Below are 56,709 nucleotides of genomic sequence, written 5' to 3' on the forward strand. Positions count from 1 at the left end.
AGCGAGTTCAGCGCCGCCGGCCCAGCGCGTCCGGAGCGAGGTTCCCGGGCGAAATCCGGGTGCCCTTCTTTGGGTACTTTCTTGGGCAAGCAAGAAAGTACCTCGCGGTGCGCTCGCGAGAGAGCGCATGGCAGGCGGCGGACCGAGGGCACGTAAACACCGAAGGACGAACCAGGGCCAGCCTCAGGACCGGACCGAAACCCACCGGAGACGATTAGGCCCCGCAGCGGAGCGCGCGTTAGCGCTTGACGGTTGCGCGGAGGGCCAGGCGTACCAGGGTCTCCACCGAGTCCGCCTGGTCGCGGACGGCGGCGACCATCTTCTCGGCGCTGGCGCGTTGATAGCCCAACGACTCCAGCGCGGCCAGGGCCTCGGCTTCCATCGCGGCGGCGGGCGTCGGTTCGCTGCCGCCCGCTCCCCCGGCGGGCGCGCCGACAAAGCCCATCTCGGCAAGGCGTTCGCCCAGTTCCAGCACGATGCGCTCGGCGGTACGCTTGCCGATACCCGGCACCTTGGCCAGGCCGGTGACATCGCCGCCGCTGATCAGGCCCGCCAGCTCGTCGCCGGCGTAGGTAGAAAGCATGGCGAGCGCCAGCTTCGCGCCGATTCCGTTCACACGGATCAGACGCCGGAACAGGTCGCGATCGCGCTTGTTCAGGAAACCGAACAGCTGGTGGGCATCCTCGCGCACGACCAGATGGGTGGCCAGCACGACGGTCTCGCCCGGCTCCGGCAGGGCCGCCAGCGTGGACAAAGGGACGTCAACCTCATAACCAACCCCGCCGGCGTCGATCACGACGCCGTTAACCTCGCGGCTGATCAGCCGGCCTTCCAGCCGGGCGATCATGGGCGACCCCCGATCGAGCCGGAGGTGGCGGCCGCCAGACGCGCCTCGTGCTGCTGGGTGTGAGCGTGGCAAAGCGCGACGGCCAGGGCGTCGGCGGCATCGCTGCTGGCCGGTTCGGCCAGGCGTAACAGTTGCTGCATCATGTGCTGGACCTGTTCCTTGTCCGCCCCGCCGATGCCGACCACGGCCAGCTTGATCGCACGCGGGGCGTATTCGTGTACCGCAAGGCCGGCCTGGGTGGCGGCGCAGATGGCCGCGCCCCGGGCATGTCCCAGCTTGATCGCGGACTGGGCATTGCGCGCGACGAACACCGATTCGATGGCCAGCACGTCGGGCTTCAGTTCATCGATCACCTCGACCACGCCGGCAAAGATCTCGCCCAGGCGCTCGGGGAAGCCCTTGGCCTTGGGCCGGATCACACCGTGCCCGCAGGAGCGGCCGCGGCTGCGATCATACTCGACGACCGCGAAGCCGGTGATCCGGGAACCGGGGTCGATCCCGAGGATGCGCACGCCGGTCACGTGGCGGCCGGATCAGTCACCGCTGACCTCGTCGGGGAAGTCGGCATTGGTGAAGACGTTCTGCACGTCATCCAGGTCGTCGAGCATGTCGAGCAGCTTGAGGATCGACTCGGCGGTCTCCGCGTCCAGTGGCGCGAGCGTCTCCGGGCGCCAGGTGACCTCGGCATCCTCCGGCTGGAGTTCGCGTTCCGCCAGCGCCGCGCGGACGTCCTGATAGGTATCGGGTTCGGTGATGACCTCGATGGAACCGTCATCCTCGACCTGGACGTCTTCGGCCCCGCCCTCCAGCGCGGCCTCCATCACCACCTCGTCGTCCAGCCCGGGGGCGAAGCGGATCACGCCCTTGTTCTGGAACAGATAGGCCACCGAGCCGTCGGTACCCAGGTTGCCGCCCATCTTGGAGAAGGCGTGGCGCACCTCGGCGACCGTGCGGTTGCGGTTGTCGGTCATGCAGTCGACCAGGATGGCCGCGCCGCCCGGACCGTAGCCCTCGTAGCGGATCTCCTCGACGTTGTCGCCGTCGCTCTCGCCCGCGCCGCGCTTGGCGGCACGCTCGATGGTGTCGCGGGTCATGTTGGCGCCCAGCGCCTTGTCGATCGCCAGGCGCAGCCGCGGGTTGGTCTCCGGGTCCGAGCCGCCCTGGCGCGCAGCCACGGTGATCTCGCGGATCAGCTTGGTGAAGAGTTTGCCGCGCTTGGCGTCCTGGGCATTCTTGCGATGCTGGATGTTCGCCCACTTGCTGTGGCCTGCCATTCGGTCACGACTCCTTGGATTGGGTTCGGTTGCAGCGGCCCCGGGATTCCACCGAGCCGCAGGACCCGCACAGTCTAATCGCTGGCGCGGCGGTAATCACGGATGCCGGCGCAGCACTCACCCACACCGCCTCTTCCCTCCCCCGTCATCGCGAGGAGCAGAGCGACGAAGCACAAAAGCAGCGAAGCTGCGTTGAACGGCCGCAGGCCGGCCCGAAGGGCGAGCGAAGCGAGTAATCTCCACCCGGAACCACCGCCGTCGGGTAGAGGACGCATTGCCAGCTTTCAAAGATTGCTTCGTCGCTCTGCTCCTCGCAATGACGGGGGCGGCGGTGGGGGCGGGCCGGCTGGGGTTAAGGGAGGAACTCGCCCGTTTCCAGGAAATGGAGGGTCTCCTGGACCAGGAGACGGTTGACCAGCATGCCGAAGTGGGAGACCGGCATGGTGAGGTGGCGCGAGACCTCCGGGCCGCGAGTCTCGTCCACCGCGACCGTGCCATCGTGCGGATCCGGTAGCGGCGCGACCCAGGGCCCCGGCCCGAACGGCTTGCTGCCGGCGATCATGCCGACGTCGCGACCGCGCAGGACGGGGCTGCCGCCGAGCAGGCCGCGATCCAGCGCCGCGCCTAGCCACCAACGACCAAGGCGGTTCTGCGCCAGACGCGCCGCCACACGGCTGCCCTGTAGCGGCGAGCCCAGCATCACGATGCGACCGGGGCGCTGCACCGGCGCGACCTCGAACAGGTGGCGCACGATCACGCCGCCCAGGCTATGGGCAACCAGGTGCACGAGGTCGCCGGGGACATCCTCGAGAAACGCAGCCAAGTCTCGCGCGGCCTGCTCCGGCGTTTGCCGGCGCGAGGCATAGCGGAACCCGTGAACCTCGTGGCCGGCCGCGCGCAGACGGCGGCCCAGCAGGGCCATCTCCAGGCCCGGCATGTGCCAGCCATGGACCATGACCACACTACTGCGCATGCCGGTCATGGCGCTCGGCCGGACAAGCGGTTACTCGGCCTGTTGCGTGGCGCTGGGACGCAGACGGATACCCAGCTCGCGCAGCTGCTTCTCGCCGACCGGGGCCGGAGCGTCGGTCAGCAGGCAGGCGGCGGTCTGGGTCTTGGGGAAGGCCATCACGTCGCGGATCGAGTGGGCACCGCTCATCAGCATCACCAGGCGGTCGAGGCCAAAGGCCAGGCCGCCGTGCGGCGGGGCGCCGAAGTTCAGGGCATCCAGCAGGAAGCCGAACTTCTCGCGCGCCTCTTCCTCACCGATGCCCAGGGCCTCGAACGCGGCCTGCTGCATCTCGGGGTTATGGATACGGATCGAGCCGCCACCGACCTCGGTGCCGTTGAGCACCATGTCGTAGGCGCGGGACAGCGCCTCGCGCGGGTTGGCGCGCAGCGCATCGGGGCTATCCACCGCCGGGGCGGTGAACGGGTGATGCAGGGCGTACAGACGCTTGTCCTGGTCGTCGTACTCGAACATCGGGAAGTCGACCACCCACAGCGGCTGCCAGCCTGCCTCGACCAGCTCCAGGTCGTGGCCGATCTTCACGCGCAGGGCGCCGATCGCCTCGTTGACCACCGAGGCCTTGTCCGCGCCAAAGAAGATCAGGTCGCCGGCGGCGGCCGCGGTCTTCTCCAGGATCTGCCGGGTCACGTCCTCCGGCAGGAACTTGAGGATGGGCGACTGCAACCCGCCCGCGAGATCGGCCGGGTCGTTGACCTTGATGTAGGCCAGGCCCTTCGCGCCGTAGCGGCCGACGTACTCGGTGTAGACGTCGATCTCCTTGCGCGTGAGCTTGGCACCGCCCGGGACGCGCAGGGCGGCCACGCGACCCTCCGGGTCGTTCGCCGGGCCGTTGAAGACCTTGAACTCCACCGCCTGCATCACCTCGGTCAGCTCGGTGAACTCCAGCGGGATGCGCAGATCCGGCTTGTCGGAGCCAAAGCGGGCCATCGCCTCGGCATAGGCCATGCGCGGGAACGGATCCGGCAGCTCCACGCCCTGGACCTCGCGGAACAGGTGGCGGATCAGGCCCTCGGTCACCTCCATCACGTCCGCCTCGTCGACGAACGCCATCTCCATATCCAGCTGGGTGAACTCCGGCTGGCGGTCGGCGCGCAGGTCCTCGTCACGGAAGCAGCGGGTGATCTGGTAGTAACGATCCATGCCGGACATCATCAGCAACTGCTTGAACAGCTGCGGCGACTGCGGCAGGGCAAAGAAGCTGCCCGGATGCGTGCGGCTGGGCACCAGGTAGTCACGCGCGCCTTCCGGTGTGGCCTTGGTCAGCATCGGGGTCTCGAGGTCGAGGAACTCGCGCTCCTCGAGGAAGCGGCGCATGGCCGCGGAGACCTGCGCGCGCAGGCGCAGGCGCTGCTGCATCAACGGGCGGCGCAGATCCATGTAGCGGTAGCGCAGGCGGGTGTCTTCGCCGACGTCTTCGTCGTCCAGCGGGAACGGCGGGGTCTTGGCGGCGTTCAGGACCTCCAGCTCGAGCCCGAGGATCTCGACCGCCCCGGTGGGCAGGTCCGGATTCTCGGTGCCCTCGGGGCGCCGGCGCACGCGGCCGGTCATGCGGATCACGTACTCGGTACGCAGCTGCTCGGCGCGCGCGAAGACCTCCTCGCGGTCAGGGTCAAACACCACCTGGACCAGGCCCGCATGGTCGCGCAGGTCCACGAAGATCACCCCCCCGTGGTCCCGTCGGCGGTTCACCCAGCCGCAAAGGGTCACCTCCGAGTCGAGTTCGTTCTCGGTGACACGTCCACACAGATGAGTTCGCATTGCGCTGTTCCAGCCGAAGGGCACGCCCGCCAGGGGCCTGCACGGTGAGTCGGGAAAACGGGACGAACATGGCGTTCGCACCCGCGAAAAGGCCGGAAATCTTACGATTTGCCCTGCCCCTGCGCAACCGGCGCCGGCGCTTCTTCAGGGCTTCTCATCGGTGTCACGACCCCCATGGACATCACGAACTTGAGACCATCCTCCACCGTCATGTCCAGTTCGATGGCTTCCTCGCGCGGGACCATGATCACGAAGCCGGAGGTGGGATTGGGCGTGGTCGGGACGAAAACGGTGATGACGTCACGCTCGGTGCGGTCCTGCACCTCGCCGACGGCGACACCGGTCATGAACCCCACGGACCACAGGCCGCGGCGCGGATACTCGATCAACATCACCTTGCGAAACGCCTGCCCGCCATCGGACAGCACGGTCTCGGTGACCTGTTTGACGGCACCGTAGATCGAACTGACCAGCGGGATGCGGCGGACGATCGATTCGCCCACCGACACCAGCTTGCGCCCAACGATATTGGCCACCACCACCCCGGTCACGAACACCACCACCACCGCCAGCACGATGCCGGCACCCGGGATGGAGAAGCCGAGAATCGCCTCCGGCCGCCAGGGCGGCGGCAGAAGGAGGATGGTGAAATCCAGCAGGTCGACCAGCAGCTTGATAATGAAGCCGGTGACGATCAGCGGCAGCCAGACCAGCAGCCCTGCAATCAGATAGCGGCGCAGGGAGACCAGCATTGATCAGGTGCCGGTCGCGGCGGTACCGGTCTTGGCGCTACCGGAAGATGCGGACTTTCCGGAGGCGTCCGACTTCGTTGAGCTACTGCCGCTGGAGCTGGTGGCCGAGCTGCTGCCCTCTTTCAGGTTGCGCTTGCCCTCCTTCTTGAAGTCGGTCTCGTACCAGCCGCCGCCGGCCAGACGGAAGCCGGCCGCGGACACCTGCTTGGTCAGGGCCTCGGCACCACACTCCGGGCAAATGGTGGCCGGCGGATCGGAGATCTTCTGCAGGATCTCGGAGACCTCGCCGCAATCCTTGCACTGGTATTCGTAAATGGGCATGACTGGAATCCTCGGAATGCATCCGCGAAAACACGGGTTGAGGCGTATTATGCGGCCGTTTTCGGGGAATGAAAGGCCTTCGCTTCCGACAATCCGTTTTCATAATCCAGAACGGTATTTCTCCGGCAAGCATGGGCAGCCCGCTCTCCTGCCCCCCTCGACGTCATCCCGACCGAAGCGCAGCGTAGGCCGGGATCTCCAGCGTCAGCCCCTTCCCGACCGGGGAGATCCCGGATCACCGCTACGCGGTGTCCGGGATGACGGCAGGGGGGACGACGCGAATGTGTCCGGAATGACGGCGGTGGGTACGGCTCGAACGCGTCCGGGATGACGACAAGGCGGGAGCCGTTCAGGGCCATGCAGCCGATATCCGCCGCCACCGGGGGCGTCTCTTGATGCTGCCCGGCCAATCCGCGCTGGGGTTTGCGCCGGGCGGCCGCAGCGCGGATCATTCACCCCCAACTCGACGATACGACCGCGCAAGGACCTGTCATGGCCGAAAAGATCGTGATCATGCTGCTGAACCTGGACCTGGACCGCCCTGGCACACTGGGGGCGCCCTTCTTCCAGGCCACCGTCGCCGCCGCAATGGATCTCGAGGTGGAGATCTACTTCGCCGCCGGCACCACACGCCTGCTGCGTCAGGGCGTGGCGGAGACCATCTACCCCGGCGAGGCCAGGGAGAAGTCTGTCTACAGCTTCATGCAGGACGCCCACGAGGCCGGCTGCGCCTTCTACGCCTGCGCCGGAGCGATGAGCGAGAACGGCCTGACGCTGGACAACGCAGTGCCGGAACTGGACGGGATGCGCGGCGGCGGTGCCTTCATCGGCGAGGTCGTCGAGGACGGCGTCGCCACCCTGACCTACTGAGCGCGCCGCGGTGAGCGAGACCTCTTCCCGTGCCGTGCTGATCACCGGCTGCTCCAGTGGCATCGGGGCCTGTACCGCACGCGTACTGCGCGATCGCGGCTACCGCGTGTTTGCCACGGCGCGGCGCGGCGAGGATGTCGCCCGACTGAAGAAGGACGGCTTCGAGGCCTTGCAGCTGGATCTGGACGACTCCGCCAGCATCCACAGCGCGGTCACCGAGATCCTGCACCGGACCGATGGCCACCTCTACGCCCTGTTCAACAACGGTGCCTACGGCCAGCCCGGTGCGGTGGAGGATCTGAACCGCGCCACCCTGCGCGCGCAGCTGGAGACCAACGTGCTCGGCTGGCTGGAACTGACCAACGCCGTCCTGCCCGCCATGCGCCGCGCCGGCGAAGGCCGCATCATCCAGAACAGCTCGGTCCTGGGCCTGGTCGCCCTGCGCCTGCGCGGGGCCTACGTGACCTCCAAATTCGCGATCGAGGGCATGAGCGACACCCTGCGCCAGGAACTCCACGGCACCGGCATCCATGTCGCCCTGATCGAGCCGGGGCCGATCCGCAGCGCGTTCCGCGCCAACGCGCTGAAGGCCTTTCGCTACCACGTCCAGCGCGAACACGGCCCCTGGCAGGAGACCTACCGCGCCGCCGAGGCCCGCATGGCGAACGCCGAGGCCGATGCCCCGTTCACGCTGGGGCCCGAGGCCGTCGCGCGCTGTGTCGTGCACGCCCTGGAGGCCCGCCGCCCGCGGGTGCGCTACCACGTGACCTTCCCCACCCGCCTGTTCGCCTTCCTCAAGTGGCTGCTGCCAGCCCGCGGGATGGATGCCGTGCTGCGCGGTGTATCACGCGGGGAAAACCGCTGACCGTGGCACACTGCGGCACATGAACCTGATCTTTCTCGCCCTGATCGTGATCGCCGTGGCGACGGCCGCGATCCGCGAGATCCGCTCCACCGATCCCGACGAGCAACCGATGCAGGCCCTGTCCGAGGGCGCGATCGAGGCCGCCGGTTCCGCGGTGGAGCTGGCCCTGGGGCTGGTCGGGGTGATGGCCCTGTTCCTGGGCCTGATGAAGATCGCCGAGGCCGGTGGCCTGCTGACCGTGCTGGCGCGGCTGCTGCGGCCACTGATGGTGCGCCTGTTCCCGTCGGTGCCGCCCGAACACCCGGCGATGGGCGCGATGATTCTGAATTTCTCCGCGAACATCCTGGGTCTTGGCAACGCCGCCACGCCGTTCGGCATCCGCGCGATGCAGGAGCTGGAGAAGCTCAACCCGCACCCGGGCACCGCGACCAACGCGATGGCGCTGTTCCTGGCGATCAACACCTCCAGCATCACGCTGCTGCCCACCGGCGTGATCGCCCTGCGCGCCTCGCTGGGTTCCGAGGCCCCGGCCGCGATCCTGCCGACCACGCTGTTCGCGACCCTGTTCGCGACCATGGCCGGCATCGCCAGCGCGCTGATCCTGCAGCGCTACTTCCTGCCACCACCGGCGACTCGCAGCATTGATCCGGGCCAGACGTCCGCGGATGGCGCGAGCGAGCTGGACGACACAATGCGCGAGGCCGGCCGGGAGGCGACCGCCGAGCCCACCCAGGACGCCGACCCGACAGCGGACACGGCCAACCAGCAACCGATGAACATCGAGGTCCCCACCGAGGGTTACCCCGCCTGGGTCTCGCTGACCGTGCTCGCCGCAGTGCTGGGCATCATCCCGCTGACCATCCTCTACGGCCAGGCGATCGCGCCGTGGATCATCCCGGGGCTGGTGGTCGGTTTCCTGTCCTACGGCGTGATCCGCGGCGTGCCGGTCTACGAGGTATTCGTCGAGGGCGCCAAGGAGGGCTTCAATGTCGCGCTGCGCATCATCCCCTACCTGGTCGCAATCCTGGTCGCGGTGGGCATGCTGCGCGAGAGCGGGGCACTGGGGATGTTTGTCGGGCTAGTCGGGCCGTTGACCACACCGTTCGGCTTGCCGGCCGAGGCGCTGCCGATGGCGCTGCTGCGCCCGCTGTCCGGCTCCGGCGCCTACGGCATCATGGCCGGCATCATGCAGGATCCGACCACCGGGCCGGACACGCATGTCGGCATCCTGGTCTCGACCCTGCAGGGCTCGACCGAGACCACCTTCTACGTGCTCGCCGTGTACTTCGGCGCCATCGGCATCAAGCGCGTGCGCCACACCCTGGCCGCCGCGCTGACCGCGGATGCCGTCGCGGTGATCGCGGCGGTGGCAATCGTCGGCTTCCTCTTCCTGTAGGACGGCGTGCGCGACGAAGGCGTGCGCGACGCACCCCCTCGCGGGGTCAGCCGTCCGGGCGACTCGCGCGGCAGTGATCCAGCGCCCGCAGGAGGTCATTCGCACCGATCGGCTTGGTCAACAGGTCGTTGAAACCGGCCTGTTCGGCCCGCTGGCGCGTGGCATCCGTTGCATCGGCGGTCACCGCAATCACCGGGATCGCGGCCAGCTCCGGCTCGGCCCGCAACGCGCGCAGCACCTGAAACCCATCCATCACCGGCAGGTTCAGGTCCAGCAGGATCAGCTCGGGCGGATCCCGCAGGGCCATGTCGAGTCCCTCGGCGGTCGATTCCGCCATGCGGCAGTCGGCCGCGCCCTGCTGTTTGAGCATCTCGCGCATCAGACGCTGGTTGGCATCGTGGTCCTCAATGCAGAGCACGCGGCACTGCCCGGCGCGCCGGAGCCGCCGGGCAGTGCCGCATCGTCCCCGGTGCCGGACGGCATCCGGTCACGGGCCCGGGGCAGACGGAACCAGAAGGTACTGCCCTCCCCCGGCACGCTGTCGACCCCGATCTCGCCCCCCATCAGGTCCACCAGATTGCGGGTAACCGCAAGCCCGACACCGCTGCCCTCGACCCCTTGCTCCTCCGCCGCCAGCCGTTCGAACGGCTGGAACAACCGCCGGCACTGTTCCTCGGTCAGGCCCGACCCGCTGTCACGTACAGCGATCCGCACATCGGCCTCCCCCACCTCGCCACTCACACGCACACTTTCGCCGGGCCGGTTGTACTTGATCGCATTGGAGAGCAGGTTCAGGAGCACCTGCTTTAGCCGCCGCGGATCGGCCTGCAGCATCACGGTCGGCAGGGCGTCCGGCTCAAGCTCCACGCGACACTCGCGTGCCATGGGCTCCAGCAGGGACAGACACTCCTCCAGGACGGGCCCCGGCGCCACCGGTTCCGGCTCGACCCGCATGCGACCGGCCTCGATTCGGGCAAGATCCAGGATCTCGTTGATCAGGTCCAGCAGGTGCCGGCCCGCGCGCGTGATCTCCTCCAGGTGGCCACGCTGGTGTCCATCCAGCGCCGGATCGCTCTCCAGCAACTGGGCAAAGCCGAGAACGGCATTCATCGGCGTGCGCAGTTCGTGGCTCATGTTGGAAAGGAAGTCGGATTTGGCGCGGTTGGCCGCCTCGGCCGTCTCGCGGGCCCGATGGAGCTCCGAGCGACGGCGCAATTCGTCGGTAAAATCACTGAAGATGTTGAAGCCGTATTGCGGCTCCCCGCGGGCATCGCGCACCACGCCGATAGTGCTGGCCGTAATAAACACGGCCCCGTTGGCACAGCGCTGGGGCAGCTTGCCCGTCCAGGCCCCGCCCTCGGCCAGCACCTGGTCGATCTCTTGCTCCTCCTTTTTGTTCTCCGCCGGGATGATCCCCACCTCGTGGAAATCCCGGCCCAGCAACTCCTCCGAACGGTAGCCCAGCATCTCCAGAGCAGCCAGATTGACGTAGACGAAGCGGCCTTCGCGATCCACCACCTCGATCCCCTGTTCGGAGGCTTCGAAGATGCGCTGGAACAACGCCAGGTGTTCCTGCGCCTGGTGCAGCTCGGTGATGTCCTGCAAGCTTCCGCCGACGTGCGTCAATCGGCCGTCGCTATCGAAGCGTCCGCTCGCGATCATGTGGACAAAGCGGATGCGTCCGCCGGGCAGCTCCACCCGGTGGTTGATCTCGTGGTGCCGACTCTCGCCGACGCCAGCCAGAAAGCTCTCGACCTGATAGCGGTCCTCCGGGTGCACCAGGTTCAGGTAGTCGTCGCGTTCGAGCGGCGCGTCTTCGGCATCCAGCTCGAAGATCTCGCGGAGCACCCGGGACCAGGTGATACGTCCATCCAGCGCATCCATCTCCCAGTTGCCGATACGCGCGAGCCGTTGCGACTCCAGCAGGCGGGTGGACAGGTCGGACAGCGCCAGCTCGGAATTCTTGCGCTTGGTGATGTCCTGCATCACGCCCAGCATGTACAGGATCTCGCCGTCCTGGCCGCGCACCACGTCGCCGCGTTCCAGCAGCCAGTGTTCCGACCCGTCCGGCCAGATCACCCGGTGTTCCAGCTCGAGGTAGGAACCGCGGCGTAGACTGCTGGCGATGGCGGTGCGTACCCGGGCGCGATCATCGGGATGCACGGCGTCCAAGAAATTGGAGACCGTCGGCTCCAGCCCGCCCTCGGGACAGCCCAGAAGCGGCGGGATGCGCTCCGACCAGCCCAGCGCCTCGCGGTTCGGCGCCCACTCCCAGTTCCCATGTTGGCGAAGATCTGGCTCGAGCGCAGGCGGTGCTCCTGATGCTTCACGTGGGTGATCTCGGTGCGAATCGACACGTACTGGTAGGGACGACCGTTGCTTCCGAGATACGGGACGTATGGTGGTCTCCACCCAGTACAGCGATCCACTGCGCGCCCGGTTGCACACCTCGCCCCGCCAGATCTGGCCGGCGGCAATGGTCTCCCACAAGTCGGCGTAGAACTCCGGCGGATGTTGCCCGGACTTCAGGATGCGGTGGTTGCGCCCCATCAGCTCGGACACGGCGTAGCCGCTCACCCGCGAGAACCGCTCGTTGGCGTAGATGATGTTGCCGGCGACATCGGCGATGCTGACCAGGGAGTGCTCGTTGACCGCCACGTGCTCGCGCTCGTACAGCGCATCGCGATAGGACTGGCTGACCCCGTCAATCTGGCGCATCTGGCGCGCCCGCGCGGTGAGCGCCGCCGCAACACGGGCCGGTTCCACCGGCTTCAGGAACACTCCGGCGACCCCCGGGTGCAGGGTCATCAGGTGGTTGACCCGGCCCGGATCCTCGGTCAACAGCAGCGACGGGACCACACTCCCGGTATCCCGGGTTCGCAGCAGCGCGACAAAGGATTCCACCGGCTCGGCCAGCCTCTGCAGATCGAGGACCACCACGTCCACTCGGGTGTCCTCCAGCTGCCGCCGGAGCGCCTCCGGGTCCGACGCGGTGGCCACGCCCAGACCAACGCCCGTCAGATACGGCTCGAGGCCGCCGTCTGTCGCATCATTCGTGACCGACCTCGCCACCGTCGTCGATCAGCCGTACCCGCGATCGGGCCGTGCAGCCGCCCAGCGGCTGCACGCGGGCCTGCGCCAGGGCCTGGGCCTCGCGGTACAGCGTGGTCAGCCGGTCGCCATCCTGCGCCGAACCGTCGAGGGCCCGGGACAGCCGCTCCAGTTCCGCGACCCGCTGTGCCAGGGATTCGAGAAACTCGCCCCGCAACCGTGCCAGCCCCGGCGATGCCGGGGCCGGCTTCACGGCCGTCGGTTGTAACGAATGCAACGGATCAGTTCGGGGGACCGCCCGGATTGATGTCCTTGTCCTTCACGATGAAGTAGACCCCGATGGCGGCCAGACCCATCCACATGAGCAGCGCGAACACCCCGAGGACCTCCCAGAGCGTCACGAAGAAAAACAGCATGATGGCGGCAGCACCAAGGAAGATATTGCCGATCACGAAATTGGACGGCCGGCGGGAATCATTGTCGGGCATGGACGGCTCCGGTACAGGCGCCTTGAACGACGCCAGTGAACGCTACTGTTTCTTGTAGGGGGTAAAGTCGAATTCCCCGGCGGTCATGTCGTCCCACAGATCGCTCTGCAGTACGGCCAGCAGCTTGAACAGCTTGCGCAGTTCGGGGTCCTCCATGAAGCGCTGGTCCTCGCTGGCTTTCAGCACCTCGACCAGGGTGGCGCACTGCTCACGGCTGATTCCGAGGACATTCAGCCCGTTCTCTCCCATCTCGACATCCATCGAGCGACTCCTGTTCGGTTGAATGGGGTCGATTGTAGCCGCTCGCACACCGGCTGCGAAAACGCCGGACTCCGGCCACGTCATTGCGAGGAGCCGAGGGCTCCGCGCAATGACAGGTATGGCTTACGCCGCCTGGGCGCGGATCAGGTCGATCCGGGTGCGCACGTACAGGTAGTACAGCACCGGGATGATCACCAGCGTCAGCAGCGTGGAGACGAACACGCCGAAGATCAGCGAGATCGCCAGGCCGGAGAAGATCGGGTCGTCGAGAATAAACCCGGCCCCGACCATCGCCGCCAGGCCGGTCAGCACGATTGGCTTGGCGCGCACCGCGCCGGCGTGCACCACCGCCTCGATCACATCCACGCCGCGGCGAATCTCCTCGTTGATGAAGTCCACCAGCAGGATGGAGTTGCGCACGATGATCCCGGCCAGCGCGATCATCCCGATCATCGAGGTTGCGGTGAACTTGGCGTCCATGAAGAAGGCATCCATGAAGGCATGCCCCGGCATCACCCCGATTACGGTCAGCGGGATCGGCGCCATGATGATCAGCGGCACCATGTACGAGCGGAACTGCGCCACCACCAGCAGATAGATCAGGAGCAGCCCCACCGAGTAGGCGATCCCCATGTCGCGGAAGGTCTCGTAGGTCACCTGCCACTCGCCGTCCCACTTCAGCGAGAAGTTGTAGGGGTTGTCCGGCTGACTGATGAACAGCTGCTCCAGCGGCTCGTCGTAGGCCATGGGCTGGTCGCGCAGGCCGAAGAACATGTCGAACATGCCGTACAGCGGGCTGTCCAGCCCACCGGCCAGATCACCCATCACGTAGACCACCGGCAGCAGGTTCTTGTGGTGGATGGAGTGCTCGAGACTCGAGTCGACCACGTTGACGACCTCGGACAGCGGCACCAGCGTGCCGTCGCGCGAGCGCACCTTGAGCCCGAGCACCGGGTCCAGGCTGCCCTTCTCGGCCTGATCGAACTCCAGCCGCACGGGGACCGCATATTTCACGTTGGAGCCGTAGAGATACGTCACGTCCTCGCCCGACAGCGAGGTCGAGATCGCCTGCACCACCGCCTGCTGTGACACCCCCAGGCGCGCGGCCCGTTCGCGGTCGACCTGCAGAATCTTCTTCTGCCCCGGATACTCGACCGAATCATCGATGTCGGTGATGTCGCCGGTGTTCTCGAAGCGCTCGCGCACCTGCCGGGCGATCTCGATCTGGCCGTCATAGTCCGGGCCGTAGATCTCGGCGACGATCGGCGACATCACCGGCGGACCCGGTGGAACCTCGACCACCTTGACCGCCGCGCCATGCCGATCGGCGATCGCGTTGATCGCCTCGCGCACGCCCAGGGCCACCGCGTGGCTCTTGCGATCGCGCTCGTACGAGCCGACCAGGTTCACCTGAATGTCGCCGACGTGCGAACCCTCGCGCAGGTAGTACTGACGCACCAGGCCGTTGAAGTTGATCGGCGCCGCGGTGCCCGCGTAGGTCTGCACGTTGTGCACCTCGGGGACCGTCTTCAGGTAGTCGCCCATCTCCGCCAGCACGCGGGAGGTGCGCTCCAGGCTGGTGCCTTCCGGCATGTCCAGTACCACCTGGAACTCCGACTTGTCGTCGAACGGCAGCATCTTCATGACCACCAGCTGGAAGTACGCCAGCGACACCGAGGCCAGGATCAGCACCAGGGTGCCCAACCACAGCGCGAGGCGAGCGGTCTTCTTGCGTCCGCCAGTACCAAGGAAGGGCAGCAGCAGGGTGTTGAAGATCTTCATCAGCCCGGCCGAGGCGCTCTCGCCCTCCGCGCCATGACCACCACTGGCCGGCGCGGCATGTTCATGCTTCTCGGCCTGGCGGCGCAGGACCTTGTAGGTCAGCCAGGGCGTGACCACGTAGGCCACCGCCAGCGAGATGATCATCCCCATCGAGGCGTTGATCGGAATCGGACTCATGTACGGGCCCATCAGCCCGGTCACGAAGGCCATCGGCAGCAGCGCGGCGATCACCGCAAAGGTCGCGAGAATCGTCGGTCCGCCCACCTCGTCCACCGCGAGCGGAATCGCCTCGATGAACTTCTTGCCGCCCTTGGCCATGTGCCGGTGGATGTTCTCGACCACGACGATGGCGTCATCCACCAGTATCCCGATGGAGAAGATCAGCGCGAACAGCGACACGCGGTTGAGCGTGAAGCCGTAGGCCCAGGAGGCGAACAGCGTGATCGCCAGGGTGATCACCACCGCCACGCCAACGATAAACGCCTCGCGCCAGCCAAGCGCGATCCACACCAGGATGACGACCGAGGCGGTTGCCAGAATCAGCTTCTGGATCAGCGTGTTGGCCTTGTCGTCCGCGGTCTGTCCGTAATTGCGGGTAATGGTCGTCTCGATGCCGTCCGGGATGTAGGTCCCGCGCAACTGCTCCAGCCGCTCGACCAGGGCATCGGCGATATCCGGGGCGTTGGTCCCCGGCTGTTTGGCAATGGCCACCGTGACCGCCGGATGGCTCTCGCCCAGGCGCGCGCGATCCCCCGCGGCCGCGCCATGGGCAAAGCGCACGTGTTCGGTGGCATAGGCCGGACCCTGTACCACCTCGGCAACATCCGAGAGGTAGACCGGGCGATCCTCGTGCATCCCGACCACCAGGCTGGCGAAGGCCTCGGGTTCGGTAATAAAGTCGCCGGCCTGGACCAGGATTTCCTCGTCGTCGTGGTACAGCTGCCCGGCGTCACGCGAGAAGTTCGAGGCCTGCAGGCTGTCGCGCAGGTCGTCCACCGACAGGTTGTGGGCCGCCAGGGTCTCCGGCTTGAAGCGCACATGCACCACGTGATCGGGCCCACCGACGGTGTAGATGTCGCGGGTGCCCGGTACGCGCTTGAGCTCGGCCTCGATGCCGTGCGCCACGCGCAGCAGGTCGTGCCCGCCGCGCTCGGGGTCCTCGGTCCACAGGGTCACGTTGACGATCGGCACATCGTCGATCCCCATCGGCTTGATGATCGGCTCGCCGACCCCCAGACCCGGCGGCAGCCAGTCCTGGTTGGAGAACACCTGGTTGTACAGGCGCACCAGGGCCGCGGTGCGATCCTCGCCGACCTCGAACTGGATGGTGATCTGCGCCATGTTCGGGCGCGAGACGGAATAGATGTCGTCGATGCCCTCGATCTCCGAGAGCACCTGTTCGGCCGGCGTGGCCACCAGCTGGGCCACCTCCTGCGCGCTCGCCCCCGGGAACGGGATGAACACATCGGCCATGGTCACGTTGATCTGCGGCTCTTCCTCGCGCGGCGTGACCAGGATCGCGAACAACCCCAGCAGCAGACCGATCAGGGCCAGCAGCGGGGTGATCTGGGTAGTCAGGAAGGCCTTGGCAATGCGCCCGGAGATCCCCATGCGCTCGGACGCCCCCTCCGTGCCGGCATCGCTCATCGGTTCACCTGCTGATGTTCCTTCAGATAGATCTGCGCATGCACCGGATCCAGCGCCACGCGTTCATCGTCGTCCAGACCGCCGAGGATCTCGATCATGCCGTCATGCTGGCGCCCGACCCGCACCTGGCGGAACGCGACCCGATCGTCCTCATCGACGACGTACACGGCGATAACCTCGCTGCGATAGACCACGGCCTCCACCGGCACCAGCAGGCGTTCAACGTCCTCCACCACGAAAGCGGTCTTCACGAACATGCCGGGGAACAGGCCGAGATCCTGCTGCTCCGGCAGGTTCACGCGAATCCGGAAGGTGGAGCTGGCCGGATCGGCATAGGGGAAGATAGTCAGACTCTCGGCCGCCACCCGGTCCCCGTTCAGCAGGACCTCGGCACTGCGCCGCTCGCGCACGTTGTGGATCAAGCGCTGCGGCACATCCACGGCAACGCGCAACTGATCCAGGCTGATCCCGGACAACAGCGGTGAGCCCGGGCTGACCGACTCGCCGACCTCGACATGACGCTCGGTGACGATCCCGGAATACGGCGCATACACCTCGGTGTAGCCGAGCTGCTCGCGGGCCTCCTCGACCCGGCCTTCGGCCGAGCGCAGGCGGGCACGCGCCGACCCCAGCGCGGCCTCGGCGCGGTCGAACTCGGAGCGCGAGACCACCCCCCGCTCGAACACATCCTCAATCCGGGCGAACTCCGAACGCGCCTCGTTGAAGCGGGCGCGGGCGTCGGCCAGATCCCCCTCCGCCTGGCTTACACGGGCCTGCTGCTCGGTATCGCTGACCCGCACCAGGAGCTCGTCGACCTCGACGAAGTCATCCACGTCCACGTAGAGCTCGCGGACGCGCCCGGAGGTCTGGGCGGAGATCGTGGACCGCTGCACCGCCTCGACGCGGCCATCCAGGATACGTTCCTGGGCAATCGTCTGGCGTTCCGCGGTGGCCGTGTCGAACGGTAGCTCCGCCTGGGCCGCAAACGGCAACAGCAGCAGGGCCCACAGGGTGTGGCGCATCCGGGTTCGTGTCATGGGGTCTTTCCTTGCTTGGTGAGGTCGCCGGGGATGGGCCGTCTCGCACTCGTCCCGGCCCCATATATTAGCTTTTTCTAATTTATTATTTCCTGATGCCGAACGCAATCCGGGCGCATCCGCCCGCGACCGGTCCGCTCCCTCGCTGCGAGTATAGCCACCCTGACAAGGGTTTCACCCACCCCGGCGACTCGCCGGGACGCTGCAGCGCACCCGCGCTCCCCGTATCATGGCGACCGATCCGGGAACCACACAAGATCTGGAGGACGCCATGCCGCTGCTGCGAGTCGAGACCAATACCGCCCTGCCGGACGATGCTACCGGCCTCAGCCAGCGCCTGTCCGCGGAGGTCGCCGACTGGCTGGGCAAGCCCGAGGGCTACGTGATGGTGGCCTGCACGCATAATCCGGCCATGTGCTTTGGCGGCAGTACCGATGCGCTCGCCTACTGCGAGCTCAAGAGCATCGGCCTGCCCGAGGGCCTGACCCGCGAGCTGTCGCGCAAGCTGTGCGACGCCCTGCAGGCAGAGCTGGGTATCGAACCCGCCCGCGTGTACATCGAATTCGCCGACGCCCCGCGCCACTTCTGGGGCACCAACGGCACCACGTTCTGAACCCTTTCCAGCCATCAACCACGGACTGCCCCCGATGCGCGTCTCGCAATTCCCGCTGAACACCCTGAAGGAAACCCCGGCCGACGCCGAGATCGTCTCCCACCAGCTGATGCTGCGCGCCGGCTACATCCGCCGGCTGGCCTCCGGGCTGTACACCTGGCTGCCACTGGGGCTGCGCGTGCTGCGCCGGGTCGAGGGCATCGTGCGCGAGGAGATGAACCGCGCCGGCGCGCTGGAGGTGCTGATGCCGGCGGTGCAGCCCGCCGAGTTGTGGCAGGAATCCGGCCGCTGGGACTTCTACGGCGCCGAGCTGCTGCGCCTGAAGGACCGCCACGACCGGGACTTCTGCTTCGGCCCGACCCACGAGGAGGTCATCACGGACCTGGTACGCCGCGAGGTCCGCAGCTACCGCCAGCTGCCGATCAACTACTACCAGATCCAGACCAAGTTCCGCGACGAGCGCCGCCCGCGCTTCGGGATCATGCGCGCGCGGGAATTCCTGATGAAGGACGCCTACTCGTTCCACATCGACGGCGACTCGCTGGCCGAGACCTACCGCCAGATGCACGCCGCCTACACCCGCATCTTCGAACGCTGCGGGCTGGACTTCCGCGCGGTGGAGGCCGACACCGGCGCCATCGGCGGCAATGCGTCGCACGAATTCCACGTCCTCGCCAGCTCCGGCGAGGACGCCATCGCCTTCTCCCCGGCCGGCTTCGCCGCCAACGTCGAACTGGCCCCCTGCCCGAAGCCGGACCCGGCCCCGGCACCCGGCGCGGAGATGGCGAAGATCGCCACGCCCGACGTACACACCATCGACGAGCTGGCAAAGTTCCTGAACATCCCGACCGAGCAGACGGTGAAGACCCTGGTGGTCGCGGCCTCCGACGAGATCGACACCGACCTGGTCGCCATCGTGCTACGTGGCGACCACGAACTGAACGCGGTCAAGGCCGAGAAGCACCCCTGGATCGCCGAGCCGCTGCGCATGGCCGAGGCGGCCGAGATCCGTACCGCCTTCGGCGCCGACCCCGGCTCGCTGGGCCCGGTGGGCAGCCCGATCCCGGTGCTGGCCGACCAGGCGATGCTGGGCATGGCCGACTTCGTGGTCGGCGCCAACGAAGACGGCCATCACCTGACCGGCGTGAACTGGGGCCGTGACCTCCCGCAGCCGGAGACCGCCGACCTGCGCAACATCACCGAGGGCGAACCAGCCCCCGATGGCTCCGGTCCGATCGAGATCCGTCGCGGCATCGAGGTCGGCCACATCTTCCAGCTGGGCGACAAGTACAGCCAGGCCCTGGGCGCCCGAGTGCTGGACGAGGACGGCCGCGAGCAGGTCGTGACCATGGGCTGCTATGGCATCGGTGTCTCGCGCGTCGTGGCGGCGGCCATCGAGCAGAACTCCGACGAGCGCGGCATCTGCTGGCCCACCGCCATCGCGCCCTTCGACATCGCCCTGTGCCCGATCGGCGCGAAGAAATCCCAGCGCGTACGCGAGGCGGCGGAAAAGCTCCACGACGATCTGCAGGCGGCCGGCTTCGAGGTCCTGCTGGACGACCGCGGACAGCGCCCCGGCGTGATGTTCGCCGACATGGAGCTGATCGGCATCCCGCACCGAATCGTCATCGGCGAACGCGGCCTGGACGCCGGCGAACTCGAATACCAGGACCGCCGCGCCCCCGAGGCCGAACACCTGCCGCTCGACAACCTGATCGACACCCTGCGCGAACGGCTGCGGGGATGAGGCACGCGCTTTGTCTGCGGTTCATGATGTGCTGATCCGAAACGCCGCCACGCGCGGCAAGCGCCGGGTGCAATGGAACACATAGCGTTCACGCTGGAGATGGGGATCGTGTTCGGCCTGCTGGGGCTGACGATCCTGCTGTTCGTGACCGAGGTGATCCGGATCGACCTCGCGGCGCTGAGTGTGCTGTTCCTGCTGGGGATGGTCGCGCTGGTGCCGGGGGTCGCGCCGATCGTCGAGGGCGAGGCACTCTTCTCCGGCTTTGCCTCGAACGCGGTCATCGCGATCATCGCGGTGATGATCATCGGCACGGGGCTGGACCGCTCCGGAGTGATGAACCGCCTGGCGGACCTGATCCTGCGGTTTGGCGGGAAGACGGAACGCCGGGTGATGGCGACCACCTCGGGCGCCGTGGGCATCGTGACCAGCTTCATGCAGAACATCGGCGCAGCCGCGCTGTTCATGCCGGTGATCAATCGCATTGGTGCCGCCGCCCGCATCCCGCGCTCGCGCCTGCTGATGCCGATGGGTTTTGCCGCGATCGTCGGGGGCACACTCACGCTGGTCGCCTCCAGCCCGTTGATCCTGCTCAACGACCTGCTACCCGGGGATGTCGAGGGCTTTGGCCTCTTCGACGTGACGCCCATCGGGCTGGCCCTGCTGACCACCCTGATCCTGTACTTCGCGGTGCTCGGGAAATGGGTTCTGCCCGCTCGCGATCCGCAGACGGAAGACCCGGACGAGAGCCGGGTGCAAACCACCTCCGCCTGGTTCCGCGAGGTCTATGGCATGGACTTCGGCGTGCGCGAGGCGCGCCTGGGCGAGGACAGCTCGCTGGCCGGACGCACGGTGGGCGACTTCGAGGCGGCCTTTGGCGTACACGTCGTCGGCGTGACCAGCGATGACGAGACCCGCATCGAGCCCAACCGCGACGTGGAACTGAAGCGCGGGGCGCACCTGGCCATCCTCGGACCGGTCACCACCATCGAGAAGACCTGCGACAGTACCGGGACCGTCCTCAAGGACGAGCTGGATGTGTTTGCGCGCGTGCTGTCGGCCCGGCATGGCGGGATCGCCGAGGTCATCGTGCCGCCCGGCTCGGAACTGATCGGACAGACCGTGCGCGACAAGGGCATGCGCCGCACCTACGGCATCTCGGTCCTGCGCATCCAGCGCGGCGACGACCTGATCATCGAAGAGGTCCCGGACACCCCGCTGAAGGCCGGTGACACGCTGGTGGTGCATACCCCATGGGAGCACCTGCAGGCGCTGGAGGACAACCGCGACTTCGTGGTGGTGACCAGCCGCTATCCGCGGCGCAAGCAGGAGGCCTCGAAGACCCACCGGCCGCTGGCTGCGCTCGGGTCGCTCGCGCTGGGGCTGGGGCTCGTGCTGTTCACCGACCTGCCGCTGGCGCTGGCCCTGCTGGGCGGCGCACTGGGGATGATTTTCAGCGGCGTCATCAGCATGGACGAGGCCTATCGCGGCATCAGCTGGAAGACGGTGTTTCTGCTGGCCTCGCTGATCCCGCTGGGGCTTGCGGTGGAGAACTCCGGCGCCGGGGAGTGGATCGCGACCAACGGCATGCAGCAGCTGGAGGGGATGCCGGTCTGGGTATTGCAGGTCGCGGTCTTCCTGTTGACCACCTTCTTCACGCTGGTGATGTCGAATGTGGGTGCCACCGTGCTGCTGGTGCCGCTGGCGGTCAGCTTCGCGAGCGTCGCCCAGGGCATGGGCATCGACGCCGATCCGCGGGTCTTTGCACTGATCGTCGCGATCGCCGCCTCCAACTCGTTCATCCTGCCCACCCACCAGGTCAACGCCCTGATCATGGACCCCGGCGGCTACCGCGTGGCCGACTACCTGCGCGCCGGCTCCCTGATGACCGTGCTCTTCATGGTCGTCTCGCTGCTCGTGATCAACCTGATCTTCTGAGCCCGGTTCAGCCCCGATACAGCCTGAACGGAGAGACTGGCGGCAGCGCCCCTGCACCGGAACCCGATATGGCCGAAACCCTTCATCGAATGTTCCCCTTGGCAGCCGCATTCATGGCGCTGCTTCTGGCCGCCTGCAGCCCGCGGATCTACGGGGTAAGCGAGGAACAGTGGGACACGATGGGCGAGGCCGAGCGTGTCGAGGCCATCCGCGCCTGGGAGTCGGTGCAGAAGGCGCGCGAGGCGCGCCTGCAGGCCGAGGCCGAGCAGGAGGCGGCGCTGGCGGCCGAACGCGCAGCGCAGGTCGCCGCGCTCCGCAGCGGCGATGCGGGACTGCCGGGGGACCTGATCCGCGTCAGCCTGCGCGGCGGGACCCTGCGCATCGGCGGTCGCGAACGGGCGCTGGAGCCGACAAGCTTTTCCCTTGCCAGTGGCGAGACCCGCAGCATCGAGGTCCACGCCGAGCGCTATCGCAGCGAGCTCGACGTCGCCTATGAAGACGGCCTCTTGCTGATCGACCTGCCGCGCCATTCCCGCACCGGGGCCGCACGCGTCGCCTGGGACGGCGACTGGATGCAGGGGACCGAGTCCCGCATTCGTTCGGACGGGCCACACCGGCTGCGCGACGTGCGTGCCTTCGTCCAGGTCATTCCGCCACCGGGCCGCCCGCTGCGGCGCTACTGACGCGCCATCGGCTCAACCGGTGGAGAAGTCGCCCGGCGCCGGCTCGGGCGGCGGCAACTCCTCGGCCTCCACCGCGTCCACCCGCGCCATACGCGGGCCGTCCGCCAGCCACTCCTCCAGCGCGTCCAGTGCCTTGCGCGGACCCACGGCCAGCACCTCCACGCTGCCGTCCGGTTCGTTGCGGGCATAACCGGTCAGGTGCAGGCGTTTCGCCTCGTCGCGGGTGGACGCGCGGAAGAACACGCCCTGTACCTGGCCGCTCACACGCCAGCGGCGGGCATGGTTATCATTGGTCTCCGTCATTTGTTGTCCTCCGGAGTGGATTCATGTCCGATGCCCCTACGCTGTACCACAACCCGCGCTGCAGCAAGTCGCGTGCGACCCTGGCGCTGCTGCGCGAACAGGGCGTGGAACCGCAGATCGTCGAATACCTGAAGACCCCGCCGGACGCGGCCACCCTGCGCGCGATCGTGGACAAGCTCGGCATTGCGCCACGCGACCTTCTGCGCACCGGCGAGGCGGAATACCGCGAGCTGGGCCTGAAGGATGCCGAGATGGACGACGAAGCGCTGATCCAGACCATGGTCCAGCACCCGAAACTGATCGAGCGCCCCATCCTCGTCCACGGCGACGACGCCCGTATCGGGCGCCCGCCGGAACAGGTCCTGGAGATCCTGTCGTGAGCGCCGCCCCCGAGATCCTCGTGCTGTACTACAGCCGTTATGGGGCGACGGCAGAACTGGCCCGCCACGTGGCCAGTGGCGTGGAGCGCGCCGGTGCGGTCGCCCGCGTGCGCACCGTCCCGCCGGTGAGCACCAACATCGCCGGCGACGCCCCGGCGGTCCCCGCCGACGGCCCGCCCTACGCGGAGACCCGCGACCTCGAAGAATGCGCCGGGCTGGTGATGGGGTCGCCCACCCGCTTCGGCAACATGGCCGCGCCGCTGAAACACTTCCTTGATGGCACCAGCGGTCTCTGGGCCAGCGGCGGGCTGGTGGATCGGCCGTTCGGGCTGTTCACCAGCACGGCTACCCAGCATGGCGGGCAGGAAACCACCCTGCTGACCATGGCCATGCCGCTGATCCACCAGGGGATGCTGTGGGTGGGCGTGCCCTACACCGTGCCGGAACTGAGCACCACCACGAGCGGCGGCTCGCCCTATGGCGCCAGCCACGTCGCGGGGGGCCAGGGCGAACACCCGGTCACGCGCGACGAGCAGCGCATTGCCGGCGCGCTGGGCGAACGCGTCGGCCGCATTGCCCTGCGGCTCCAGGCCGGAGACGACGCATGATCCTCGCGGCCCGCGCGCTGGCGCTGATCGCCTACTTCGGCCTGCTCGGCGTGATCCTGATCTGGACAACCTGGATCGACCCGCCGGAGATCGTTCCGATCGCCGTGGCGCTGGTCGTGCTGGTCCTGCCGCTGATGTTCCCGCTGCGCGGCATGCTGCACGGACGCCGCTACACCCACGCCTGGTCCAGCCTGCTGGCGCTGGCCTACATCACCCTCGGTATCACGCTGGCCGCCGCGGCGGACGCCCGGCTCTACGGTGTGCTGATGACCACCGCCAGCCTCGCCTGGTTCGCCGGCTGCCTGCTCTACGTCAAGCTGGACGCCCGCCGCGCCCGCCAGATGGCTTCCTGACTTTTCCATCCACCACGAAGCGCACGCAGAAGGGCAAGGGCGTCTCACAGGAAATAAGGCGGTTCTGGATGGGGCGCCGCGGGCGCAAGGACCTTCAGGGCTGCCGCCTCCGTTGCCCGTCATCCCGGCCGGAGCGCAGCGCAGAGCCGGGATCTCCGGCGCAGGACAACCAGATCCCGGATCACCGCTGCGCGGTGTCCGGGATGACGGACATCGGCGGGGCACTGCACACCGCGATGGCGTTCCGGGCGATCGACTCCAACCAATAAGTCCTTTCTTCCGTCATGCCTGCCTTTCAGCAAAAAACGCCCTTGACGTTGCCCTTCTTCGTGCCTTCGTGCGCTTCGCGGTAAAAATCACAAACGCGCGAGCTGGTCGCGGACGAAGGGGATGGTCAGGCGCCGCTGCTCGGCCAGGGCGGCCAAGTCCAGGCGGTCCAGCAGCTCCAGTAGCGCCACCAGGTCGCGGCGGTAGTGGCGCAACAGATATTCGGCCACCGCCTCCGGCAGCTCCAGCCCGCGCAACACCGCGCGCTGGGCGAGGATGCGCTTGAGGTCGTCCTCCTCCGGCGCCTGCATGCGGAACACCGGCCCCCAGGCGAGGCGCGAGGTCAGATCCGGCAGGCCACTGCCCAGCCCGTCCGGCGCGTACGCGGCTGCCAGCAGCACCCGGCAGCCGCCATCGCGAAGTCGATTCAGCAGCCCGAACAGGGCCTCGTCCCAGTCGCACTGCCCGACCACCGCGTCGAGATCGTCCAGCGCAACCAGGCGGGCGCGCTCAAGCCCATCCAGCACCGCCAGCGGCGGCGCGGTCACCAGTTCGGCCAGCGGCAGATAGGCCACGGGCTCGCCGCGTTCGTGACCCTGGTGGCAGGCGGCCTGCAGCAGATGGGTCTTGCCCAGGCCCACCGGGCCGTGCAACAGAATCTGTGGCTCGGTCATCCCGGTCCCGATCGAGAGGGCCTCCACCGCGTCCCGCGCGAGGCGGTTGCCGCCGGGATAGAAACTGGCAAAGCGCGAGGCGTCGCGCAGGCGCAAATCCAGCGGGAGCTGGTGCTGCGGCGCAGCATTGCCTCCCTGCCCCGTCGTCATGAGCCTCCGCCCCCTGTATCCACGGGCGCATCCTCGGCATTCAGCCGCCGGTAGTGCGCCAGGGTATGGCGCACCCCCACGGCCAGGACCGCCGCCACCGGCAACGCCAGCAGCACGCCGAAGAACCCGAACAGCTGGCCGCCCGCCAGCACGGCAAAGATCACCGCGACCGGGTGCAGCCCGGTACGGTCCCCCACCAGCCAGGGGGTCAGGACCATGGACTCCAGCACCTGGGCAATGGCGAAGATCACCAGCACGATCAGCAGCAGGCTCCAGCCGTCGCCCTGCACCAGCGCCGCGGCGGTGGCCAGCAGCACGCCAACGATCACGCCCACGTAGGGAATGAAGCTCACCAGCCCCGCGATCAGGCCGATCGCCAGCCCCATCTCGATTCCCGCCACGGTCAGGGTGACGGCGTAGAACAGGCCGAGCGCCAGCATCACCAGCAACTGCCCGCGCAGGAAGGCCCCCAGGGTCTCGTCCGACTCCGCGGCGAAGGTCAGCACCGCCGGCCGCCAGGCCTGCGGCAGTAGATCCCGCAGGCCGTCCAGCAGCCGCGGCCAGTCGCGCAGCAGATAGAAGCTCACCACCGGGATCAGCACCACGTTAAGCACCCCCAGCACCAGCGCGCCAGTCGAACTGCCGATCCATTGCAGCACGCCCCCGGCCAGCCCGCCGGCCTCGCGCCAGTGGTCCGCCACCAGCCCCTGCAGCGCGCTGGCATCCAGCGGCGGCAGGGAATCCCCGGCCAGATCCTCCAGCCGCGGGCGCACCTGATCGTCGAACCAGCCGAGGATTTGCGGCATCGCCAGCGTAAGCCGCTCGACCTGGGCGATCGCCAGCGGGATCAGGATCAGGATCAGCGCCGCCAACCCCAGCATCACCAGCAGGAAGATCACCACGGTCGCCAGGGTGCGCGAGCGCCCCGTGCGCGCAACCAGCCGGGTCACCAGCGGGTTGAACAGGTAGCCGATCAGCAGGGCTGCGACGAAGGGCGTGAGGATGGGCGCCAGCAGGTACAGCGCTCCACCAAGGACCAGCAGCCCAACCAGGGCAGCCAGCGGGGCGGCTGAAAGCGGCCAGACATGGTCGCGGGTATCCGGATTCATGGCGTCCTCCCCGAGGTCCCTGCCGGATTCGTGTGTCCGTGCAGGTGACGCCAGGCATAAAATCCCCATTGCACGGTATAGGCCAGCCCGCTGGCCACGGTGGTGAAGGCCACGACGATCACCAGCAGTTGCACCCAGATCGGATCCAGCGCCAGCAGACCGACCTTCACGATGGCGACCAGTACCAGCGTGATCTGCAAAAAGGTGTTCACCTTGCTGATCAGCAGCGGCCGGATGGCCAGCGGGCCGACGAACACCCGGTACAGCGCGGAGCCCACGGTCAGCCAGACATCCCGCCCGACCACCAGCACCAGCAGCCACAACGGCAGTAGCCCGGACAGCGTCACCGCGACGTAGACCCCCAGCATCAGCAGCTTGTCCGCGGCCGGGTCCAGCCAGGCCCCGAGCCGTGTGTGCCAGCCGTAGCGCCGCACCAGCCAGCCATCCAGGGCGTCAGTCAGCCCGGCGATCGCCAGCAGCACCACCGCCACCACGTAGTGCTCCAGCGCCAGCAACCACACGATCGGCGGAATCAGCGCGATCCGGCCAATGGTGACGGCGTTGGGGATCTGGTGGCGAGGGAACATTCGATGAAAGTGGGCGCGAACCGAGGCCGGCGCGGATTAGCGCCGGTCCAGCCAGGCATCGGCACCGGCGGCGTCCTCGGGCGTCTCGGCCCGCGCGAAGCCGGAGCCACGCAGCAGATCGATCAGATCGTCCTGCTCGAGTCCAGTACGGACCTGCAGCACCACGCTATCGCCGGCCAGGGAATCCAGACGCGCGGTCTCCACCGCCTGCAACCGCGTCAGCTCGGCGCGCAGGCGCTCGAAGGCCCCATAGCCCTGAACCCCGGCAAAGCCCAGACGCAGCCATTCCGGCTCGGCCGCCACCCGCGCCAGGCGTTCGGCCACCTGATCCAGCCCTCGCGCCACCGCGTCGTGCGCCGCACTACCGGGATCCTCCCCGCTCGCCGCGCTGCGATATTCGCGGCCATCGTGCACGGCAATCGCCCGCGCCTCCGCCCCGCTCGTGGTCTCGCGCACATGCAGCAGCACGACGCCATCGGCGTCGTAGCGACGCGCCGCCTCCACCAGCGGCTCGGTCACGCCGCCGACGATGTCGGACGGCTGGGCCGCGCGGCGGTCCTGAAGGTCGCCCAGGGGGAACAACAGCGGCATGTCACGCGCCGCGGCCAGATCCCCCAGCGCGGAGAGAATGCCCGGACCGTCCACGGCATCCCCGAGCAGGTCGCGCTGCCCGCCCCGCTCGTGGACGGCCCAGACCAGCAGCCCCGGACGCTCCCCGAGCACGGATGGCACCCCGGCATCGCGCAGCGCGGTGCGCAGACGGAAGCGGTCGAACTCCAGGCGGTAGGAATCGTCCTCAACCTGCTGCCGGCGCTCCAGGGCCGCGATCCAGCCCGCGTCGTCACGGGCGTCCAGCAACGCCTCGACCAGTTCCAGTCCCGGCTCCGAGCGCAGCCCCGCCAGACGCACCAGCGCCTGTTCCAGGCCCTGCTCCAGGGCCGTGGACTCGTCCTCGGCCGCGACCGTCACCACCACCGGGCCATCGGCCGCGGCCGCCGGGGCCAGCACGAGGAGGAAAAGACCCAGCAGCATAGCCAGGCGCGAATGCGTTCGGGGGTGCAGTGACATGGTTGCGTTCAATTGTTCGACAAGCGCCACAAAATACCACAGGCCACCGCGCCGAAGTCCCTGAGGAAAGCGGCCAAATGCGGCCCGGGCCGCACCGTCTTCTTTGCACGCCCGCACCCGGCTCGCTACCATGCCGGGTTCTGCGAGACCGCCACGGCGCGCGGTCGTCAAACATCGGGGAACCCATGTCCGAATCCCGTTCAGGCCTGACCTACCGCGAGGCCGGTGTCGACATCGAGGCCGGCGCCGAGCTGGTCGAACGCATCAAGCCGCATGCGGCGCGCACCCGGCGTCCCGGCGTCATGGCCGGACTGGGGGGCTTCGGCGCCCTGTTCGAGTTGCCGATGGATCGCTACAAGCAGCCGGTTCTGGTCTCCGGCACCGACGGCGTCGGCACCAAGCTGCGCCTGGCCCAGGAGACCGGTCGTCACGACAGCATCGGCATCGATCTGGTCGCGATGTGCGTGAACGACATCGTGGTCCAGGGCGCCGAGCCGCTGTTCTTCCTCGACTACTACGCCACCGGCCACCTGGACGTGGACATCGCCGCCGACGTGGTCACCGGCATCGCCGAGGGCTGCGAACAGGCCGGTTGTGCGCTGATCGGCGGCGAGACGGCCGAGATGCCCGGGATGTACCAGGGCGAAGACTACGACGTGGCCGGCTTCGCGGTCGGGATCGCCGAGAAGGCCGCCCTGATCGACGGCAGCCGGGTCACCGCGGGCGATGTGGTCCTGGGCCTGGAGGCCAGCGGGCCCCACTCCAACGGCTATTCCCTGATCCGCCGCGTCCTGGAACACTCCGGCGCCGGCCTGGACGCCCCGTTGCCGGGCGCCGACGGGGTCTCCCTCGGCGAGGCGCTGATGGCCCCCACCCGGATCTACGTACGCCCGCTGCTGGAGCTGCTGCAGCAGTTCCCGGTGCACGCAATGGCGCATATCACCGGCGGTGGTCTGACCGAGAATATTCCGCGCGTGCTGCCGGATACCCTGGGGGCGCGCATCGACCCGGACAGCTGGGCCCGCCCGCCGGTGTTCCAGTGGCTGCAGCAGGCCGGCGACATCGCCGACGAGGAGATGCTGCGCACCTTCAACTGTGGCATCGGCATGACCGTGATCCTCCCCGAGGACCGGGTCGAGGCCGCCAGCTCGCAGCTGGCCCGCGCCGGCATCCGCAGCTGGCCGATCGGCGTGATCCAGGAACGCGACGACTACCAGCCAAGCGTCTCCTACGTCGCCGCATGAGCGTCCCCGCCGGGCAATCGGCCGCGACCCCGAAGCGCCTGGTGGTGCTGATCTCCGGGCGTGGCAGCAACCTCGGCGCACTGATCGAGGCCTGCGAGCAGGACCGCATCCCGGCGCAGGTCGTCGGCGTCATCAGCAACCGCCCCGATGCCGCCGGGCTGGGCTTTGCCGAACAGCATCACATCCCGCACCGGGTACTGAACCACCGCGACTACCCCTCGCGCGAGGCCTTTGACGCCGACCTGGCCACCGCCATCGAGGACTATGCCCCCGACCTGGTCATCCTGGCCGGCTTCATGCGCATCCTGACCCCCGGTTTTGTGGACCGCTTCACCGGCCGGATGCTGAACATTCACCCGTCGCTGCTGCCGAAGTACCGCGGTCTGGATACCCATGCCCGCGCCCTGGCCGATGGCGAGCCCGAACACGGCGCCAGCGTGCACTTTGTTACCCCGGAGCTGGACGGCGGCCCGGTCATCATGCAGGCCCGCGTGCCGGTCGACCCCAACGACACGCCCGACACCCTGGCCGCCCGCGTGCAACAGGCCGAGCACCGGCTGTACCCCGAGGCCGTGCGCCGGGTGTGTTCAGGTGAAATTCAGTGGTCCGGGCGGATCCTGCAGGCCGACGGCTCGCCGCTTGAGGCGCCGCTGCAACTCGACGAGGACACCCACGATGTTTCAGGCCCTGACGCCCGGAGCCGCCCACCGCACCCGGTCGGCTAGAACCCCCATGTTCCGACTCGCAATCGCCCTGCTGCTGGCCCTGCTGGCCGCCCCCGCGGCTGCGGAGCGCGATCTGAGCCCGATCCCGCCCTACACCGCCAGTTACGAGGCCAACGCCATGGGCAACACGCTCAAGGCGCGCATCACGCTCAATCACGAAGACGTGCAGACCCGCATGGCGATGGACGCCCATGTCTCCGGTTTCCTGCGCATCCTCGGGCGTTTCGAGCTGAGCCGCGAGGCCCTGATGAACAGCCGAAGCGGCGATTTGCAGCTGGTGCAATCGCGCAGCCAGCAGATCACCCCGCGCCGCGAGCGCAAGGTCGAGACCCGCTTCGACTGGGAGACCAACCGCGCGATCGGCACCATCAACGGCGAACGCTTCGATCTCGAGGTGCCGCCGCAGACCCTGGACTTCCTCGGCTCGCTGTATCTGATGATGCAACGCCTGGAGAGTGGGGCCCTGTCCAGCGAAGGCGACCGCGAAACCATCCAGGCCCTGGAACGCGACCGCCTGCGCGAATACCGCTTCGAGTACGCCGGGCGCGAGACCATGGACTCCCCGATCGGCCGGGTCGAGACCATCCGCATCGATCGCCGCACGGACGACAGCGATGTCGCCCTGTCCGCCTGGTTCGCCCGCGAGCTGCGCCATGTCCCGGTGCGCTTCGACTACGAGGCCGACGGCCGCGTGTTCGAGCTGAACCTCACGCAGCTGGAATGGCACGATCCGATCATTGATCTGACCGACGAGTAACCACCATGAGCGAAACCTTTGACCTGGCCATCATCGGCAGTGGCCCCGGGGGCTATCGCGCCGCCGTCCTGGGCGCCCTGCGCGGACTGAACGTCGTCATCATCGAAAAGGCCGACTGGGGCGGCTGCTGCCTCAACCGCGGCTGCGTGCCCAAGAAGGACTGGTACCACACCGCACGCACGGTTGCCGCCCAGCGCCACTTCGCCGGCCGCGGCATCAGCGGCAGTCTCAGCGCCGACATGGGCAAGGCCTGGGACCACCAGAAGGACGTGGTCACCGAGGTGCGCAACTCCTACCTGGGCTACATGAAGCACCTGAAGATCCAGTACCGCCACGGAGCCGCGAGCTTCCGCGACGCCGAGACCCTGGAGGTCGTGACCGACGATGGCACCGAGACCGTGCAGGCCCGGCACACCATCATCGCCACCGGTGCCACCGCCAGCGTCCCCGCGCCCTTCGAGGCGGCGCCCGGTCGCGTCCTCACCACCGACATGCTGTTCGACGACAAGCCGCCGGCCGGTCAGCGCGTCGCCCTCATCGGCTCCGGCGTGGTCGCCACCGAGTTCGCCTGGATCTTTCACCACCTCGGCAAGGACGTGACCTGGCTGAGCCGCTCGAAGCCGCTGTCCGGCCAGAAATTCAGCCCCCAGGCGCTGGGCACGCTGAAGGAACGCCTGGCCGAGGACGGCGTCGAGCCCACCCGTGTGAAGGGCTACGAGAAGGTCGAGATGTCCGACGACGGCGTCACCATCACCGACAGCGAAGGCAACACCTTCGAGGTCGACTGGGTCCTGCTCGGCACCGGACGCACCCCGCACACCGAGGGCCTGAACCTGGATACGATCGGGGTGAAGACTGATGCCCGCGGCTTCGTGAAGCGCCGCCCCACCCTGCAGACCGACGTCGACAACATCTACGTCATCGGCGATGTCGCCAGCGAGTGGCAGACCGCCAACCACGCCCTGGCCGACGCGACCATCGCGGTCGAGAACATCCAGAACGGCAACACCCGCGAACAGGACGAGCGCTTCGTCCCGATCGCGATCTACTCCGCCGTCGAGATGGCGCGTCTGGGCATGGACGAGGACGATGCCGAGGACGATGAACTGGAACCCGCGGTCGGGTTCGCCGCCTTCGAGACCTCCCCGCGCGCCCTGGGCCAGGACGAGCCCGAGGGCTTCGTGCGCCTGATCGGCGACATGGATACCGGGGCCCTGCTGGGCGGCGAGGTGATCGGCGCCGAAGCCGGCGAGCTGATCCACATCCTGTCGCTGGCCCCGAACCGCGACACCGCGCTGGCCTGGATCGCCAAGGGCCAATGGAACCACCCGACCCGCGCCGAGGAGTTCCTCAACGCCACCGAGACCCTCGCATCCAAGTGGAACCTCAAGTCCGAGATCTTCGGTCTCTGACCCGGCCTGAAGCCACCCGGAAGTCCTGGGCTAGCGTTCAGCCCGGGTACGTTTGGCGGCCAGGAGCTCGGTATCCGCGCGGTGGACGAGGTGCTCGAGATGGGTGTCGTCGGCGAGAAAGCCGGCCGCGCCGACACTGATGGAGATGTCCGCCCGTTCCTGCACCCGCGCCTGCAGGCGCTCGGCCATCCGTCGGGCATCCGCCAACGGGGTATGCGGAAGCAGGACGACGAATTCGTCCCCGCCATAGCGTCCGAGGAGGTCCGCGTCGCGCAGGGTTGCCTGCGCGGTCGCGGTGACCCGCTTCAGCATGGCGTCGCCGGCCGCGTGTCCCACTTCGTCGTTGATCCGCTTGAAGCCGTCGAGATCGAACATCAACAGCGAAAGGGGACTGCCGTGGCGGCGGGCGCGCTCCATCTCGCTCTCAGCCCGTGCCTGAAAGTGCCGGCGATTGCCAACCCCGGTGAGGGGGTCGCAGGACGCGAGTTTTTCCAGCCGCCGATTGGCCTCCTCGAACTCGCGGTTGGCTTGGTTCAGGGCCTGCGTGCGCTCCTCGACCACGGCCTCCAGGTTGTGGCTGTAGCGCTCCAGATCCTCACGCGCCAGGCGCAACTCGGTGACATCCTGGGAAATTCCGAACAAGTGCGTGATCGCGCCCTGCGTGTCATGCACGGGCAACAGCAGGGTGAGCCAGTGCCCTTCCTTTTCGACTCCATCGCCGTCGCGAAAGGCGGCATGTTCCTCGTAGCGCAGGGGCGCATCCTGGCGCAGGCAGTCGCGGTAATGTGCGACCACCTGCTCCGCGACCGGCCACGGCAGGATGTCGTGCAAGCGCCGGCCGGTACAATCCTGCGCGAACAGCTGTTGCATCTTCGCGTTGGATGCCTCGACCACGAAATCCGGGCCTTCGACCCGAATCAGGAACATGTTCTCCGGGAAGTGCTGCCAGATCTCCGCGAGCACACTGGTCTGCGCCAACTCGTGCAGAAATCCTTCCCTCGCCGTTCTATCGTCCGTCATCGAATACCCTTCTGGTACGCCGGGGACACGCGGCCCCACATACGCGGTCGCCCTCGAATCGATCTTTCGTGCTGACAAGGTGTGGTGAGCTCAGTGTAGCCGAGCTTTCGTCGCGAACCGCAACGCCGTCAGTGGGAACATTGGCCGAAGCCTGGCATTCAATGACTTGCGGGGTTGATGCCCCCGCGTTCCTCGACCCGGAGTTACGTACCACGGGTGGCAACGGGCCGGTAGAACCGCGTCCACCCTGCGCAACACATGGAGCGCCGACGCGGGCGTGGACAAGGGCCAGCGTCGCCCTAACGCATGTACCCGTAGCCCTCCTGCTGTTGCAGACGGATGATCTCGGCATCGGCCATCGGGACGACGCTCGCGAAGCCGTGGAAGTCCTCCGGGGCGTAGCCGCGACGAGCGGCCCCGGCCTGGCAGATGCGATATTCGATCACGCCATTCAGGGTCAGCCCGCGGGCACGCGTCATCAGCTGCTCGTGCGCGGCGAAATGCTCGCGCGCGAACAGGTCCAGCGCTCCGCCATGGACCACCAGGACGATGTGGCTGTCGAAGGGGTCGTCCTCGACCATCCGGCTCAGGTAGGCCGCGTGGTCGAGCACGTTCTCCAGGCCCTCGGGTGTCCCGGCGGTCACGTCGTACACGGCCCGCAGACCCTGGTAGCCCTGTTCCACCGGTGCAGCCGCGCCCCAGGGGGCTGGAGTCTCCCCTGCCTGAGCCATGACGACGGGCCCGGTCGCGAACCCCATCATCCATCCGGCGAGCAGGAGTGCCCGCCACCCGCGCTGGGTGTTTGCTGTCATTCCGTCGGTCCTCTCGGTTCGCGATCCGCCTGGTTCGTAACCCCGGGCCTATCGGCCACCAGGGCCTCGAAATCGGCAACCGGCATGGCGTGGTGATACAAGTAGCCCTGAAAGCGCTGGCAGCCATGACGCACCAGGAAATCACGCTGGGCCTCGTTCTCCACACCTTCGGCAATCAGGCTCAGACCCATGTTGTGGGCGATGGCCGCGATCGTCGCGACGATGTTGGCGTCGTCCGCGTCGTGCTCGATGTCCTGGACGAAGGAGCGGTCGATCTTGAGCACATCCAGCGGGAGACGCTTGAGATAGCCAAGCGAGGAATACCCGGTCCCGAAGTCGTCCAGCGCCAGCGCCACCCCGCGCGCCCGCAGGGCCTCCAGATTGGCAATCAGTTGCGGCGAGGCATCCGCCATCACGCTCTCGGTCACCTCGATGTGCAGCCGCTGGGCAGCGGCCCCGGTCTCCTCCAGGATGCCCGTTACCTCGTCCATCAGACGCGCCTGGCGCAGGTGATGCGGCGACAGGTTGACCGAGATCGGCAGATCCTCCAGCCCTGGCCGCCCCTGCCAGGCACGCAATGTCTGGCAGGCCTGGAGCAGCGCCAGGCGGCCGATCTCGAGGATCTGCCCGGTGTGCTCCGCCACCGGGATGAACTCGCCCGGGGAGATCCAGGTTCCGTCCGGCTGCGGCCAGCGCATCAATGCCTCGGCACCCAGGATGCGTCCCTCCGGGTCCACCTGGGGTTGCAGGTGGATCACCAGTTCCTCGCGCCCCAGCGCCTGGCGCAGGTTGCGCTCCAGCTCCGCCTCGCGCAGCAGGGTCCGCTGCATCGCCGGGTCGTAGAAGCGCACCGCGTTACGGCCCTGGTGCTTGGCCTGGTACATGGCGAAATCGGCCTGCTTGAGCAACTCCTCCGGCGTATCGTAGCCACGCGGGAACAGGGTGATCCCGATGCTGCCGGACATCACATGCTCGATGTCATCGATCCGGACCGGCTCGCGCATCGCCTTCAGCAGCTCGCCGGCGATGCGCTGGGCGTCGACCCCCGCCTGTGAACGATCGGGACTCAGCTCCTCCAGCAGGGCCACGAACTCGTCGCCGCCCAGGCGTGCCACGATGTCCTGGTCGCGCAGTCGCGCGGTGAAGCGCTGGGCCAGGGCCTGCAGCAGGCGATCCCCCGCGGAATGGCCGCAGGTGTCGTTCAGGGTCTTGAAGTTGTCCAGGTCGATCAGCAGCAAAGCGGCATGCCGACGGGTCCGGTTGACCGTGTGAATGGCGTGTTCCAGATGCTCCAGCAACAGTCGCCGGTTGGGCAGGTCGGTCAGCGCATCGCGAAACGCCAGGCGGGCGTTCTCCTCTTCGACCTCCAGGATGCGGCCGAGGCGCTGCGCCATGGTCTGCGTCACCTGCTGCAAGCGGGCGATCTCGGTCACTCGGGAGTCAACGCGCAGATCCGTGTGGAATTCTCCATGGCCGATCCGGTCGAGGGTCTTCATGGCCTGCTGCATCGGCCGCAGGGTGCGACCCAGCCACAGGTACAACCCGCCCGCGATCAGCACGAGCACCAGGAAGGCGGCCGCATAGGTCAGCGCATTGATGAGGTTCTGGGTAGCGACCGATTCGGTCAGGTCACGCGACAGGACCACGTTGGCGGTCGGACGCTCGGCCGCGTATGGCATTAGGGGCAAATAGACCACCTGCGAATGCCGACCATCCAGATCCACGCGCCCGGCGGTCGCCTGCTCCTGCAGTCGCCCACTCAGCGAAAGGGACATCGAGAATGGCGCGGTGAGGGCCAGTGGCCCGCGACCATCCAGCAACGCGGCACGACCGCCGATCGCCTCCGCCATGGACTCGAGCGCCGAGGTCGACAGATCGCGCAGTTGCACGACACTGCCGATGGGATTGCCGCCACGATAGACCGGGATGGCCAGACCGGCATAGATTCGCTCGCCGGGCACATGATGCAGCCCCTCGTGGAAGCGCCCGTCCGCCAGCGCCGCCTCTGCCAGCGGCACACGCTCGCCACGGTTGCCGTCGGAGTCATAACGCACCGTGCCCTGGGCATCCAGGACCACGATCCGGTCCGCGATCCCGCCGGCCCGCAGGCGGTTGTACAGAGGGTCCGCGTAGGTGCTGATGCCCGCGTCGGCACGCATGGCGCCAATCAGCGCCTCGTTGCGCGTCACCGCGGTCGCCTCGGCGCGCATGCGCTGCCACTCGTTCGCCAGGGTCTGGCGCCAGGCGGCCGACTGGCCCTCCACGCCCAGCCGGTCGAGGCGCTGCTCCGCCTGATTGACCGCAAGGTGCGTGCCCATCGCAAGGGTCCCGGCAAGCACGAGGAGCCCGGCGAACATGACAGCGGTCAGGACCGTCTGGAGCCGTATGCCCTTGCCGGAATGTGCGTCTGCGGCGCCCACGCGGCTATTCGAAGGGATAGCCGGAGCGGATCCACTCGGGAAAGCCGCCGGGAAAGTAGTAGAGATTGGTGAAGCCCCATCCGAGGGCGCGGCGCGTGGCCGCCTCGGTGCGCCAGCAGTCCCGTTCGTTGCAGTACATCACCACCGGGGCGTCCAGCGCGCCGATGAACTCCAGGAGGTTCTCCCGGGTAAAACGATTCCGCTCGTCCTCGAGGTCGCGCATGATGGTCAGGTTGCGGGCCTCTGGCACTCGCCCCGCCTCGAAATCCGCGCGCAGCCGCGTGTCCACGAAGGGCACGCCCTCGCGGAACAGCGCCCAGGCCTCGGAGGCCTCGATGGTCTGGGTACCCGGGATCGCTGCAGGCGCGCGATAGGGGCCCTGGGCCGCAGCCACATTCCCCACGACCAGCGCCAGCAGCACCCCGAACACCGCGATCCAGCGAGGCCATGCGCGGCCGGCGCGGCGCATCCGGACGCGGGTTTGACGATATCCAGCGATCATGCGGGAACCGTAGCACGTTGCCCGGTCTGCGCCACACAAAAAAGGTCTTCCCTGGACACGTTCTATCGTGGCTCTGCCTCGCCAAGTCCATGCGACGACGCCCGTCCCGACTTGCAGCCAGAATCGCGCACAAAAAAAGCCCCGCACTAGGCGGGGCTCTCTCAACCTGGCGCTTGCGCGCCGGGGTTGTCTTACTGAGCTTCGACGTTCGCGGCGGCCGGGCCCTTCTGGCCCTGCTCGACGTCAAACGAGACGCTCTGGCCTTCTGCCAGCGACTTGAAGCCGCTACCCTGGATGGCGCTGTGATGGACGAAGACGTCCTTGGAGCCATCAGACGGGGTAATAAAGCCAAAGCCTTTTTCGTCGCTAAACCACTTCACTGTACCTGTAGCCATTTCGGTTACCTCTGCTTGTTCATAATAGATTGGGTTTTCGAGGGGAGGAGAGACTGGAGGGCAACCGAACGACGATGGAACTTGATCGTGATTCTACGCGGCCCCAAACCAACCGGGACCGGAACTGCGAATCTTAACGCCCCTTTCGGGGTGTCGCCTGGTGCTGCATGGAGCCTGTTACCGTTACCTCGCAGCCATTGTCCTCCCAAACCGCTCTCGATTGAAAGTGTTTTTTCGGATTTTCTTGATGTGAGCCCGGAAAATCGTTTGTTATCCGCCGCTTGAGTCGGATTTTAATTTGGATTCAGGTGCTTATTTCCCACGTGGAAGCGGTTTCAAGGCATTTCCGGCCAGAACCAACGCACCTCGAGGGACACCGGCCGCACCCTCATGCGCAGGCCGCCCGCTACGCCAAACCATCCAACACCCCCTCCGTTGCCAGCGGCAGCGGGACGTGCAGCGACGCCGCCATCACTCGCAGCAGCTCGACCTCGGCCGGCACCACCTGACCGCCATGGCTGACGGTGGTCACCATCGCCCGTATCAGCGAGTCCTTGTCGCGCATGCGCAGGGTATCCAGCTGTTCCAGCACGCGGTCCAGCACATTCGCCCATGCGCGCGCACCGGCCGCCCCGGTCAGGGCCTCGGGGATCTCCACCGCCAGCGGCAGCGCCCCGTCCAGGCTGCCAATCCCGGCGGTCAGCGCGGCCCGCGCCGCCGCCGGGGCGTCCGGATGGCCATGGTGGGCCAGCACCGCCAGCAAGTAATGCGCGCTCTCCTTGTGGGCGCCCAGCGTGGCAGTCCTGGGGCGGGACGCCGCGGCAGGATCCTGCACATCCCGCAGCTGGCGGCTCAGCATGCGCCCAAGGGCATACTCGAATACCGCCACCCGGCCATCGGCATGAATCAGCCGCTCCACCAGCCCCTGCAGGCGCGCGCGCTCCTCGGCTGAAAGCCGTCGCAGCATCGGGAAGCCCAGCTCCAGAAGCGGCAGGCGCAGGTCCTCGCGCAGCGCAGGTTCCGCTGCCTGCAGACGACGAACGGCCTCTCCGCGCGCCTCGCCCAACGCCTCGGCAATCATCATCCGCTGCCGCTCGCGCACATCCGGGTCCGCATGCAACAGGAGATACAAGACCACCTCGATCGCCCGCGCATCCGAGCGCGCGGCCCAGGCGAGTGGCCCCGGAATCGCAGCAAGCAACATGCCGGCACCGAGGATATGGGTCAGTGCCGGGTGGCCGCCGAGGGCATCCCCCACGGCCTCGGCGCCCGGCAGACGCCCCTCGCGTTCGCGCTGCATGCCGTCCACCGCGCGCTCGTGCGCCCGCTGCCGCACCCGGGCATTGATCTGGTCGCGCAGGCGCTGCAGATCCCGGGGCTCGAAATGCGGCTGCAAGGTGCGGATGCGATCCAGCAGGGGCGGATGGGTCTCGAAGATCTGGCCGATCGCGTCGCTGGCGAACAGCATGTGAGTGATCTCCTCGGTATTGCCATTCAGCCCGGCATAGCGGGCCGCGACCTTCTTCAGCGCACCGGCCAGGCCGTCCGGCTCGCGGGTGAACTGCACGGCATGGGCATCCGCGAGGTATTCGCGCTGGCGCGAGATACCGGCCCGGATCCAGCGCGCCAGGGCCAGCCCGGCATAGCCCACCACGATCAGGGTGACGCTGAGCACGCCCACCCCGGTATCGGCAATGTCGCCCTTGTGTCGACGCCGGCGTCGCGCCAGCCCGCCCTGCCCCAGCAGCGCCAGAATCTCGATCCCGTAGAGGATGCCGATCAGGCGCATGTTGAGGCGCATGTCCCCATTGAGGATATGTCCGAACTCGTGCGCGACCACACCCTTCAGCTCGGCGCGCTCCAGACTGTCCAGCGCACCGCGGGTCACGGCGATCACCGCATCGTTCGACGCAAAGCCGGCGGCGAAGGCGTTGATGCCCAGGTCCTGCTCCAGCACGTAGATCTCGGGCACCGGCACCCCGGAAGCGATGGCCATCTCCTCGACCACGTTGCGCAGCTGCCGCTGTTGCGGGTCCGCCGGATTGCCATCCACCCGGATGCCGCCCATCTCCTGCGCGATCAGCCCACCGCCGCCGGCGCGCAGCCGCCAGCCCCGGTACAGACTCGCAAGGACGATCAGGCCCGCGGTGATCCCCATGGTCCAGGCGATGGCCTCGGTGCCGCCCCCCATGGCCCAGACAATCAGGCCCAGGGCCCCGACGATCACCAGCACGGCCAGGCCGAACAGGGCCAGTAGCCAGCGCGTCCTGCGCTGTGCCTGCTCTTGCTGCTTGAAGAAGTTCATGGCCGCTCCTCGCCACCGGGATACGACCGTATTGCGGAGGGCGGACGGTCGCGCGTCACGGGGCCATGCAGCCCTAGGGAGACGCTGATTGAATCGCGCGCTCGCGCTCGAGTCGCTTTTGCGTGCGATTCAATCAGCGTCTCCCTAGGCGAGAGTAGCAGGGTGGGTGATGCGGGGAAACGGCCGGTCATGCCCGTACAGGCAGACCGGAAAGAGCCGTTCAGTCGCCGGCCACCATCATGGATTCAACCAGGATGGAACCGGTGTGGATGTTGCCGCGGCGGTCGACGTCGGTACCCACGGCCGCCATCCGCTGGAACATGTCCTTCAGGTTGCCGGCGATGGTGATCTCCTCCACCGGATACTGCAGCTCGCCGTTTTCCACCCAGAAGCCGGCGGCCCCGCGGGAATAGTCGCCGGTCACCGGATTCACGCCCTGGCCGATCAGCTCGGTGACCAGGAAACCGGTCCCCATCTCGGCCAGCAAGGCGGCGAAGTCCTTGTCGCCCGGGGCCACGGTCACGTTGCGCGCACCCCCGGCGTTGCCAGTGGCCTCGAGGCCCAGACGCCGCGCGGCGTAGCTGTCGAGGGTATAGCTCTGCAGCACGCCGTCGGCGATCAGCGGGCGGTTGCGGGTGCGCACGCCCTCCCCGTCGAACGGGGCGCTACCCAGCGCGCGCGGCGTCTGCGGGCGTTCCTCGATCTGCATCCACGCGGGGAACACGTTCTCGCCGATGGCGTTCAGCAGGAACGAGCTCTCGCGGTACTGGGACGGACCGGCGATCGCACGGGTGAAACTGCCAATCAGGGTACGCGCCATCTCCGGGGCAAACAGCACCGGGCAGTTGCGGGTCGACAGCTTGCGCCCGCCCAGCCGGCGCACGGTGCGCTCGGCGGCCTCGCGCCCGACCTGCTCGGCGGCGGTCAGATCATCCGCGTGGCGTGCGACGGTATAGGCGTAGTCGCGCTGCATGCCTGCTGCGTCGCGCGCCACCAGCGCGCAGGACAGGGAGTGCCGGGTGCTGCGATAGCCGCCCATGAACCCCTGGCTGTCGCCGAGAAACGCAATGGCCCGCCGCGTGCTGACGCTGGCACCCTCGGAGTTCTCGATCCGTTCATCCGCCGCGAAGCCGGCGGCCTCGATGGTACGGGCCAGCTCGGTCGCCTCGGCGGCGCTGCAGCCCCAGGGGTGATCCAGGTCAAGGTCGTCCCACTCGCTCGCCTTGAACGCGGGATCGGGCATCCCGGCGTACGGGTCCGGCTCGGTGTAGCGGGCGATGCGGCAGGCCGCCTCGACGGTGTCGATCAGGGCCTGGTCACTGAAATCGGTGGTAGAGGCGGCCCCCTTGGACTGGCCGAAATAGACGATCAGCGAAAGACTCTGGTCACGCTCGTGCTCCAGGGTTTCGATCTCGCCCTTGCGCACCCCCAACTCCAGCCCGACGCTGTGACTGACCACGGCCTGGACGTCCGAGGCACCGCGCGCGCGCGCGGCCTCTAGCGTGCGCTGAACTCTCGTCTGCAGGGAGTCCGGCGAATGGGACAGGGCCTGGACCCCGTCTTCCTGGGACACGGGTTCCGGGATGGCGCGTTCGGGAGATGTACTCATGCAGGGTTCCGCTACTCGATGACTGATCTGGGGGCGATACAAGGACACCCCGGGCCGGATGGCCCGGGGAAGGGATTACTAGTCGACCCGGGCGCCGTGCTTGTGGACTGCGCCGGCGTTGCCCCAGCGCTCCAGGTCGTCGACGTGCACACCGACCCAGTAGAGCATGCCGACGCTGTCACGCGTCCAGCCGCCCACCAGGTCCTGGCCTTCGCTCAGCTCCACGTGGTGGGCGAACTGCTCGGCCTTGTCGCGCGCGCGAAAGACATGCCACTGGACGATCTTGTCGTGGCCATGCCCTTCCGGCAGGGAACGTTCCTGTTCGAGAAAATCGAGATTCATCTGTGCCTCCTTGGTTGCATCGGGCCCTGCAGCCCTCAGGCTGCCTGGGTACCGCCCACGGTCATGCCGTCAATACGCAGCGTGGGCTGTCCCACGCCGACCGGCACGCCCTGGCCCTCCTTGCCGCAGGTGCCGACGCCGGAATCGAGCTTCATGTCGTTCCCGATCATCGACACCCGGGTCAGGACATCCGGGCCATTGCCGATCAGGGTCGCACCCTTGACCGGGTACGTCACCTTGCCCTTCTCCACCCGGTAGGCCTCCGAGGCGGAGAACACGAACTTGCCGGAGGTAATGTCCACCTGCCCGCCACCGAAATTGACCGCGTACAGGCCATCGTCCACCGAGGCCAGGATCTCTTCCGGATCAGCGTCGCCGCCCAGCATGTAGGTATTGGTCATGCGCGGCATCGGCAGCCGGGCATAGGACTCGCGACGGCCGTTGCCGGTGGACTGCGTACCCATCAGGCGGGCATTCATCTCGTCCTGCATGTAGCCGCGCAGCACGCCATCCTCGATCAGCACGGTCTGCTGAGTCGGATTGCCTTCGTCGTCCACGTTCAACGAGCCGCGGCGGCCCTCCAGGGTGCCGTCATCGACGATGGTGATGCCCTTGGCCGCCACCTGCTCACCGATGCGTCCGGAGAAGGCCGAGGTCCCCTTGCGGTTGAAGTCACCCTCCAACCCATGGCCGATCGCCTCGTGCAACAGGACGCCCGGCCAACCGGGCCCGAGCACCACCTTCATGCTGCCGGCCGGCGCGTCGCGCGCATCGAGATTCACCAGGGCCTGGCGCACCGCCTCGCGGGCATAACCGGCGGCGCGGCCATCCTCGCGGAAGTACTGGTAGCCGTGACGACCACCGCCTCCGGAGGTGCCGGATTCGCGGCGCCCGCCCTGCTCGACGATCACCTGGACGTTCAGGCGCACCAGCGGGCGCACGTCGGTGGTCATCTCGCCGCGGGCATTCAGTACCAGCACCACCTCGTGCACCCCGGCCAGCGAGCACATCACCTGGGTTACGCGGGAATCCTCGGCGCGGGCGACGGCATCCACCTCCTTCAGGAGGTCGATCTTGGCCTGCTCGCCCAGCGAATCGAGCGGATTGTCGGGGGCGTACAGCGCCGGCCGCGAGGTCGCGCGCGAGGCAACCGCAATGCGCCCGCTCTGCCCGGCACTGGCAATGCTGCGCGCGGTCTTCGCGGCCTCAAGCATGGCCGGCATCGCGATGTCGTCGGAGTAGGCGAACCCGGTCTGCTCGCCACGCACGACGCGGATGCCGACGCCGCGTTCGATGTTGAAGCTGGCGGATTTCACGATGCCGTCCTCCAGCGACCAGCCCTCCTGGCTGGCGAACTGGAAGTAGCAGTCACCGCCATCGATACCGTGACCGAAGGTGGTGCCCAGAAGGGCGCTCAGCTCGCTTTCGCCAAGGCCGGCGGGGTCGAGCAGGGTCTGTTGCGCAAGGCGGTCGATCATGAAGTCCTCTCGGGTTCCGTAAATCCGCTGTTCCGTGTCCATCATGGGGGAGCAGCTGTCGGCCCTCAGTATGGAGCTTGGGGCACGCCGTTCGCTTTCAAGCGCGCGGCCGTTGCGGGTATATCGCCACCCTGACCCAGGCCAGGGTGCGGGGTCAGGTGGTTTTGGGGCACGGCAGGCGGCGGTGGTCCACCGCCGGAAAGCTGCTCCGGATGCGCGCGGCCTGGGTCGGATCCAGGTTCGCCAGCAGTACCCCGGGGTTGCGCTGCAACTGGCCGACCACCCGACCCCAGGGGTCCACCAGCGCGCTGTGGCCGTAGGTTTCGCGGCCGTTCACGTGGAAGCCGCCCTGGGCCGCCGACAGCATGTAGTACTGGTTCTCGATTGCGCGCGCCCGCAGCAACACGTCCCAGTGCGCCTGCCCGGTCTGCGCGGTGAAGGCCGCCGGCAGGGCGACCCATTCCGCATTCTTGTCCAGCAGGGCCCGGAACAGCTCGGGGAAGCGCAGGTCGTAGCAAATCGCCAGGCCCATGCGCCCCACCGGCGTATCGACGACCACCACCTGGTCACCTCGCTCGAAGACCTTCGACTCGGTGTAGGCCTCGGTGCTATCCGGCAGGCACACATCGAACAGGTGGATCTTGTCGTAGCGCGCCACCTGCTGCCCGCGGTCGTCGAACACCAGGCAAGCCGAACGCACCCGCTCGGAGTCCGGGGTCTGCAGCGGGATGGTCCCGCCGACGATCCACAGCCCCAGGCGCCGGGCCTGCTCCGCGAGGAAGGCCTGCAGCGGGCCGGCGCCATCGGCGACCTCCGCGATCCCGAGGATGTCCGTCTCCTGCATGCCCATGAAGGCAAAGTTCTCCGGCAGGACAGCCAGGCGGGCGCCCTTGTCGGCGGCCTCCTGCAGCAGTCGTTTCGCCTCCAGAAGGTTCGCCTGGGGCTGGGGTCCGGAGGCCATCTGGATGGCCGCTACCTGAGTCATGTCGCTCCGATCATCTGGTTACCGGGGCCGGTTATGGCGCCCGCAACGCCGATCCCTGCCGGCGTTAGTCGTTGTCAGGCCCTTCGGCATCTGCGGCCGGTTGCACCAGCACGCGCACCTGCGGGTCGTCCCAGGGGCCCGTCACCGAATATTCGACACGAGCCGCCTCTTCTATCTGATCCCCAATCCCCAGCACGCGTTCCGCAAGCAGCACCACGACCCCGGTCACCGGCCCGCCCACCAGCGCCCCGACAATCGGCAGCGCGGTACGCAGGCTGGGCACCACCACGATCTCGTGATCGTAGTCGCGCGCCACCAGCCCGGTACGACCACTCAGGCGTACGCGCGCCGATGGCCCTTCCATGCGCAGGGCCGGCACGTAGAGATCACCATCGCGCAGTGTCGCCTCCGCGATCAGTTCGCTGAAGGTCAGGCCTTCGGTGAACACGTCGCGGAAATCCAGCCGCAGCCGCCGCGGCAACACGTCCAGGCTCACCAGGCCGAGCAGGCGGCCGGCGCCCGGCTCGACATCCGCCAGACGCCCGTCCTCCAGGGAGAGTTCCATGGAGCCCGCCAGCTGCGCGAGGCGCGGGGCATACAAAGGGCCCGGCCAGGTCAGCGACAGCGAACCGTCACCGCTCCCCCCGACCATCGCACGCGACAACCCCGCCGACTCGAGCGCCCGGCCCCAGTCACCGCCGGAGAGGCTCACGTCCAGGCGCGTCTCCGGCAGACCGCCGGTGGTCACCCGCCAGACCCCGACGGCGTCTGCGTGCAGGTCACCGTCCGGGGTCCGCAACTCCAGGTCGCGGACGACCAGACCGTTCGGCTGCGGCTCCAGCCCCAGCTCGATGTCCGCGAAACGGTAATCCCCCAGCGCCAGGCTGTCGAGGGTCAAGTCCACGGCCGGCCATACGCGCGGGTCTTCGAAGCCCCCGACTGCGACGGGCTTCACCCCGGGATCGGGGTCCCGCTCGCCGCCCCACTCAAGATCCTCCAGGACCAGGTGGCGCACATGCGCCTCCCAGCGGTCGCGCCCGCCCGCACCCATCGGGCGCCAGCGGGCCTCGCCCGCCAGCCAGTCGGAAGTGGCCTCCAGATCCCAGCCCGCATCCCCGCGTCGACCAAGGAAGCGCACACCGGGCAGGTCCTGCTCGCCCCAGCGGATGCGGTCGCGGATATCCAGTTCCAGGCGGGTCAACGCGACCGCTCCCGCGGCTTCCCCGGCGCCCTCGCCGGCCGCGCCCAGATCCACATCGCCGCCCCAGGGGGCCTCGCTCAGGGCCTTGAGCCAAGGGTCGACCGCCAACTCCGGCAGACGCGCCCGCACCGAGACCCCCGCCCCCGGCAAGGCCAGGGCACTGGCGCGGGGCGCACCGATCTCCAGCGCCATGGCCTGCAACCCGATCCCGCGCGCGGCCGTACGCGGCTCGGCACCCCGTGCGGCCGGGTCCTCCGGCGCGGCCGCCGGTGACAGGCGCAGGTGGGCGCGCAGGACCTGCCCCAGCGTCAGGTGGCCGATACCGGCGCCGTCATGCCCGAGCGGCAGCACCAGCTCCAGCTCGCGGGCCGCGTCCGCGGACTTGCCGATCGGCTCCGGCCAGTCGATCGCGACCCCGACCAGGTCCGAGCGCAACTCCAGACGAACCCCGTCCACCGCCGGCCCCAAGCGCAACTGGGCATCCCAGTGCGCCGCCCCGTCGAGATAAGGCGCAAGTTCCGGGAAGTCCTCCAGCCACGGGGCCAGGGGCTGCGGACCGCGCGCCGTCAACCGCGCCGTCTCGCCATCCAGCGGCCAGTCCGCCCCCAGCGTCACCGTCTCGCCGTGAACCCGCGCGGTAACCCCGTCGGCCGTCACGCGATCCGCAGTATCGAACTCGACCCGTCCCTCCACAGCCTCGAGAATGGTCGGCCAGCCCGAGACCTCGGCGCGGATCCCCCGCAGGTCCAGATCACCGGCGACACGGGTCGCGGCCATTCGGCCCGCCTGCAGCGGGAGGTTCAGCGACAGACCCAGCCGGGTCGGCCCGTCCAGCCGCGCCTGGTCACGGAGTTCGGCCGCCTCCTCCAGCAGCTCGGCCTGGCGCAGGTAGGCCAGAAGATCCGCCGCATCGCCCTCTGCCGTGCCTTCCAGTTCGAGGACCGCATGCTCCATGTCCTCGATCCCGATCCGGGTGTCGCGCACCTCGGTGTCCAGAATGCGCCCGCGCGCACTCTCGGCGCGGAAGCTCGCGTTGTGGAACAGGAGCCGGCCACTGAGGTCCTCCGCTCGTGGCCAGCCCTCCTGATAGTCGAGGATGCCCGCCTCGACATCCGCCCAGAGATCAAACACACCCTCGTCGCCGGCGAACGGGAAGTCTTTCCCGCGCCCGCGATAGGCCATGCCGCCGCCGGAGGACGTGCCCGTAACGATGCTGTCCACCAGCCACTGGTAGGTGTTGTCCGGCAGGTGGTAAAGCGGCAGGTAGCGCGCGGTGTGATCACCGTCGGCTCGCAGAATGTCCATCGCAATATCGACCCGGGGTCCGGCCGCGTGACCATCCAGCAGCACCCGCAGGCGGCCGCGAACCGCGGCATGGGCATTGGCGGCATTCAGGCCCTCGCCCGCCAGGCGCCAGTGTCCGGCGTCATCGCGCTCGGCACGCAGCCGTCCACGCACCGTATCCAGCGGCACCGGATCGGCCAGCACACGCGGCAGGTCGATCTGCAGGTCGCGGCTGTCCAGCAGCAGTTCCACACCGCCACGGCGCCATTGCATATAGCCCGAGGCGCCCTGCACCCCAAGCCCGTGATCCCCCGCGCGCCAGCCAAGGTCGTGCACATCGGCCTCCGCCCAGACAGGCTGCAGACGACCATCCTCGCGGCGGGCCTCCAGCCGGGCGAAGTCCAGGGTGCCGCGCGGATGCAGGTCCGCGATCCGCTCCGCCAACTCGGGCGCCGCATCCTGAAGCAGCGTGAGCAGCGGCGCGTAGGGTTCCACTTCGAGATCGCGCGCGGCCATTTCCACCGCGTCCACCACCAGCCCCTCCGGCTTGCCCTCCAGGCGATAGGCGAGTCGCAGATCGCCGGAACCGGGTTGGGTCCCGCTCCAGGACGAGCGGTGGCGATCCTCCTGCACCCGCCAGTCGAAACGATGTCCGATGGCCGGACCGACCGGCTCCCCGGCCAGATTGAGGGTGGTTTCGTGCTCCCCGCGCAGCCAGGCCATGCGCCCCTCGTCGAGCGCGCCCCACAGACGCAGCGCGGCCGTGCCCTCGGGCGCGGGCCAGCCGAGGTAGGCCAGCCACGGCTGCCAGGCGGTCAGGTCGACCGCATCGGCCCGCAGGAAGAAGCGCGCATCACGCAAATCCGCAGCGGGGGCCTTCAGCCCCAATTCGAAGTGCCCGCCCGCGGCCTCGCCATCCAGCACCCCTTCGAGGTGCATCCGCAGCGACCCGTCATGCGCCGTGCGCAGGGCGGCCCGGTCCAGTCGCGCATCGGACTCCAGGCCGGCGCTGCGATCGTCCCAGACCAACCGGATAGCCTCGGCCTCGACATCCGGCCACTGCTCCACGGGGAGCGTGAACAAGCGGCCCTCGCCCATGCCAAGCTCGCGACCGTGCAGGGAAAAGCGTCCGTCGGCGTGGCGTACCAAGCGCAGCTCGACGCCCCGAACATGCACTGTGAAGGATGGATGGCGACTACGCAGACTGGCCCCGACGCTCAGCGCGACCCCGAGGTGGTCGATGGCGACCGGTTCACCATCCGGCATCGCCACGCGGACATCGCGCGCCACCAGCGCCGGCGACCAGCCGGTCCAGCCGAGCTCGATACCTGCGGCCGTGACCTCGCGCTCGAGCTGCTCGCTGGCGGTATCCTCCACCCAGGCGTGCAGGCCATCCCAGTGCGGAAGCGCCAGGCGCAGCAGCACGATCACGATGACCAGCGCCAGGAAGGCGCCCAGCGCCACCCTCAGGATTTGTGACCGGCGTCTCATTTCTCCACCGGGGAGGCGCAATCCGACCCGCCCGGCCGACCGGGACCCGTATCCGTGCTGGGTCCGCACTGGCGATTCATCTTCGCGCCTCTTCCTCCCTGACGGAGACGGGGACCGGGTGCCTGTCTACATACTACTTGTAGATCAGACGAAGACCACGTCGAACTGTTCCTGGGTGTACAGCGTCTCCACCTGGAAGCGGATCGGGATGCCGACAAAGCTCTGCAGCTCGGCCAGGCTGGCGGATTCCTCGTCCAGCAGCAGGTCGATCACGTTCTGCGAGGCCAGCACGCGCAGCTCGCGCGCGTCGTACTGGCGCACCTCGCGCAGGATCTCGCGGAACAGCTCGTAGCACACCGTCTCGGCCGACTTCAGATAGCCACGCCCGCTGCACACCTGGCAGGGCTCGCACATCTGGTGCTCCAGGCTCTCGCGGGTGCGCTTGCGGGTCATCTCCACCAGGCCCAGCGGCGACACGTCGCAGGTCTGGGTCTTCACATGATCGCGTTCCAGGGCCTTTTCCAGCGCGCGGATCACCTGGCGCTTGTGCTCGTCGTCCTGCATGTCGATGAAATCGATAATGATGATCCCGCCGAGATTGCGCAGACGCAGCTGGCGACCGATCGCCTGCGCGGCCTCCAGATTGGTCTTGAAGATGGTCTCTTCGAGCTTTCGATGGCCGACGAAACCGCCGGTGTTGATGTCCACCGTGGTCATCGCCTCGGTCTGGTCGAAGATCAGGTAGCCACCGGATTTCAGTTCCACCTTGCGCTCCAGGGCACGGTGGATCTCCTCCTCGACGTTGAACAGGTCGAAGATCGGGCGCTCGCCCGGATAGTGTTCGATCCGGCCGATCAGCTCCGGCAGGTAGCGCTCGACGAAGCCGCAGACCTTCTGATAGGTCTCGCGCGAATCGATGCGGATACGCTCGATATCGCCCCCCACCATGTCGCGCAGGATGCGCTCCACCAGCGGCAGATCGGCGTAGACCTCGGTCCCCGGCGGGGCTCCGACCGCCTGCTCCTGCAGGGTATCCCAGACCTTCTTCAGGAACGCCGTGTCGTTATACATGGCCTCGTGGTCGGCCAGCTCCGCGGCCGTGCGCACGATAAAGCCGTGCTGCGGCGCCAGCTCGTCACGCAACTGCTCGATGGATGCACGCAGCCGTGCGCGCACGCCCTCGTCCTCGATGCGCGTACTCACACCGACATTGGACTGGTTCGGCATCAGCACCAGATTGCGCGACGGCAGGGTGATATAGGTGGTAAGCCGCGCGCCCTTGGAGCCCAGCGGGTCCTTGACTGCCTGCACCAGGACCTCCTGCCCCTCGCGCAGCAGCTCGCGGATACCCTCGCGCACCACCGGGGCCGGCGTGCCGGTGCCATTGCCGCCAGCCACGGGCGCCGCAGGGGCGTCGCTGGCAGACGGGCCGTTGCCATTGAGCTCCTCGCGCTCCACCGGGGCCACGTCGGAGGCATGCAGAAAGGCCGTGCGCTCCAGCCCGATATCGACGAAGGCCGCATCCATGCCCGGCAGTACCCGCACCACCCGGCCCTTGTAGATGTTCCCCACGATCCCGCGGCGGCGGGCGCGCTCCAGGTGCAGTTCGGTCAGGACGCCATTTTCCACCAGGGCCACTCGGCTCTCCTGGGGTGTCACGTTCATCAGGATCTCGGTTCCGGTCATGCGTTCTTCTTGTTCTTGATGTCACGGGCAGACCGCCGAACCCGCACACGGGCGGGCCGGCGATCAGGGATGTCGGGCTACTTGGTGGCGGCTTCGGCCGCGGCGGCCGCCGGCTCTCCAGAGGACTCCGGCGGCGGCCACTGGGCGCGCGGCCAGGACTTGATCACCGCATGTACCAGCGTCGCCAGCGGGATGGCAAAGAATACCCCCCAAAGCCCCCAGATGCCGCCGAACACGAACACCGCGGCGATGATCGCCACCGGGTGCAGGTTGACGACCTCCGAAAACAGCAGCGGCACCAGCACGTTGCCGTCGATAAACTGAATCACCCCGTAGGCAATCAGTACCCAGGCGAACTCGGAGCTCAGGCCGAACTGGAAGTATGCGACCGCCGCCACCGGGATGGTCACCACGGCCGCGCCGATGTACGGAATGATCACCGAGATGCCCACCATGAACGACAACAACACGGCGTATTCCAGCCCGAACCAGTTGAAGGTAAGGAAGGTGACCGCCCAGACGATCACGATCTCGATGAATTTGCCGCGCACGTAGCTGGCGATCTTCAGATTCACCTCGGTCCAGACCTCGCTGGCCAGGTGGGTGTCCTGGGGCATGAAGCCGCGGATCCAGTTCAGGATCAGATCGCGGTCCTTCAACATGAAGAACACCATCAGCGGGACCACGATCAGGTAGATCACCACGTCCACCAGGTGCCGTGCCGAGGACAGCGAGAACGACACCACGCGTTGCCCCAGCAGGGTCGCCTCGGCGCGAATGGCCCCCATCAGCTCGAACACCTGATCGTCACTGATCAGTTGCGGGTAACGCTCGGGCAACTGCAACAGCAGGTTCTGGCCCTCGGAGATCATCCCCGGCAGCTCGCGCACCAGCTGGGTCACCTGGGCCGACATCAGCGGCACCACGCTGAACAGCGCCGCCACCGTCAGCGCCAGGAAGGCCAGCAGCACAAGGGTGACCGCGAGGATGCGCGGGATGTGCAAAAAGACCAGCTTGCGCACCGCCCCCTCCAGCAGGTAGGCAATGATCAGCGAAGCCAGCAGCGGCGCCAGGATGCGCCCGGCAAAGACGATGATCAGGAATCCCGCGAGCAGCAGAAACGCCAGGATCACCACCTGCGGGTCGGTGAAATGACGCTGGTACCACTGGCGCAGGATATCGATCATTGCGAGGCCCCTCCCGGCGCCTCGTCATGGTCGGCATCCGTCTGTCGGGTCGGATCCTGGACGACGGCCTTCTCGTAATGAGTCCGAAAGACCACCTCCAGCTCGTCGATCACCTCCACCGCCGGGCGCCCCTGCATCACGTGTTGGCCCATCAGGGCCGAGGTCTCGTTCAGCAGCTTGGAGCGATCCAGCATGGGATAGGTCGCGGAAAGCCGGCGCATCGCCTTGATGACGGACTCGCTCTCCGGACGCGGGATCGGCTCCGGCTCGGGAACCGGTTCCGGCGCGGGGGCCGGCGACTCCTGCTCCAGAAAACGGGCGAATTTCAGCAGGCTGGCCTGATCCTCGGTCGACAGCCGCGCGGCGATCTCGGCGATCTCCTTGGCCGGGTCCTCCCGGCCCTTCTTGCGCGCACCGCCGAGCACCGACCCGAGATCGCCCCCGGACAGCCCCCCCTCGTTGCCCATGCCCAGGGGTGGGATCATCCCTCGTCCTCGATCTTCAGGCTGAACACCGGCATCTTGCGGCGTTCCTGCATCAGGCCCAGCGTCTTTACCAGGGCCACCAGCACGTCCTCGGTCACCTTCTGCATCTCGCCCCATTCCATGCGCGCCTCGCCCAGGAGCTCGCCCATGTTCGGCGGCGGATTGTGCCGCGCCTCCATGATGATGTCCTCGAGCATCCCGGGCTTCACCTCGGGTCGGAACAGCATGCCATAGGTCAGCTCGTCCGGCCGGATCGCCAGCCAGTCGCCGTCGTCGTCCACCAGGATCGGCTGCACGTCCTCCGGCAGGTCGACGCGGCCGTTGACCAGCTGCAGCACCCGCCGGCCATCCAGGGCCTCGGCCAGTGCGTCGCCTTCCCCGGCCGCGGTCTTGTGCGCGGTCACGAAGCGGGCGCGGTACATCGGGTCCTCGTGCGCCGTGCCACCGGCCTGCTCGGCCACCAGCAGCCCGCCCATACCGACGCCCACCACCGGACGCTTCGAGCGGCGGAAGATATCGATCAGCGACAGCTCGTCCGGGACCTGCGGATTCTCCTCGTGATCCGCCGTCGGCCAGGCGCCGCCCAGCAGCCACAGCCCGTCGAACTGGGCCGCGGAGCCCGGCAGGTCCTGACCCACGAACGGTCGGTAGTAGGAGAAGCCGATGTCGCGCTTCTCCAGCTGCGACTCGATCAGGCCGAGAAACTCGGAATAGGTATGCTGCACCACGCAGTAGTTCTTCATGTCACGTCAATCCTGTTTGAGTTCTGATGCGGGGGCGAGCGGACGCTGACCGGTGCAGTACCCGCGCAGGAACTGCATCAGCACCTCCAGCGTGGGTACGCGGAACTTCTGCCGCGCATGCACCAGCGAGATCGGCCGTTCCAGCGGCGGCGACAGCGGCAACGCCACCAGTTCGCCAAGGGCCAGTTCCTTGGCCACCACCGCCTCGGACAGCACCGAGACCCCCATGCCGGCCACCACCGCGCCCTTGATCGCCTCCGGGCTGCCCAGTTCCATGCAGCCGCGCAGACTGCTGCGGTCGTATCCGGCGCGCCCAAGGTACTCCATGATGACCTCGCGGGTCCCGGAACCCTCCTCGCGGCATATGAATGGGCGTTCGATGAAGTCGGCGACGGTCACCGTGTCGCGCCGGGCCAGCTCGTGTTCCGGCGGCACGATCAGCCGCAGCTGGTCCACCAGACAGGGCTGGACCTGCAAGCTGCGGTGGGTCACCGGGGCCTCGACGATGCCGAGATCGACACTGCCCTCCTCGACCATCACCACGACATTCTCGGTATTGCCCACCCGCAGGCGAATGCCGATATCCGGATGCTCGCGGCGGAATGCACCCAGCAGCGCCGGCAGCATGTATTCCGCCACCGTGGTACTGGCGCCGATCACCAGCGCCCCGCCGTCCGCGCCCTTCAACTCGCGCAGCGCGGCCTCCATCTCGCCATAGGTGTCAAAGATGCGTTCGGCATATCGTTGTACCAGCCGTCCGGCATCAGTCAGGGTGACTCGATTGTGGTTGCGGTCGAACAGTCGGGTATCCAGCTGTTCCTCCAACTGGCGCACCTGAAAGGTGACCGCGGGCTGCGTCATATGCAGCACCTCGGCGGCGCGGGTGAAGGACAGCAACCGTGCCACCGTAAGAAAGACCTGCAAACGCCGATCGGCCATGCCGCTCCGCCAAGTAGAAGGTTCCAGACAATCAGGGAAACCCTGGTCGAGGAATGCTACCAAGCCCCCGCGACCGGCAACAGCGACCACCTCTCGCGACGCGGCGATTCCCGACCCTGCACGCAAACCGGCCCACTACGTCGATAATCGTGGCGGCACCCGAATGGCACAAACCGAAGGAACCGGAATGGCGCCGACCCCGTTTTCCACCTGGTCACATGCCCGCTCACAGGGGATCCCCGGAGGCTGGCGACTCGCCGGGGCCGCTGCCGTCCCACTCCTGATGGCGCTGGTCGCGCTGATCGTATACGAGACCGGCGGCACCTCCACTGCCTACCTCAACTTCATCCTCATCCCGGTGCTGCTGGGGGCCGCCCTGTTCGGGCTGTGGGGCGGGCTGGCCTTCGGGCTGCTGGCGGGGTTGCTCCTGGGTCCGTTCATGCCCCTGGATACCGCCACCGGGGCGGCTCAACCCGCATTGAACTGGCTCACGCGCACCGGCATCTACATCGTCCTCGGGGGATTCTCCGGCTGGCTGTTCGACACCCTGCGCCGCCACTCCGAACGGCTTCTGGAACAGGCCTACAACAACCCCGTGACCGGCCTGCCCAATCGCGAGTCGCTCGAGCAGTATGCCCGGCAACTGATGACCCAGGCCGACGCCCCGGACGCCGCCGCCACCCGCGTGTTCGTCATCAGCCTGCAGATGGACAACTACCCGGACAGCATTGGCGCCCTGGGCTTCGCCGCCGAGCGCCCCCTGCTGCGATCCATTGCCGAGCGCCTGCAGGCAGTGGCCGAGCCCGCCGGGGCGTCCGTGTTCCACATCCACGACGATCACTTCGCCCTGATCCTGCCGCACCGCAGCCGCAAAGAGACACTCGCCGTCACACGCGCCGCGATCGAATGCCTGCAAACCCCTTTCGAGGTCTTCGAGATCCCGGTCTATCTCGGGGCCCACGCGGGCGTCTCCTCCTTCCCCTTTCACGAGCAGGATGAACCCACCCGGCTGCTGACCAAGGCCTGGATGGCGATGCACGAGGCCAGTCACTCGGGGCGCCGCTATCGCAGCTACAACCGCCGCAGCAACGAGCACAGCCTGTACACCGTGGAACTCCTGGGCGAGTTGCAAAGCGCACTGGACGACGGCCAGCTAAGCCTGCACTACCAGCCGAAGGTCAATCTCGCGAGCGATCAGGTGATGGGCCTGGAGGCCCTGCTACGCTGGGAACACCCGGTTCGCGGCCGCATCCCTCCCGACCAGTTCATCCCGCCGGCCGAGCGCACCGGACTGATCCACAGCCTCACCGACCGGGTCCTTGATCTCGCACTGGCCGACATCGCCCGCCTGCGCGTCGAAGGCCTGGACATGCCCGTCAGCGTGAACATCTCGGCGCGCAACTTCCTCGACCCCGGATTTGCCGATCGCCTGCTGGAGAAGGTTCGCGTCTCGGGGCTTCCACCCTGCGCCCTGGAACTCGAGTTCACCGAGACCGCCCTGATGGCGGACCCGGACGAGGTGATCCGGGCCCTGCGGCGCCTGACCGAGGCCGGACTGGAACTCGCCATCGACGACTTTGGCACCGGCTATTCGTCGCTGGCCTACCTCAAACGTATGCCGGTGACGACTCTCAAGATCGATCAGGCCTTTGTACGGCAAATGCTGGAGCACCCGGTCGACGAGCAGATTACTCGCGCCAGCATCAGCCTGGCCCGGGACCTGGGCCTCAAGGTGGTCGCCGAGGGGGCCGAGGACGCGGCCACCCTGGCGCGGCTGCGCGACTACGGATGCAACGCGGCTCAGGGCTACGGCATCGCCCGCCCGATGCCGCTGGAGGCGATCATCGCCGGGGCCCACGACCGGGGCCTCGTTCCCGGCCTGTGCCCGGAGACCGATGAGCGAGCGGCCCTCAAGCGAGCGAACAACCGCTAACCGGATCGTTCACGTTCACACTCGAACCGATTGGCCTTTCGGGACGCGGCGTCTTGCCCCAAAGCCGCCGCGAATGTTCCCGAATTGATCAGCGCCTCCCTTGCACCCGCCCCGGGGCTACGCTATAGTCCGCCGTCTTTCTGGTAGACCCAAATTCCGGAGTCCCCCGATGGCCCGAGTATGTCAGGTGACCGGCAAACGCCCGGCGACCGGTAACAACGTTTCTCACGCTCACCGCAAGACGCGGCGGCGCTTCCTGCCCAATCTGCATTTCCACCGTTTCTGGGTGGAGAGCGAGAACCGCTTCGTACGCCTGCGCCTTAGCTGCAAGGGCATGCGGATTATCGACAAGCGCGGCATCGACGCGGTCCTGGCGGACTGCCGTGCCCGCGGTGAAAAGGTCTAAGGAGGCTTCACGATGGCTGCCAAGTCCGCACGCGACAAGATCCGCCTGGTGTCCTCCGCCGGCACCGGGCACTTCTACACCACGTCCAAGAACAAGCGGAACATGCCCGAGAAGATGGAGATCAAGAAGTTTGATCCCGTCGTCCGCAAGCACGTGATGTACAAGGAAGCCAAGATCAAGTAATCGCGCCCATCGGCTCGATTGCCTGACAACAGGCGAAAAAAGGCCCGGCCCGCCTACGCGGATCCGGGCCTTTTTGTGTTGGCGCGAGCGCGGTCCGTACCGGAAAACGCATTCGTGTTAACGCACCGTTCCCCACTTGCCACTCGGCTCGCGGGGCTCGGCCACGCCTCGCTCAACGCGCCCGGTCGGCGCTCGAGATCAACTCGAGCGCGTATGCATCCAGCCATATCCCCCGTTGACGCGGGCTCAGACCGGATCCGGCTGCCCGCCGTCCCCTGGTGTCGCGGCACCCTCGGCGGCGGTTTCTGCCCAGCGCGTCATCACGCGGCCCCAGCGGTGAGCCGTCGCCGGGTCCAGTTCGATCTTGGTATAACGCCCGCCATCGCGGATAATAACCCGCAGCAGCGGGACCCCCGAGTCGTGCAGGATCTGGCGCAACTCCACGACTTCTCCAAATGGCGCATCAATCGAATCCATGGTGCTTATGTCCCTCCCGAGCCGGCCTGCTGCACGCAGTCGTGGCCGCCCATCTGTTTTTGACCAAGGGAAACACTGATTTAATGTACACGCTCGCGTTGGTACCCCAGGTTTTCCGCGACCCGGCGCGTCGTGCAGCGGGTAGCGGTTCTACCTGCAAGCGGCGCAACGCAGGACCGGGGAACCTGGGGCGTCAACCCCACAAGTTATTGAACGCCACGGCTGGACCGCCCGTTGTTGACGAAAACGGGCGTGCGCACGGCGTTGCGGCTCCCTTGTGCAGAGTGACTGCACGGCAGTCAGCGCGCCTTGTTCGCACGCCAAAGCGACTCGAGCCCGAGCGTGTACATTAATCAGTGTTTCCCTAGCGCAAGCATGCAACCAATTTTTGTCGGCCGGCAACCCATCTTTGACGATCAGGAGAATCTGGTCGGCTTCGAGCTCCTGTTTCGCGCCGGGCACCTGGATGCCGCTTCGGTCACCGACGGCGACCTGGCCACCTCCGATCTCCTGCGCAGCGCCTTCATCGACATCGGTCTCCAACACCTGGTCGGCAAACACCTGGCCTTCGTCAATCTCACCCGCGGCTTTCTCGAACACGAGGTCATCACCAGCCTGCCACCGGAACAGGTCGTGCTGGAGATCCTCGAGGATATCGAGATCGACGCCGAGGTCATCGCCGCGGTACGCCGACTGAAGGCCCGGGGCTTTCGCATCGCACTGGATGACTACCAGTTTCAGGAGAGCCATTCCGAGCTGGTCGAACTGGCGGATCTGGTCAAGCTCGATGTGCTCGCCCTGGGCGGCCAGCGCCTGGAGCAGGAAGTCACCA

At 67.6% G+C, this 56,709-nt stretch carries 51 protein-coding genes and 1 pseudogene (1 of these 52 only partly in view); 18 read left to right on the forward strand and 34 right to left on the reverse strand.

Annotation, left to right across the window (positions count from 1 at the left end; all coding sequences use genetic code 11):
* Positions 1-238: 238 nt before the first annotated feature.
* The 7 genes from ruvA to G315_RS0105010 all read right to left on the reverse strand — a co-directional run bounded on the left by ruvA (position 239) and on the right by G315_RS0105010 (position 5,982).
* Positions 239-847, reverse strand: a complete 609-nt coding sequence (ruvA, locus tag G315_RS0104980; RefSeq protein ID WP_018168502.1) for a Holliday junction branch migration protein RuvA — start codon at positions 845-847, stop codon at positions 239-241.
* Positions 844-1,359, reverse strand: coding sequence for a crossover junction endodeoxyribonuclease RuvC (ruvC, locus tag G315_RS0104985; protein ID WP_026181986.1), 516 nt, complete (start codon positions 1,357-1,359; stop codon positions 844-846). Before ruvC ends, ruvA begins: the two co-directional genes overlap by 4 nt.
* Before the next feature lie 21 nt (positions 1,360-1,380).
* Positions 1,381-2,121, reverse strand: coding sequence for a YebC/PmpR family DNA-binding transcriptional regulator (locus G315_RS0104990; protein ID WP_018143888.1), 741 nt, complete (start codon positions 2,119-2,121; stop codon positions 1,381-1,383).
* 352 nt (positions 2,122-2,473) lie between these two features.
* Positions 2,474-3,103, reverse strand: coding sequence for a triacylglycerol lipase (locus G315_RS0104995; RefSeq protein WP_019612034.1), 630 nt, complete (start codon positions 3,101-3,103; stop codon positions 2,474-2,476).
* Positions 3,104-3,124: 21 nt separating this feature from the next.
* Positions 3,125-4,909: an aspartate--tRNA ligase gene (gene aspS / locus G315_RS0105000; protein ID WP_019612035.1), complete on the reverse strand. Its 1,785-nt coding sequence runs from the start codon at positions 4,907-4,909 to the stop codon at positions 3,125-3,127.
* Positions 4,910-5,010: 101 nt separating this feature from the next.
* Positions 5,011-5,661: a DUF502 domain-containing protein gene (locus G315_RS0105005; RefSeq protein WP_018168499.1), complete on the reverse strand. Its 651-nt coding sequence runs from the start codon at positions 5,659-5,661 to the stop codon at positions 5,011-5,013.
* Positions 5,662-5,664: 3 nt separating this feature from the next.
* A complete protein-coding gene (locus G315_RS0105010; RefSeq protein ID WP_019612036.1) occupies positions 5,665-5,982 on the reverse strand; it encodes an FmdB family zinc ribbon protein in 318 nt (105 codons plus the stop codon).
* Between the two features lie 492 nt (positions 5,983-6,474).
* On the opposite strand from G315_RS0105010, the gene G315_RS0105015 reads away from it, so the two are divergent.
* From G315_RS0105015 to G315_RS0105025, 3 genes are read left to right on the forward strand one after another with little or no spacing between them, the layout of a single operon-like run.
* Positions 6,475-6,852, forward strand: a complete 378-nt coding sequence (locus G315_RS0105015) for a DsrE family protein (protein WP_018143893.1) — start codon at positions 6,475-6,477, stop codon at positions 6,850-6,852.
* Positions 6,853-6,862: 10 nt separating this feature from the next.
* On the forward strand, positions 6,863-7,717 hold the full coding sequence (locus G315_RS0105020; RefSeq protein ID WP_019612037.1) for an SDR family NAD(P)-dependent oxidoreductase: 855 nt from the start codon (positions 6,863-6,865) through the stop codon (positions 7,715-7,717).
* Between the two features lie 19 nt (positions 7,718-7,736).
* The gene (locus G315_RS0105025; protein ID WP_018143895.1) at positions 7,737-9,113 is read left to right on the forward strand and encodes a nucleoside recognition domain-containing protein; all 1,377 of its coding nucleotides are present in this window, start codon (positions 7,737-7,739) and stop codon (positions 9,111-9,113) included.
* Between the two features lie 46 nt (positions 9,114-9,159).
* Here G315_RS0105025 and G315_RS13745 read toward each other — a convergent pair.
* The 5 genes and pseudogenes from G315_RS13745 to G315_RS0105050 all read right to left on the reverse strand — a co-directional run bounded on the left by G315_RS13745 (position 9,160) and on the right by G315_RS0105050 (position 17,364).
* A pseudogene (locus tag G315_RS13745) lies at positions 9,160-12,417 on the reverse strand (PAS domain-containing protein).
* Positions 12,418-12,445: 28 nt separating this feature from the next.
* Complete coding sequence (locus tag G315_RS0105035; RefSeq protein ID WP_018143899.1) at positions 12,446-12,652, reverse strand: hypothetical protein; 207 nt, start codon at positions 12,650-12,652, stop codon at positions 12,446-12,448.
* A 42-nt stretch (positions 12,653-12,694) separates the two neighbouring features.
* The gene (locus tag G315_RS0105040; RefSeq protein ID WP_018143900.1) at positions 12,695-12,913 is read right to left on the reverse strand and encodes a hypothetical protein; all 219 of its coding nucleotides are present in this window, start codon (positions 12,911-12,913) and stop codon (positions 12,695-12,697) included.
* A gap of 123 nt (positions 12,914-13,036) precedes the next feature.
* Entirely contained in the window at positions 13,037-16,342 is a 3,306-nt protein-coding gene (locus tag G315_RS0105045) for an efflux RND transporter permease subunit (RefSeq protein WP_019612038.1), read from the reverse strand.
* A complete protein-coding gene (locus G315_RS0105050) occupies positions 16,339-17,364 on the reverse strand; it encodes an efflux RND transporter periplasmic adaptor subunit (RefSeq protein WP_018143902.1) in 1,026 nt (341 codons plus the stop codon). The genes G315_RS0105045 and G315_RS0105050 overlap by 4 nt, the downstream gene beginning before the upstream one ends.
* Positions 17,365-17,650: 286 nt before the next feature.
* Between G315_RS0105050 and G315_RS0105055 the strand changes: the two genes are divergently transcribed.
* From G315_RS0105055 to G315_RS0105070, 4 genes are all read left to right on the forward strand, one after another.
* Entirely contained in the window at positions 17,651-17,992 is a 342-nt protein-coding gene (locus G315_RS0105055; protein ID WP_018143903.1) for a phenylpyruvate tautomerase MIF-related protein, read from the forward strand.
* A 34-nt stretch (positions 17,993-18,026) separates the two neighbouring features.
* Positions 18,027-19,739 carry a proline--tRNA ligase gene (locus G315_RS0105060; RefSeq protein ID WP_018143904.1) on the forward strand — a complete coding sequence of 571 codons (1,713 nt, stop codon included), beginning with the start codon at positions 18,027-18,029 and terminating at the stop codon, positions 19,737-19,739.
* Positions 19,740-19,811: 72 nt separating this feature from the next.
* Positions 19,812-21,674 carry an SLC13 family permease gene (locus G315_RS0105065; RefSeq protein WP_026338822.1) on the forward strand — a complete coding sequence of 621 codons (1,863 nt, stop codon included), beginning with the start codon at positions 19,812-19,814 and terminating at the stop codon, positions 21,672-21,674.
* Positions 21,675-21,742: 68 nt separating this feature from the next.
* On the forward strand, positions 21,743-22,357 hold the full coding sequence (locus G315_RS0105070) for a hypothetical protein (protein ID WP_019612040.1): 615 nt from the start codon (positions 21,743-21,745) through the stop codon (positions 22,355-22,357).
* A gap of 12 nt (positions 22,358-22,369) precedes the next feature.
* Here G315_RS0105070 and G315_RS0105075 read toward each other — a convergent pair whose 3' ends face one another.
* Positions 22,370-22,660: an acylphosphatase gene (locus G315_RS0105075; RefSeq protein ID WP_019612041.1), complete on the reverse strand. Its 291-nt coding sequence runs from the start codon at positions 22,658-22,660 to the stop codon at positions 22,370-22,372.
* Between the two features lie 23 nt (positions 22,661-22,683).
* Here G315_RS0105075 and arsC point away from each other — a divergent pair, with 23 nt between their 5' ends.
* From arsC to G315_RS0105090, 3 genes are read left to right on the forward strand one after another with little or no spacing between them, the layout of a single operon-like run.
* Positions 22,684-23,040, forward strand: coding sequence for an arsenate reductase (glutaredoxin) (arsC, locus tag G315_RS0105080; RefSeq protein WP_018143908.1), 357 nt, complete (start codon positions 22,684-22,686; stop codon positions 23,038-23,040).
* Positions 23,037-23,648, forward strand: a complete 612-nt coding sequence (gene wrbA / locus G315_RS0105085) for an NAD(P)H:quinone oxidoreductase (RefSeq protein ID WP_018143909.1) — start codon at positions 23,037-23,039, stop codon at positions 23,646-23,648. Before arsC ends, wrbA begins: the two co-directional genes overlap by 4 nt.
* On the forward strand, positions 23,645-24,001 hold the full coding sequence (locus tag G315_RS0105090; protein WP_018143910.1) for a DUF2069 domain-containing protein: 357 nt from the start codon (positions 23,645-23,647) through the stop codon (positions 23,999-24,001). Before wrbA ends, G315_RS0105090 begins: the two co-directional genes overlap by 4 nt.
* Positions 24,002-24,357: 356 nt before the next feature.
* Here G315_RS0105090 and hda read toward each other — a convergent pair whose 3' ends face one another.
* From hda to G315_RS0105115, 4 genes are read right to left on the reverse strand one after another with little or no spacing between them, the layout of a single operon-like run.
* A complete protein-coding gene (gene hda / locus G315_RS0105100; RefSeq protein ID WP_019612042.1) occupies positions 24,358-25,092 on the reverse strand; it encodes a DnaA regulatory inactivator Hda in 735 nt (244 codons plus the stop codon).
* Positions 25,089-26,201, reverse strand: a complete 1,113-nt coding sequence (locus G315_RS0105105) for an AI-2E family transporter (protein ID WP_018143913.1) — start codon at positions 26,199-26,201, stop codon at positions 25,089-25,091. The genes hda and G315_RS0105105 overlap by 4 nt, the downstream gene beginning before the upstream one ends.
* Positions 26,198-26,788, reverse strand: coding sequence for a CDP-alcohol phosphatidyltransferase family protein (locus tag G315_RS0105110; protein ID WP_018143914.1), 591 nt, complete (start codon positions 26,786-26,788; stop codon positions 26,198-26,200). Before G315_RS0105110 ends, G315_RS0105105 begins: the two co-directional genes overlap by 4 nt.
* 36 nt (positions 26,789-26,824) lie before the next feature.
* Positions 26,825-27,856, reverse strand: a complete 1,032-nt coding sequence (locus G315_RS0105115) for a DUF2066 domain-containing protein (RefSeq protein WP_026338823.1) — start codon at positions 27,854-27,856, stop codon at positions 26,825-26,827.
* 185 nt (positions 27,857-28,041) lie between these two features.
* Between G315_RS0105115 and purM the strand changes: the two genes are divergently transcribed.
* Genes purM through G315_RS0105135 form a run of 4 tightly spaced genes read left to right on the forward strand, consistent with a single transcriptional unit; the run spans position 28,042 to position 31,994 of the window.
* The gene (purM, locus tag G315_RS0105120) at positions 28,042-29,100 is read left to right on the forward strand and encodes a phosphoribosylformylglycinamidine cyclo-ligase (RefSeq protein ID WP_019612044.1); all 1,059 of its coding nucleotides are present in this window, start codon (positions 28,042-28,044) and stop codon (positions 29,098-29,100) included.
* The gene (purN, locus tag G315_RS0105125; RefSeq protein ID WP_019612045.1) at positions 29,097-29,825 is read left to right on the forward strand and encodes a phosphoribosylglycinamide formyltransferase; all 729 of its coding nucleotides are present in this window, start codon (positions 29,097-29,099) and stop codon (positions 29,823-29,825) included. The genes purM and purN overlap by 4 nt, the downstream gene beginning before the upstream one ends.
* 7 nt (positions 29,826-29,832) lie before the next feature.
* Positions 29,833-30,582 carry a DUF3108 domain-containing protein gene (locus tag G315_RS0105130; RefSeq protein WP_018176048.1) on the forward strand — a complete coding sequence of 250 codons (750 nt, stop codon included), beginning with the start codon at positions 29,833-29,835 and terminating at the stop codon, positions 30,580-30,582.
* 5 nt (positions 30,583-30,587) lie between these two features.
* Positions 30,588-31,994 (forward strand): NAD(P)/FAD-dependent oxidoreductase, encoded by a 1,407-nt coding sequence (locus tag G315_RS0105135; protein ID WP_019612046.1) that lies wholly within the window; start codon positions 30,588-30,590, stop codon positions 31,992-31,994.
* 30 nt (positions 31,995-32,024) lie between these two features.
* On the opposite strand, the gene G315_RS0105140 is transcribed toward G315_RS0105135, so the two are convergent.
* From G315_RS0105140 to G315_RS0105215, 16 genes are all read right to left on the reverse strand, one after another.
* Positions 32,025-33,014, reverse strand: coding sequence for a diguanylate cyclase (locus tag G315_RS0105140; RefSeq protein ID WP_051069908.1), 990 nt, complete (start codon positions 33,012-33,014; stop codon positions 32,025-32,027).
* 299 nt (positions 33,015-33,313) lie between these two features.
* Positions 33,314-33,772: a DsrE family protein gene (locus tag G315_RS0105145; protein WP_019612047.1), complete on the reverse strand. Its 459-nt coding sequence runs from the start codon at positions 33,770-33,772 to the stop codon at positions 33,314-33,316.
* 50 nt (positions 33,773-33,822) lie between these two features.
* Positions 33,823-36,183: a bifunctional diguanylate cyclase/phosphodiesterase gene (locus G315_RS0105150; RefSeq protein WP_018143922.1), complete on the reverse strand. Its 2,361-nt coding sequence runs from the start codon at positions 36,181-36,183 to the stop codon at positions 33,823-33,825.
* A 67-nt stretch (positions 36,184-36,250) separates the two neighbouring features.
* Positions 36,251-36,715, reverse strand: a complete 465-nt coding sequence (locus G315_RS0105155) for a rhodanese-like domain-containing protein (protein WP_018143923.1) — start codon at positions 36,713-36,715, stop codon at positions 36,251-36,253.
* 224 nt (positions 36,716-36,939) lie between these two features.
* Positions 36,940-37,143 (reverse strand): cold-shock protein, encoded by a 204-nt coding sequence (locus G315_RS0105160; RefSeq protein ID WP_018143924.1) that lies wholly within the window; start codon positions 37,141-37,143, stop codon positions 36,940-36,942.
* A gap of 406 nt (positions 37,144-37,549) precedes the next feature.
* Positions 37,550-39,448 carry a M48 family metalloprotease gene (locus G315_RS0105165; protein ID WP_019612048.1) on the reverse strand — a complete coding sequence of 633 codons (1,899 nt, stop codon included), beginning with the start codon at positions 39,446-39,448 and terminating at the stop codon, positions 37,550-37,552.
* A 220-nt stretch (positions 39,449-39,668) separates the two neighbouring features.
* Complete coding sequence (pmbA, locus tag G315_RS0105170; RefSeq protein WP_018143926.1) at positions 39,669-41,057, reverse strand: metalloprotease PmbA; 1,389 nt, start codon at positions 41,055-41,057, stop codon at positions 39,669-39,671.
* 78 nt (positions 41,058-41,135) lie between these two features.
* Complete coding sequence (locus tag G315_RS0105175; protein WP_018143927.1) at positions 41,136-41,399, reverse strand: hypothetical protein; 264 nt, start codon at positions 41,397-41,399, stop codon at positions 41,136-41,138.
* 35 nt (positions 41,400-41,434) lie between these two features.
* Positions 41,435-42,877, reverse strand: coding sequence for a metalloprotease TldD (gene tldD, locus G315_RS0105180; protein ID WP_026181991.1), 1,443 nt, complete (start codon positions 42,875-42,877; stop codon positions 41,435-41,437).
* Positions 42,878-43,031: 154 nt separating this feature from the next.
* On the reverse strand, positions 43,032-43,862 hold the full coding sequence (locus G315_RS0105185) for a carbon-nitrogen hydrolase family protein (protein ID WP_018143929.1): 831 nt from the start codon (positions 43,860-43,862) through the stop codon (positions 43,032-43,034).
* Between the two features lie 64 nt (positions 43,863-43,926).
* Positions 43,927-47,838, reverse strand: coding sequence for a YhdP family protein (locus G315_RS0105190; RefSeq protein WP_038034704.1), 3,912 nt, complete (start codon positions 47,836-47,838; stop codon positions 43,927-43,929).
* 144 nt (positions 47,839-47,982) lie between these two features.
* Positions 47,983-49,524: an Rne/Rng family ribonuclease gene (locus tag G315_RS0105195; protein WP_018143931.1), complete on the reverse strand. Its 1,542-nt coding sequence runs from the start codon at positions 49,522-49,524 to the stop codon at positions 47,983-47,985.
* A gap of 77 nt (positions 49,525-49,601) precedes the next feature.
* Positions 49,602-50,711, reverse strand: a complete 1,110-nt coding sequence (locus tag G315_RS0105200) for an AI-2E family transporter (protein WP_018143932.1) — start codon at positions 50,709-50,711, stop codon at positions 49,602-49,604.
* Positions 50,708-51,196, reverse strand: coding sequence for a hypothetical protein (locus tag G315_RS0105205; RefSeq protein ID WP_018143933.1), 489 nt, complete (start codon positions 51,194-51,196; stop codon positions 50,708-50,710). The genes G315_RS0105200 and G315_RS0105205 overlap by 4 nt, the downstream gene beginning before the upstream one ends.
* Positions 51,193-51,939, reverse strand: coding sequence for a type 1 glutamine amidotransferase (locus tag G315_RS0105210; RefSeq protein ID WP_018143934.1), 747 nt, complete (start codon positions 51,937-51,939; stop codon positions 51,193-51,195). Before G315_RS0105210 ends, G315_RS0105205 begins: the two co-directional genes overlap by 4 nt.
* 6 nt (positions 51,940-51,945) lie before the next feature.
* Positions 51,946-52,878, reverse strand: a complete 933-nt coding sequence (locus tag G315_RS0105215) for a LysR family transcriptional regulator (RefSeq protein ID WP_018143935.1) — start codon at positions 52,876-52,878, stop codon at positions 51,946-51,948.
* 187 nt (positions 52,879-53,065) lie between these two features.
* Here G315_RS0105215 and G315_RS0105220 point away from each other — a divergent pair, with 187 nt between their 5' ends.
* The 3 genes from G315_RS0105220 to rpmG all read left to right on the forward strand — a co-directional run bounded on the left by G315_RS0105220 (position 53,066) and on the right by rpmG (position 55,400).
* Positions 53,066-54,811 carry a bifunctional diguanylate cyclase/phosphodiesterase gene (locus G315_RS0105220; protein ID WP_018143936.1) on the forward strand — a complete coding sequence of 582 codons (1,746 nt, stop codon included), beginning with the start codon at positions 53,066-53,068 and terminating at the stop codon, positions 54,809-54,811.
* 169 nt (positions 54,812-54,980) lie between these two features.
* Positions 54,981-55,217 (forward strand): 50S ribosomal protein L28, encoded by a 237-nt coding sequence (gene rpmB / locus G315_RS0105225; RefSeq protein ID WP_018143937.1) that lies wholly within the window; start codon positions 54,981-54,983, stop codon positions 55,215-55,217.
* A gap of 12 nt (positions 55,218-55,229) precedes the next feature.
* Positions 55,230-55,400 (forward strand): 50S ribosomal protein L33, encoded by a 171-nt coding sequence (gene rpmG / locus G315_RS0105230; protein WP_017941410.1) that lies wholly within the window; start codon positions 55,230-55,232, stop codon positions 55,398-55,400.
* A gap of 246 nt (positions 55,401-55,646) precedes the next feature.
* Here the strand turns inward: rpmG and G315_RS0105235 are convergent, their stop codons facing one another.
* Positions 55,647-55,877, reverse strand: coding sequence for a hypothetical protein (locus tag G315_RS0105235; RefSeq protein WP_018143938.1), 231 nt, complete (start codon positions 55,875-55,877; stop codon positions 55,647-55,649).
* Between the two features lie 375 nt (positions 55,878-56,252).
* Between G315_RS0105235 and G315_RS0105240 the strand changes: the two genes are divergently transcribed.
* Positions 56,253-56,709 carry the start of an EAL and HDOD domain-containing protein gene (locus G315_RS0105240; protein ID WP_018143939.1) on the forward strand. 758 nt of this gene lie beyond the right edge of the window, so only the first 457 of its 1,215 coding nucleotides appear in the window; its start codon is at positions 56,253-56,255; its stop codon lies off the right edge, out of view.

This window comes from Thioalkalivibrio sp. AKL7 (genome assembly GCF_000381705.1).
Classification (GTDB): Bacteria; Pseudomonadota; Gammaproteobacteria; order Ectothiorhodospirales; family Ectothiorhodospiraceae; genus Thioalkalivibrio; species Thioalkalivibrio versutus.

Bases quoted from the DNA above. Each gene is read 5' to 3' on its own strand.
- ruvA (WP_018168502.1), bottom strand. From the start codon at position 847: ATGATCGCCCGGCTGGAAGGCCGGCTGATCAGCCGCGAGGTTAACGGC.
- G315_RS0104990 (WP_018143888.1), bottom strand. From the start codon at position 2,121: ATGGCAGGCCACAGCAAGTGGGCGAACATCCAGCATCGCAAGAATGCC.
- G315_RS0104995 (WP_019612034.1), bottom strand. From the start codon at position 3,103: ATGACCGGCATGCGCAGTAGTGTGGTCATGGTCCATGGCTGGCACATG.
- aspS (WP_019612035.1), bottom strand. From the start codon at position 4,909: ATGCGAACTCATCTGTGTGGACGTGTCACCGAGAACGAACTCGACTCG.
- G315_RS0105005 (WP_018168499.1), bottom strand. From the start codon at position 5,661: ATGCTGGTCTCCCTGCGCCGCTATCTGATTGCAGGGCTGCTGGTCTGG.
- G315_RS0105010 (WP_019612036.1), bottom strand. From the start codon at position 5,982: ATGCCCATTTACGAATACCAGTGCAAGGATTGCGGCGAGGTCTCCGAG.
- G315_RS0105015 (WP_018143893.1), top strand. From the start codon at position 6,475: ATGGCCGAAAAGATCGTGATCATGCTGCTGAACCTGGACCTGGACCGC.
- G315_RS0105025 (WP_018143895.1), top strand. From the start codon at position 7,737: ATGAACCTGATCTTTCTCGCCCTGATCGTGATCGCCGTGGCGACGGCC.
- G315_RS0105035 (WP_018143899.1), bottom strand. From the start codon at position 12,652: ATGCCCGACAATGATTCCCGCCGGCCGTCCAATTTCGTGATCGGCAAT.
- G315_RS0105040 (WP_018143900.1), bottom strand. From the start codon at position 12,913: ATGGATGTCGAGATGGGAGAGAACGGGCTGAATGTCCTCGGAATCAGC.
- G315_RS0105045 (WP_019612038.1), bottom strand. From the start codon at position 16,342: ATGAGCGATGCCGGCACGGAGGGGGCGTCCGAGCGCATGGGGATCTCC.
- G315_RS0105050 (WP_018143902.1), bottom strand. From the start codon at position 17,364: ATGCGCCACACCCTGTGGGCCCTGCTGCTGTTGCCGTTTGCGGCCCAG.
- G315_RS0105055 (WP_018143903.1), top strand. From the start codon at position 17,651: ATGCCGCTGCTGCGAGTCGAGACCAATACCGCCCTGCCGGACGATGCT.
- G315_RS0105060 (WP_018143904.1), top strand. From the start codon at position 18,027: ATGCGCGTCTCGCAATTCCCGCTGAACACCCTGAAGGAAACCCCGGCC.
- G315_RS0105065 (WP_026338822.1), top strand. From the start codon at position 19,812: ATGGAACACATAGCGTTCACGCTGGAGATGGGGATCGTGTTCGGCCTG.
- G315_RS0105070 (WP_019612040.1), top strand. From the start codon at position 21,743: ATGGCCGAAACCCTTCATCGAATGTTCCCCTTGGCAGCCGCATTCATG.
- G315_RS0105075 (WP_019612041.1), bottom strand. From the start codon at position 22,660: ATGACGGAGACCAATGATAACCATGCCCGCCGCTGGCGTGTGAGCGGC.
- arsC (WP_018143908.1), top strand. From the start codon at position 22,684: ATGTCCGATGCCCCTACGCTGTACCACAACCCGCGCTGCAGCAAGTCG.
- G315_RS0105090 (WP_018143910.1), top strand. From the start codon at position 23,645: ATGATCCTCGCGGCCCGCGCGCTGGCGCTGATCGCCTACTTCGGCCTG.
- hda (WP_019612042.1), bottom strand. From the start codon at position 25,092: ATGACGACGGGGCAGGGAGGCAATGCTGCGCCGCAGCACCAGCTCCCG.
- G315_RS0105105 (WP_018143913.1), bottom strand. From the start codon at position 26,201: ATGAATCCGGATACCCGCGACCATGTCTGGCCGCTTTCAGCCGCCCCG.
- G315_RS0105110 (WP_018143914.1), bottom strand. From the start codon at position 26,788: ATGTTCCCTCGCCACCAGATCCCCAACGCCGTCACCATTGGCCGGATC.
- G315_RS0105115 (WP_026338823.1), bottom strand. From the start codon at position 27,856: ATGTCACTGCACCCCCGAACGCATTCGCGCCTGGCTATGCTGCTGGGT.
- purM (WP_019612044.1), top strand. From the start codon at position 28,042: ATGTCCGAATCCCGTTCAGGCCTGACCTACCGCGAGGCCGGTGTCGAC.
- purN (WP_019612045.1), top strand. From the start codon at position 29,097: ATGAGCGTCCCCGCCGGGCAATCGGCCGCGACCCCGAAGCGCCTGGTG.
- G315_RS0105130 (WP_018176048.1), top strand. From the start codon at position 29,833: ATGTTCCGACTCGCAATCGCCCTGCTGCTGGCCCTGCTGGCCGCCCCC.
- G315_RS0105135 (WP_019612046.1), top strand. From the start codon at position 30,588: ATGAGCGAAACCTTTGACCTGGCCATCATCGGCAGTGGCCCCGGGGGC.
- G315_RS0105140 (WP_051069908.1), bottom strand. From the start codon at position 33,014: ATGACGGACGATAGAACGGCGAGGGAAGGATTTCTGCACGAGTTGGCG.
- G315_RS0105145 (WP_019612047.1), bottom strand. From the start codon at position 33,772: ATGGGGTTCGCGACCGGGCCCGTCGTCATGGCTCAGGCAGGGGAGACT.
- G315_RS0105150 (WP_018143922.1), bottom strand. From the start codon at position 36,183: ATGTTCGCCGGGCTCCTCGTGCTTGCCGGGACCCTTGCGATGGGCACG.
- G315_RS0105155 (WP_018143923.1), bottom strand. From the start codon at position 36,715: ATGCGCCGCGCCGGCCGCGCATGGCCTCGCTGGATCGCGGTGTTCGGG.
- G315_RS0105160 (WP_018143924.1), bottom strand. From the start codon at position 37,143: ATGGCTACAGGTACAGTGAAGTGGTTTAGCGACGAAAAAGGCTTTGGC.
- G315_RS0105165 (WP_019612048.1), bottom strand. From the start codon at position 39,448: ATGAACTTCTTCAAGCAGCAAGAGCAGGCACAGCGCAGGACGCGCTGG.
- pmbA (WP_018143926.1), bottom strand. From the start codon at position 41,057: ATGAGTACATCTCCCGAACGCGCCATCCCGGAACCCGTGTCCCAGGAA.
- G315_RS0105175 (WP_018143927.1), bottom strand. From the start codon at position 41,399: ATGAATCTCGATTTTCTCGAACAGGAACGTTCCCTGCCGGAAGGGCAT.
- tldD (WP_026181991.1), bottom strand. From the start codon at position 42,877: ATGATCGACCGCCTTGCGCAACAGACCCTGCTCGACCCCGCCGGCCTT.
- G315_RS0105185 (WP_018143929.1), bottom strand. From the start codon at position 43,862: ATGACTCAGGTAGCGGCCATCCAGATGGCCTCCGGACCCCAGCCCCAG.
- G315_RS0105190 (WP_038034704.1), bottom strand. From the start codon at position 47,838: ATGAGACGCCGGTCACAAATCCTGAGGGTGGCGCTGGGCGCCTTCCTG.
- G315_RS0105195 (WP_018143931.1), bottom strand. From the start codon at position 49,524: ATGACCGGAACCGAGATCCTGATGAACGTGACACCCCAGGAGAGCCGA.
- G315_RS0105200 (WP_018143932.1), bottom strand. From the start codon at position 50,711: ATGATCGATATCCTGCGCCAGTGGTACCAGCGTCATTTCACCGACCCG.
- G315_RS0105205 (WP_018143933.1), bottom strand. From the start codon at position 51,196: ATGATCCCACCCCTGGGCATGGGCAACGAGGGGGGGCTGTCCGGGGGC.
- G315_RS0105210 (WP_018143934.1), bottom strand. From the start codon at position 51,939: ATGAAGAACTACTGCGTGGTGCAGCATACCTATTCCGAGTTTCTCGGC.
- G315_RS0105215 (WP_018143935.1), bottom strand. From the start codon at position 52,878: ATGGCCGATCGGCGTTTGCAGGTCTTTCTTACGGTGGCACGGTTGCTG.
- G315_RS0105220 (WP_018143936.1), top strand. From the start codon at position 53,066: ATGGCGCCGACCCCGTTTTCCACCTGGTCACATGCCCGCTCACAGGGG.
- rpmB (WP_018143937.1), top strand. From the start codon at position 54,981: ATGGCCCGAGTATGTCAGGTGACCGGCAAACGCCCGGCGACCGGTAAC.
- rpmG (WP_017941410.1), top strand. From the start codon at position 55,230: ATGGCTGCCAAGTCCGCACGCGACAAGATCCGCCTGGTGTCCTCCGCC.
- G315_RS0105235 (WP_018143938.1), bottom strand. From the start codon at position 55,877: ATGGATTCGATTGATGCGCCATTTGGAGAAGTCGTGGAGTTGCGCCAG.